Annotated in this window: 48 protein-coding genes (2 of these 48 only partly in view); 24 read left to right on the top strand and 24 right to left on the bottom strand. The window is 71.4% G+C overall.

The window, feature by feature from the left end; all coding sequences use genetic code 11:
* The 3 genes from MUB56_RS08550 to MUB56_RS08540 all read left to right on the top strand — a co-directional run.
* Positions 1-268 carry the 3' end of a S1 family peptidase gene (locus tag MUB56_RS08550; RefSeq protein WP_244931477.1) on the top strand. Its footprint begins 1,046 nt before the window's first position, so 268 of the gene's 1,314 nt are visible here — the last part of the coding sequence; the start codon falls outside the window, past its left edge; it ends in the stop codon at positions 266-268.
* A 210-nt stretch (positions 269-478) separates the two neighbouring features.
* On the top strand, positions 479-865 hold the full coding sequence (locus MUB56_RS25890; protein WP_280637384.1) for a helix-turn-helix domain-containing protein: 387 nt from the start codon (positions 479-481) through the stop codon (positions 863-865).
* Between the two features lie 279 nt (positions 866-1,144).
* Positions 1,145-2,380, top strand: coding sequence for an IS256 family transposase (locus MUB56_RS08540; protein ID WP_244931475.1), 1,236 nt, complete (start codon positions 1,145-1,147; stop codon positions 2,378-2,380).
* 36 nt (positions 2,381-2,416) lie between these two features.
* On the opposite strand, the gene MUB56_RS08535 is transcribed toward MUB56_RS08540, so the two are convergent.
* A complete protein-coding gene (locus MUB56_RS08535) occupies positions 2,417-2,962 on the bottom strand; it encodes a hypothetical protein (RefSeq protein WP_244931474.1) in 546 nt (181 codons plus the stop codon).
* A gap of 54 nt (positions 2,963-3,016) precedes the next feature.
* Here MUB56_RS08535 and MUB56_RS08530 point away from each other — a divergent pair, with 54 nt between their 5' ends.
* Positions 3,017-3,256 carry a hypothetical protein gene (locus MUB56_RS08530; RefSeq protein WP_244931473.1) on the top strand — a complete coding sequence of 80 codons (240 nt, stop codon included), beginning with the start codon at positions 3,017-3,019 and terminating at the stop codon, positions 3,254-3,256.
* Positions 3,257-3,371: 115 nt separating this feature from the next.
* Here MUB56_RS08530 and MUB56_RS08525 read toward each other — a convergent pair whose 3' ends face one another.
* Positions 3,372-4,511 carry an NAD(P)/FAD-dependent oxidoreductase gene (locus MUB56_RS08525; protein ID WP_244931472.1) on the bottom strand — a complete coding sequence of 380 codons (1,140 nt, stop codon included), beginning with the start codon at positions 4,509-4,511 and terminating at the stop codon, positions 3,372-3,374.
* Between the two features lie 80 nt (positions 4,512-4,591).
* On the opposite strand from MUB56_RS08525, the gene MUB56_RS08520 reads away from it, so the two are divergent.
* The 3 genes from MUB56_RS08520 to MUB56_RS08510 all read left to right on the top strand — a co-directional run bounded on the left by MUB56_RS08520 (position 4,592) and on the right by MUB56_RS08510 (position 7,427).
* Entirely contained in the window at positions 4,592-5,257 is a 666-nt protein-coding gene (locus MUB56_RS08520) for a TetR/AcrR family transcriptional regulator (protein WP_244931471.1), read from the top strand.
* Between the two features lie 219 nt (positions 5,258-5,476).
* Positions 5,477-6,442 (top strand): hypothetical protein, encoded by a 966-nt coding sequence (locus MUB56_RS08515; protein ID WP_244931470.1) that lies wholly within the window; start codon positions 5,477-5,479, stop codon positions 6,440-6,442.
* Positions 6,443-6,488: 46 nt separating this feature from the next.
* Positions 6,489-7,427 carry a hypothetical protein gene (locus tag MUB56_RS08510; RefSeq protein ID WP_244931469.1) on the top strand — a complete coding sequence of 313 codons (939 nt, stop codon included), beginning with the start codon at positions 6,489-6,491 and terminating at the stop codon, positions 7,425-7,427.
* 98 nt (positions 7,428-7,525) lie between these two features.
* Here MUB56_RS08510 and MUB56_RS08505 read toward each other — a convergent pair whose 3' ends face one another.
* From MUB56_RS08505 to MUB56_RS08495, 3 genes are all read right to left on the bottom strand, one after another.
* Positions 7,526-7,729, bottom strand: coding sequence for a cold-shock protein (locus MUB56_RS08505; RefSeq protein WP_244931468.1), 204 nt, complete (start codon positions 7,727-7,729; stop codon positions 7,526-7,528).
* A gap of 304 nt (positions 7,730-8,033) precedes the next feature.
* Complete coding sequence (locus MUB56_RS08500) at positions 8,034-8,258, bottom strand: hypothetical protein (RefSeq protein WP_244931467.1); 225 nt, start codon at positions 8,256-8,258, stop codon at positions 8,034-8,036.
* Between the two features lie 218 nt (positions 8,259-8,476).
* Positions 8,477-9,631 carry a saccharopine dehydrogenase NADP-binding domain-containing protein gene (locus tag MUB56_RS08495; protein WP_244931466.1) on the bottom strand — a complete coding sequence of 385 codons (1,155 nt, stop codon included), beginning with the start codon at positions 9,629-9,631 and terminating at the stop codon, positions 8,477-8,479.
* A 73-nt stretch (positions 9,632-9,704) separates the two neighbouring features.
* Here MUB56_RS08495 and MUB56_RS08490 point away from each other — a divergent pair, with 73 nt between their 5' ends.
* From MUB56_RS08490 to MUB56_RS08480, 3 genes are all read left to right on the top strand, one after another.
* Positions 9,705-11,603, top strand: a complete 1,899-nt coding sequence (locus MUB56_RS08490; RefSeq protein WP_244931465.1) for a beta-propeller domain-containing protein — start codon at positions 9,705-9,707, stop codon at positions 11,601-11,603.
* A 150-nt stretch (positions 11,604-11,753) separates the two neighbouring features.
* Positions 11,754-12,023, top strand: a complete 270-nt coding sequence (locus MUB56_RS08485; protein ID WP_244931464.1) for a DUF2277 domain-containing protein — start codon at positions 11,754-11,756, stop codon at positions 12,021-12,023.
* Positions 12,020-12,844: a Sir2 family NAD-dependent protein deacetylase gene (locus tag MUB56_RS08480; protein WP_244931463.1), complete on the top strand. Its 825-nt coding sequence runs from the start codon at positions 12,020-12,022 to the stop codon at positions 12,842-12,844. Before MUB56_RS08485 ends, MUB56_RS08480 begins: the two co-directional genes overlap by 4 nt.
* 148 nt (positions 12,845-12,992) lie before the next feature.
* On the opposite strand, the gene MUB56_RS08475 is transcribed toward MUB56_RS08480, so the two are convergent.
* Entirely contained in the window at positions 12,993-13,679 is a 687-nt protein-coding gene (locus MUB56_RS08475; protein WP_244931462.1) for a metal-dependent transcriptional regulator, read from the bottom strand.
* Positions 13,680-13,738: 59 nt separating this feature from the next.
* On the opposite strand from MUB56_RS08475, the gene MUB56_RS08470 reads away from it, so the two are divergent.
* The 3 genes from MUB56_RS08470 to MUB56_RS08460 all read left to right on the top strand — a co-directional run bounded on the left by MUB56_RS08470 (position 13,739) and on the right by MUB56_RS08460 (position 17,395).
* Complete coding sequence (locus MUB56_RS08470) at positions 13,739-15,082, top strand: deoxyribodipyrimidine photo-lyase (RefSeq protein ID WP_244931461.1); 1,344 nt, start codon at positions 13,739-13,741, stop codon at positions 15,080-15,082.
* Between the two features lie 189 nt (positions 15,083-15,271).
* Positions 15,272-15,793 (top strand): hypothetical protein, encoded by a 522-nt coding sequence (locus MUB56_RS08465; protein WP_244931460.1) that lies wholly within the window; start codon positions 15,272-15,274, stop codon positions 15,791-15,793.
* A gap of 24 nt (positions 15,794-15,817) precedes the next feature.
* Entirely contained in the window at positions 15,818-17,395 is a 1,578-nt protein-coding gene (locus tag MUB56_RS08460) for a glycoside hydrolase family 13 protein (protein ID WP_244931459.1), read from the top strand.
* A gap of 146 nt (positions 17,396-17,541) precedes the next feature.
* On the opposite strand, the gene MUB56_RS08455 is transcribed toward MUB56_RS08460, so the two are convergent.
* From MUB56_RS08455 to pdxH, 6 genes are all read right to left on the bottom strand, one after another.
* Complete coding sequence (locus MUB56_RS08455) at positions 17,542-18,000, bottom strand: MarR family transcriptional regulator (RefSeq protein ID WP_244931458.1); 459 nt, start codon at positions 17,998-18,000, stop codon at positions 17,542-17,544.
* A complete protein-coding gene (locus MUB56_RS08450) occupies positions 17,997-19,589 on the bottom strand; it encodes an MDR family MFS transporter (protein WP_244931457.1) in 1,593 nt (530 codons plus the stop codon). The genes MUB56_RS08455 and MUB56_RS08450 overlap by 4 nt, the downstream gene beginning before the upstream one ends.
* Before the next feature lie 404 nt (positions 19,590-19,993).
* Positions 19,994-21,940: an ABC transporter ATP-binding protein gene (locus MUB56_RS08445; protein WP_280637383.1), complete on the bottom strand. Its 1,947-nt coding sequence runs from the start codon at positions 21,938-21,940 to the stop codon at positions 19,994-19,996.
* Complete coding sequence (locus tag MUB56_RS08440; RefSeq protein ID WP_244931456.1) at positions 21,937-23,676, bottom strand: ABC transporter ATP-binding protein; 1,740 nt, start codon at positions 23,674-23,676, stop codon at positions 21,937-21,939. Before MUB56_RS08440 ends, MUB56_RS08445 begins: the two co-directional genes overlap by 4 nt.
* Positions 23,676-24,287 (bottom strand): TetR/AcrR family transcriptional regulator, encoded by a 612-nt coding sequence (locus MUB56_RS08435; RefSeq protein WP_244931455.1) that lies wholly within the window; start codon positions 24,285-24,287, stop codon positions 23,676-23,678. The genes MUB56_RS08440 and MUB56_RS08435 overlap by 1 nt, the downstream gene beginning before the upstream one ends.
* Positions 24,288-24,421: 134 nt before the next feature.
* On the bottom strand, positions 24,422-25,072 hold the full coding sequence (gene pdxH, locus MUB56_RS08430; RefSeq protein ID WP_244931454.1) for a pyridoxamine 5'-phosphate oxidase: 651 nt from the start codon (positions 25,070-25,072) through the stop codon (positions 24,422-24,424).
* A gap of 78 nt (positions 25,073-25,150) precedes the next feature.
* Here pdxH and MUB56_RS08425 point away from each other — a divergent pair, with 78 nt between their 5' ends.
* Positions 25,151-26,254 carry a citrate synthase 2 gene (locus tag MUB56_RS08425; protein ID WP_244931453.1) on the top strand — a complete coding sequence of 368 codons (1,104 nt, stop codon included), beginning with the start codon at positions 25,151-25,153 and terminating at the stop codon, positions 26,252-26,254.
* Positions 26,255-26,370: 116 nt separating this feature from the next.
* Here MUB56_RS08425 and MUB56_RS08420 read toward each other — a convergent pair whose 3' ends face one another.
* The 3 genes from MUB56_RS08420 to MUB56_RS08410 are packed head-to-tail and all read right to left on the bottom strand — an operon-like array spanning position 26,371 to position 27,754.
* Positions 26,371-26,961 carry a hypothetical protein gene (locus MUB56_RS08420; RefSeq protein WP_244931452.1) on the bottom strand — a complete coding sequence of 197 codons (591 nt, stop codon included), beginning with the start codon at positions 26,959-26,961 and terminating at the stop codon, positions 26,371-26,373.
* 11 nt (positions 26,962-26,972) lie between these two features.
* Entirely contained in the window at positions 26,973-27,236 is a 264-nt protein-coding gene (locus tag MUB56_RS08415; RefSeq protein ID WP_244931451.1) for a ribosomal protein L7/L12, read from the bottom strand.
* 23 nt (positions 27,237-27,259) lie between these two features.
* A complete protein-coding gene (locus MUB56_RS08410) occupies positions 27,260-27,754 on the bottom strand; it encodes a GNAT family N-acetyltransferase (RefSeq protein WP_244931450.1) in 495 nt (164 codons plus the stop codon).
* A 128-nt stretch (positions 27,755-27,882) separates the two neighbouring features.
* On the opposite strand from MUB56_RS08410, the gene serC reads away from it, so the two are divergent.
* Positions 27,883-29,001 carry a phosphoserine transaminase gene (gene serC / locus MUB56_RS08405; RefSeq protein WP_244931449.1) on the top strand — a complete coding sequence of 373 codons (1,119 nt, stop codon included), beginning with the start codon at positions 27,883-27,885 and terminating at the stop codon, positions 28,999-29,001.
* Positions 29,002-29,089: 88 nt separating this feature from the next.
* Here serC and MUB56_RS08400 read toward each other — a convergent pair whose 3' ends face one another.
* From MUB56_RS08400 to MUB56_RS08380, 5 genes are all read right to left on the bottom strand, one after another.
* Positions 29,090-29,599, bottom strand: a complete 510-nt coding sequence (locus tag MUB56_RS08400) for a macro domain-containing protein (protein ID WP_244931448.1) — start codon at positions 29,597-29,599, stop codon at positions 29,090-29,092.
* A complete protein-coding gene (locus tag MUB56_RS08395) occupies positions 29,599-30,603 on the bottom strand; it encodes a DNA topoisomerase IB (RefSeq protein WP_244931447.1) in 1,005 nt (334 codons plus the stop codon). Before MUB56_RS08395 ends, MUB56_RS08400 begins: the two co-directional genes overlap by 1 nt.
* Before the next feature lie 51 nt (positions 30,604-30,654).
* A complete protein-coding gene (locus MUB56_RS08390) occupies positions 30,655-31,671 on the bottom strand; it encodes a hypothetical protein (protein ID WP_244931446.1) in 1,017 nt (338 codons plus the stop codon).
* A complete protein-coding gene (locus MUB56_RS08385; RefSeq protein WP_244931445.1) occupies positions 31,658-32,869 on the bottom strand; it encodes an SAM-dependent methyltransferase in 1,212 nt (403 codons plus the stop codon). The genes MUB56_RS08390 and MUB56_RS08385 overlap by 14 nt, the downstream gene beginning before the upstream one ends.
* 241 nt (positions 32,870-33,110) lie before the next feature.
* The gene (locus MUB56_RS08380) at positions 33,111-35,915 is read right to left on the bottom strand and encodes an FAD-binding and (Fe-S)-binding domain-containing protein (protein WP_244931444.1); all 2,805 of its coding nucleotides are present in this window, start codon (positions 35,913-35,915) and stop codon (positions 33,111-33,113) included.
* 65 nt (positions 35,916-35,980) lie between these two features.
* Here MUB56_RS08380 and MUB56_RS08375 point away from each other — a divergent pair, with 65 nt between their 5' ends.
* From MUB56_RS08375 to MUB56_RS08340, 8 genes are all read left to right on the top strand, one after another.
* Positions 35,981-37,174, top strand: a complete 1,194-nt coding sequence (locus MUB56_RS08375; RefSeq protein WP_244931443.1) for a cellulase family glycosylhydrolase — start codon at positions 35,981-35,983, stop codon at positions 37,172-37,174.
* A 138-nt stretch (positions 37,175-37,312) separates the two neighbouring features.
* Positions 37,313-37,555, top strand: coding sequence for a hypothetical protein (locus MUB56_RS08370; protein ID WP_244931442.1), 243 nt, complete (start codon positions 37,313-37,315; stop codon positions 37,553-37,555).
* Positions 37,552-39,675 carry a glycosyltransferase gene (locus MUB56_RS08365; protein ID WP_244931441.1) on the top strand — a complete coding sequence of 708 codons (2,124 nt, stop codon included), beginning with the start codon at positions 37,552-37,554 and terminating at the stop codon, positions 39,673-39,675. Before MUB56_RS08370 ends, MUB56_RS08365 begins: the two co-directional genes overlap by 4 nt.
* Positions 39,675-41,465 carry a hypothetical protein gene (locus tag MUB56_RS08360; RefSeq protein WP_244931440.1) on the top strand — a complete coding sequence of 597 codons (1,791 nt, stop codon included), beginning with the start codon at positions 39,675-39,677 and terminating at the stop codon, positions 41,463-41,465. The genes MUB56_RS08365 and MUB56_RS08360 overlap by 1 nt, the downstream gene beginning before the upstream one ends.
* Entirely contained in the window at positions 41,462-42,346 is an 885-nt protein-coding gene (locus tag MUB56_RS08355; RefSeq protein ID WP_244931439.1) for a hypothetical protein, read from the top strand. The genes MUB56_RS08360 and MUB56_RS08355 overlap by 4 nt, the downstream gene beginning before the upstream one ends.
* Positions 42,343-43,488 carry a hypothetical protein gene (locus MUB56_RS08350; protein WP_244931438.1) on the top strand — a complete coding sequence of 382 codons (1,146 nt, stop codon included), beginning with the start codon at positions 42,343-42,345 and terminating at the stop codon, positions 43,486-43,488. The genes MUB56_RS08355 and MUB56_RS08350 overlap by 4 nt, the downstream gene beginning before the upstream one ends.
* Positions 43,488-44,945 carry a substrate-binding domain-containing protein gene (locus MUB56_RS08345; RefSeq protein ID WP_244931437.1) on the top strand — a complete coding sequence of 486 codons (1,458 nt, stop codon included), beginning with the start codon at positions 43,488-43,490 and terminating at the stop codon, positions 44,943-44,945. Before MUB56_RS08350 ends, MUB56_RS08345 begins: the two co-directional genes overlap by 1 nt.
* Positions 44,945-46,066, top strand: coding sequence for a hypothetical protein (locus MUB56_RS08340; protein ID WP_244931436.1), 1,122 nt, complete (start codon positions 44,945-44,947; stop codon positions 46,064-46,066). The genes MUB56_RS08345 and MUB56_RS08340 overlap by 1 nt, the downstream gene beginning before the upstream one ends.
* Before the next feature lie 156 nt (positions 46,067-46,222).
* Here the strand turns inward: MUB56_RS08340 and MUB56_RS08335 are convergent, their stop codons facing one another.
* Positions 46,223-47,119 carry an NUDIX domain-containing protein gene (locus MUB56_RS08335; protein ID WP_244931435.1) on the bottom strand — a complete coding sequence of 299 codons (897 nt, stop codon included), beginning with the start codon at positions 47,117-47,119 and terminating at the stop codon, positions 46,223-46,225.
* Positions 47,119-48,354 (bottom strand): geranylgeranyl reductase family protein, encoded by a 1,236-nt coding sequence (locus MUB56_RS08330; protein ID WP_244931434.1) that lies wholly within the window; start codon positions 48,352-48,354, stop codon positions 47,119-47,121. Before MUB56_RS08330 ends, MUB56_RS08335 begins: the two co-directional genes overlap by 1 nt.
* Before the next feature lie 79 nt (positions 48,355-48,433).
* Here MUB56_RS08330 and MUB56_RS08325 point away from each other — a divergent pair, with 79 nt between their 5' ends.
* Positions 48,434-50,437 (top strand): ATP-binding protein, encoded by a 2,004-nt coding sequence (locus tag MUB56_RS08325; protein WP_244931433.1) that lies wholly within the window; start codon positions 48,434-48,436, stop codon positions 50,435-50,437.
* 165 nt (positions 50,438-50,602) lie between these two features.
* Here MUB56_RS08325 and MUB56_RS08320 read toward each other — a convergent pair whose 3' ends face one another.
* Both MUB56_RS08320 and MUB56_RS08315 read right to left on the bottom strand, forming a co-directional pair.
* Positions 50,603-54,481: a DNA-directed RNA polymerase subunit beta' gene (locus MUB56_RS08320; protein ID WP_280637380.1), complete on the bottom strand. Its 3,879-nt coding sequence runs from the start codon at positions 54,479-54,481 to the stop codon at positions 50,603-50,605.
* Positions 54,482-54,595: 114 nt separating this feature from the next.
* Positions 54,596-57,671: the 3' portion of a DNA-directed RNA polymerase subunit beta gene (locus MUB56_RS08315; RefSeq protein ID WP_244931431.1), read on the bottom strand. The gene runs 404 nt beyond the window's last position; only the last 3,076 of its 3,480 coding nucleotides appear in the window; its start codon lies beyond the right edge, outside the window — the gene reads right to left on this strand; the stop codon is at positions 54,596-54,598.

Below are 57,671 nucleotides of genomic sequence, written 5' to 3'. Positions count from 1 at the left end.
CGCGTGGACCGTTCAGTATGTCTGCGCCCAGGTCGTCACCCCGGAGAGGTGTATCAACGGGGCCTGGCCGGAGACGGGCGTCCCAGTGACCGTGTGCCGACTCGCACAGACCTGGCAGACGATCGATAACCTGGGTGACAGCGGCGGGCCTTGGTTCAACGGAGGCACCGCCTTCGGGATCCACAATGGCCACAACTCCGAGGGCTCCCTCCTCACCAGGATCGGGGCGGTCGAAGCCCGGCTGAGCGCGAACCTCATGATGGGATGACCGTGAACGAGTAAACCGCTCAGCTCACCGTGATGCCGCCGGCAACAGCCGGCGGCATCGCGCGTTTCCCAGAGTCGTGCCCTGAGACGGCTCAACGGAAGGTCGGGCAGGTCGGCCCGGGGTCGGCGTGTCCACCGCGGCGTTGTCGATCAAGCGCGTCTCCAGGGCGGTCCAGCCCACGACCGGTAGGTCGGTGGCATGGCGCGGTAGGTGTCGACGTTGACGACGACCCGGACCGGCACCTGGAAGCCTCGGCAGAGCCCGCGCCGCGGACTCCACGGGCTCTCGCAGCACTTCACCGTACGGCAGCCCACTTCCGCAGCCGCTGCGTCAACTTGCCTCGGGGGAGCGGGGCGCGTAGCTCCTGGTGGTCGCGCCATACGGACCTTGTCGCGGTTGTTCCGCAGCGACCTGGGAATGACGTTTCCGCAGTGGCGCACGCAGCTCCGGTTGCGCCGGGCGCTCATCCTGCTGGCCGAGCACACGCCAGTGACCGCGGTGGCACACCAGTGCGGATGTGCATCGACCAGCGCGTTCATCGACGTCTTCCGTCGCACCTTCAGGCACACGCCCGGCGCGCACATGGCCCCGGCCTGATGCGGTCAGCCGGCGGCGCGATCGAGGCACAGTTCGCCGGCCCGCAACGCCGTGCTGGCGTCCTCGACCTGGGCGGGGGTTCGCTTGCGGCGACTCGGCGACCTACCGAGAGCGAGACGGTTCGAGGTTGTTGCGTTCGTCGAGAAGCGCCCATCCCTAGTGACGTCCGGCAGAGTGGTGTACGGATCCCGGTGAGCGTGTCGCTGTCGAAGTAGACGACGGCCACCGGGTGATCCTTCGAGTGAACTTCCTACGGCACTCTCGAAAGGACACCTCCCGGTGACCGTCAACCCCAGTATCGACCCTGCCCGCCTGCTCGAGGAACAGCTCGCGCAGGCCTCGCCTGATCTGCTGCGCGAGCTGCTGCAGACCTTCATCAACACCCTTCTCTCGGCCGAGGCCGACGCGGTGTGCGGCGCCGTCTACGGCACCACTTCGCCGGAGCGGGTCAACCGTCGCAACGGCTACCGCCACCGCGACTTCGACACCCGCGCCGGCACGATCGACGTCGCGGTCCCCAAGCTTCGCGAGGGCTCCTACTTCCCCGACTGGCTCCCTGAGCGCCGCAAGCGGGCCGAACGAGCGCTCACGTCGGTGGTCGCGACCTGCTACCTCCTCGGCGTCCCCACACGGCGGATGGACAAGCTCGTGCAGTCCCTCGGGATCACCACGCTCAGCAAGAGCCAGGTCAGTGAGATGGCCAAGGACCTCGACGCGCACGTTGAGGAGTTCCGCACCCGCTCGCTCGCCGACGCCGGCCCGTTCACCTTCGTCGCGGCTGACGCATTGGTGTTGAAGGTCCGCGAAGGCGGGCGCGTCGTCCCGGTCCACGCCCTGGTCGCGACCGGCGTGAACGCCGACGGCCACCGCGAGGTCCTCGGCGTGCAGGTCACTACCAGCGAGGACGGTGCCGGTTGGCTGGCGTTCTTCCGCGACCTCACCGCCCGTGGGTTGTCCGGGGTCAAGCTCGTCACCTCAGATGCCCACGCCGGCCTGGTCAACTCGATCAGTGCCACGCTGCCCGGCGCCAGCTGGCAGCGCTGCCGGACCCACTACGCGGCGAACCTGATGTCCACGACCCCGAAGAGCAGCTGGGGGTGGGTCAAGGCGCTACTGCACAGCGTCTACGACCAGCCCGACGCCGACGCGGCCCACGCCCAGTTCGACCGCGTCGTTGACGCCCTCGCCGACAAACTCCCCACCGTGGCCGAGCACCTCGAAGAAGCCCGCGCGGACATCCTGGCCTTCACCGCGTTCCCGAAGGAGATCTGGCGTCAAATCTGGTCGAACAACCCCAACGAGCGCCTCAACCGCGAGATCCGCCGCCGCACCGACGTCGTCGGGATCTTCCCCGACCGGGCCAGCCTGGTCCGCCTCGTCGGCGCCGTCTTGGCCGAGCAACACGACGAATGGGCCGAAGGCCGCCGCTACCTCGGACTCGACGTCCTCACCCGCTCCCAGACCACCCCGGAGGTGAGCACCGAGCCCACCACCATCGCGGCCCTCACGGCCTGAACTACAACAACGAGGGATCAGACCTCGTACACCACGTCACCGGACTTGACCCCATCCCTTACTCAGGAAGGCGTAGGCGAACCCGAGGTGACTCCCGATCTCCGCCCATCGAGCCGTGACTTGGCGAGTGATGTGCCCGCTTGGCGCCGGGAGAGAGGTCCTCTCCGAGGTGACGCGGGTGTCGATCTCCCATGGAAGTGCGTGCGCTGTTGATCCCAATTCTCGCCAGGCCTGCTCGGACTCACGAACGGCCTCGGGTTGATCGGCAAACACGAGCCCAGGGACCTTCTGAACGACCGTTGTCTGGTCGACCTTGGCCTGCTTCCCTAGGTCACCCAACTTCTCGATGACCTTGTCCCGGGCCCGAACTGCAGCGGGATCGGCCGCATACGTATTCAGCCACTCCCGGTAGTTGTCGTCGGAGTAGTACTGAACTCGGGTCGCCCGCTCCAGCCGCTTCGCGCGATCATCCTCCGCAAGCAACCACACGGTTTGAGCTCCTCCCCAGATGGCAGTGCGCAACAGGGACTGCATGGCCAGCACGGTGGGGCCGAACTCGTTGAGGTAGCGGACCGTGGCCATCAAGTTGTTCGAGCCAGTCGCGAGACTCAGCCAGCAGAGAGTGGACACTCGGACGTGAGGCGTCTGCTCGTCGTCAAGAGCCAGTCCACTCCCTGGCGCTGGCTGAAAGCCCTCGGCGATCCGCTGATTCCACTGGACGATGTGAGGCCAGCTCTCCGCGACGTGAGCACGTACGGCGGCGTCCATCTGGTCGAGGTCTTGCGCGTTCTCGTTCAATGGCTAGTGGACGTCCGCGACGTCAACGAGGAAGGCTTGAACCTTCTTCTCGGCGTCGATCGTCTGCGGCCCGCCTGACGACACTTCGACATCGACCGCCAGCAGTTGCGCGCTGTCCTCTACGCCGTCGCTCTGACCTGCAAGAACGGCGCACAAGCGGTCGCCGTGTCGATGAGGTTCGACCCGCGCGGCGCTACTCGGTCTCGGCGCCTTCGTCCTCGGTGAAGAGGTCGACGAGGCCGCGGGGTGCGTTCGCGCCGAAGATGAGCTCGATGGTCTCGTGCGCGGCAATGGCCTCGGCCTCGCTGCGACGGAACATCTCCTCCTCGTAGTGGGCGAAGGCCGCCTCGATGTCGTCGGGATGTGCGGCGATCGACTGTCCGAGCTCAGCGCCGTCGAGCATCGCGACGTTCGCCCCCTCACCGCCCGGGAGGGTCAGGTGCGCCGCGTCGCCGAGGAGCGTCACTCCGGGGACCCGCGCCCACCGGTGGCGGTCGGGGAGCTGGTAGATGCTGCGGAGGATCGGTCCGGTCTCCCCGTCGGCGATCAGGGCGGTGAGCTCCGGAGCCCATCCCTCGAACTCGGCGGCGACGCGCGTCCTGGCGACCTCGGCGTCGGCGAAGTCGATGTCGGCGAACCACTCGACCGGGCGGTGGAGGACGACGTAGGTGTGGATGATGTCGCCGGCCTCGCGGTGGGCGAGGAAGCCCTTGCCGGGAGTCAGGGCGTACATGGCGCCGTCACCCACGGTCGCGGCCGTCGTGGCGTGGCGCGCCTCGACGTCGTGCAGGTAGGTCTCGACGTAGCTCATCCCGGCGTACGTGGGCTTCTCGGCGGAGAGCAGCGGTCGGACCCTCGACCAGGCACCGTCGGCCCCGACCAGTACGTCGGCGATGACACTCGACCCGTCCGCGAAGGCGAGCTCGTGCCGGCCATCGCCGAGCGAGCCGGTGGAGAGGACCTTCTTCCCCCACTGGACCGTGCCGTCCGGCAGGGAGTCCAGGAGGATCCGCCGGATGTCGCCCCTCAGGGCTTCGGGACTCGCCATGGATCCGTCGTCGGGCACCTCGACGAGCACCGTGCCGTGCTGGTTGAGCACGCGCTGGGCGCCGCCGCCCAGGTGGACGATCGCGCGGTACTCCTCCGTGAGCCCGGCGATCTCCAGCGCGAGCTGACCGTTGTGCTCGTGCAGATCGAGCTGGCCACCCTGCGTTCGGGCATCACGGGACGCGTCCGCGTCGTAGACGCAGACGGGTATGCAGTTGAGGTGCAGGACGCGGGCGAGCGTGAGGCCGCCGAGGCCCGCTCCGACGATGGTGACTGGGGTGGTCATGAGGTCCTTTCGAGAGATTGGACCAACGGTCCAATGGACGGAGTTTGGACCACGGGTCCAACGGCTGTCAACATGAGCCCATGGCCAGCTCAGCGTCGCGAAGCCCGAGGCGTTCCGATGCGCTCACGCGCGAGCGGATCGTCGAGGCGACCATCGAGCTGCTCGACGGCGCAGGAGAGAGCAACCTCACGGTCCGGGCGCTGACGACGCACCTCGCGACCGGCCGAGGCGCGATCTACCACCACGTCTCCAGCAAGGAAGAGCTTCTCGCCGCGGCCACCGACGCCATCATCGGTCGCGTGGTGGCGGGCGCCGACGGCGATGGGGATCCGAGCGCGGCCATCCGGGCGCTGGCGTTGGGGATCTTCGACGCGATCAACGCCCATCCCTGGGTCGGAGCGCAGCTCGCCCGCGAACCCCTGCAGCCGGCCGTCCTCCGGATCTGGAAGGCCGTGGGGTCGCACCTTCACCGCGTGGGCGTGAGCGGGTCCGCGCTGTCCGATGCCGGGTCGGCACTCGTCAACTACGTCCTCGGCTCGGCAGCGCAACATGCCGCCGGCGCGCTGAGCGTCCCGGACGCCGCAGATCGGAAGGCGTACCTGGAGGCGCTGGCGGCCACATGGGCAGAGCACGACCCCGACCCCATCGCCCAGCAGGGCGCAGCATTGTTGAAGGAGCATGACGACCGCGAGCAGTTCCTCGCCGGGGTGGACATCTTCCTGGCCGGCATCGCCAGCAGACGCTGAACCGCGGAGCAGCCCTGACCGGCCGCGCTCCCGCTCACTTCCGTCCGCCCCGCGATTCGCTCCAACTGCCGTCCGCAGGTCCGTACGCCGCCGGGAACGCATCACGATTCGATAACGGTCTTATTAGCGATAATATGAAATATATCTTCGCTGATCTGCGAGCCCTAGGTTCCGCTGGGGATGCGGGCAGTGCCGCATCACGACCATCGGTGTGAGCTGATGAAGACCCATCTGAAGGCCGCCCTCGCGAGCCTCCTGGCCGCGGGCACCATGCTCGGCGGGCTGATCGGCCTGGCGCCGGGCGCCCAGGCCGTCGACGTGGCGTGCAACAACTACGCCTCGACGAGCAGCACCTGCGTGAACACGCAGATCGTGATCGACGGCGAGAGCCACAGCGCCGACTGGTACCTGCCCCAGGGCAGCGCCTCGGCACTGATGGTCCTCAACCACGGGTTCAGCCGCGGCTGCGGCAACCTGCGCGGGACCAGCAAGGCGATCGCCGAGCAGGGCGTGATGGTCCTGTGCGTCAACGGTGACATGACCGCCGGCAACCCCGAGCTCGCCGCCGACCTCGGCGACCTGCTGACGCAGCGCGCCCTCACTCCCCCGTCGGGCAAGACGCTGCCGCAGCGCTACATCGTCGGCGGCCACTCGGCCGGCGGTCACTTCGCCAGCGAGCTCGGCGCCCGGATCGACGCCAACGGCTACAGCAACTTCGCGGGCGCGATCCTCTTCGACCCGGTCGCCAGCGGTGGCTTCACCGCGAACCTGGAGGCCATCTCGGACAGCGCCACCCGTCCGGTGCTCGCCGTGACCGCTCGCCCGAGCGTCACCAACCTGTTCAACAACTCCGCCGAGGCCCTGGTCGGCCTCGACAGCGACTACGTCGGCATCCAGCTCGTGTGGGCCAAGTACACCCTCGGCATCCCGTCGGGCGGCAGCTGCCACATCGACGTCGAGGGCGAGGACACCGACATCATCGGCATCGCCGGCGCGACCTGCACCGCCAACGCGACCCAGACCGCTCGGCTGCGCGACTTCGCCGCCACCTGGGCCAAGGACCTGGCGACCGGGAGCCACACGTCGGCGTACTACTGCACCGACGCGAACGTGGTCGCCACCTGCGGCACCAAGGTGAAGTCGCTCGTCGACCTGAGCCTCCCCCTCGCCGCACCGATCCGCTGACTCCACCGCCCCTCCAGGCCACACCCCCCCCAGAAAGGGAATCAGCATGTCCAGATTCAGCGCCCTCCCCCTGCGCGCTCTCTCTGCTCTCGTACTGGCCGCCACGGTGACCGTGGCAGCACCGAGCATCGCGAAGGCGGACCCCTCGTCGCCGATCGAGCCGGCAGCGGTCTCGTCGTACCAGAGCAAGATCAAGAACGACGGCACCGGCGTCCACTACCCGACGAACGCCGTCGGCGAGCTGCCCGTCGCCCTGCTGCTCCAGGGCGGCAAGGTGCACCGCCAGTACTACAGCCAGTACGCCGCAGCCGTGGCGTCGTACGGCTTCATCGTCGTGACGCCCAACCACAAGCGTCTCAACTTCTTCGACCACGACTACTACACCTCGACCAGCCAGGTCGCGGAGACGCTGTCGTGGATGGCCGCCGAGAACGCCTCGGCGGCCTCTCCGCTGCACGACCGCATCGACACCGACACGATGGTCCTGCTGGGCCACTCCTTCGGTGGCGCGACCGGTCTGAGCATCGCCGAGGACAAGTGCTCGATCCCGTTCTGCACGACCCTGTCCTTCGACCTCCCCTCGGCGGTGAAGGCCGGGTCGTTCTACGGCACCAACAACGCGATCCTGGGGATCTACCCCACCATCGACAACCAGATCCCGGTGCAGCTCGTCCAGGGTCAGTCCGACGGCATGGCCGAGCCCGCCCAGGCCGAGACCAGCTACACCAAGATCGCGAACGGCCACAAGCAGATCGTGCGCGTGACCGGTGCCAACCACTACGGCATCACCGACGTCCAGAACCCCAGTGGCGCCGAGGCGGAGGTCAACAGCCAGAGCCTGAGCCAGGCCACGAGCATCGCGGTCACCGCCCGGTGGGCGGCGCTGTGGCTGCGTGCCCAGCTCGGTGACACCGCTGCGGCGACGTACGTCTACTCGACCGGGGACGCCTCGGACGCGGCCGTGACCGTGACGAGCGCTCCGTAGTCGCAACCGGTCTCGATCGGTTGAGCACGGCCGGCACTGCCGGACCAAGCAGAAGGGCCCCGACCGCTTACGCGGTCGGGGCCCTTCCTGGGTGAAAATCAGGCGATGCGGACGTTCTCGGCCTGCGGACCCTTGGGGCCCTGGGCGAGATCGAACTCGACCTTCTGGTTCTCATCGAGCGACTTGTAGCCGCTGGTCTGAATCGCGGAGTAGTGGACGAACACGTCCTCGCCGCCGCCATCCTGGGCGATGAAGCCGAAGCCCTTCTCGCCGTTGAACCACTTGACGGTGCCCTGAGCCATGATTGTGTCCTTTGTTTCTGTCGAGGGCGTCGTGCCCACGAGGCGCTGAAGACATCCACCTGCACTGATGTCCAGCGAACCGAAACCAGGAGTACGAGATACGAGCCGCGACATCGTGTGCGGCAAGGATGACTCACGAGCCATCCCTTCAACACGATCAGCGTACGCCATCGGTCGCGGGTTCGGTGTTTCGGCGGCACGGTCTGCGATCTCGCCGGCGTGTCCTCGGACGATTGCCGGTCCGGCAACGGGCTGCTCTCCGCACTCGGCATGGGCTGGATCGTCGGCAACCGGCTGGCCGGGCTCACCGGTTGAGGAGGGTCGCACCGGGTGCCCAGCGGGCGATCACCTCGCGGACCCGGGCCTCGCGGCCCTCGGTCTCGACCACGACGCTCAGCTCGGCACGGTGGTCGAGCGGTCGACCGTCCGGGCCCTCGACGGCGAAGCCGTCGCGGCTCAGCAGTCGCTGCACCACGAGCCCGTCGCCGCGCGGCAGCCGGAAGCGCAGGCTCCGGTCGTGGTCCCCCATCTCGTCCCTTCCGCTCTCACCTCGAAGCGGCCGGCCCCACCGGTCCGGCCGGCGTTTCCTGCCCCGACCCCTCGGCGAGCAACCAGCGGTCTGGACCACCCTGTCCGGCAGACGGAATTTCCGGGACGCACCCTCAGAGCGGCACTTAAAGTCGTCCTCGAAGCCCGCTGGTGACCCGAGACACCAGCGGGTTTCTTCCATTTCGCGAAGTGCCCCGACTAGTCGACGGTCTCGAACCGGAGGCCGGCGGCCCGGAGCCGGATGAGCAGGTTCTCTCCCATCGCCTGGGCGGTCGTCACCGAACCGGCCGTCGGCGGGTTGTCGTCGAAGGCCAGGCAGAGCGCGGACTCGGCGAGCATCTTCGCGGTCTCGTCGTACCCCGGGTCGCCCCCGGAGACCCGGGTGTGGACGGTGCGGCCGTCGCCCTCGCCGACGAGGTCGACGGTGAACCAGGCGCGCTCCCGGCGCCGCTCGTCGGGTCCCTCGCCCCGGGGCACCCGGTCCAGCAGCAGGTTGCGCAGCGGGCGGACCTGCGCGGCCAGCGCCACCGCGCCCACGCTGAGGGCCCCGCCCACGGCGTACCGCAGCGTCTTGGTGCCGGCGTAGTGGGAGTAGCGGAACCTCGGACCGTACGACGGCAGCGCCGCGCCGCTGCGTGCCACCACGAACGGGTCGATGGTGGGGAGCGGCACCAGCCAGAAGCCCAGCACGGGATCCCGGTGCGGCTTGCCGCCCACCGCCCGCGACGAGCGGCCCTCCGGCCGCGGCTCGGCCCGGCGCCGGGCGGCGGCCGCCTCCCGCAGCTGTCGAGCCCGCGCGAACTGCTCCAGCGCGGAGTGGAAGGTGCCGCCCGAGAAGGTGCCGCCGGCGCGGACCACCCCGCGGACGGTCACGGGTCCGGCTGCGGCGAGCTCCTGCACCGTGTAGAAGGCGCCGAGATCGTGCGGGATCGAGTCGAAGCCGCACGCGTGCACGATCCGGGCACCGGTGCGCTGGGCGGTGGCGTGGTGGGCGACGTACATCCGGTCGACGAACTCGGGCTCGCCGGTGAGGTCGACGTAGTCGGTGCCGGCCTCGGCGCACGCGGCGACCAGGGGCTCGCCGTACTCCAGGTAGGGCCCGACGGTGCTGATCACGACCTTGGTGCGGGCGACGAGGTCGGCGAGCGAGGCCGGGTCGGTCACGTCGGCGTGCAGGAGCTCGACCTCGACGCCCAGCCGGTCGCGCTCCGCCGCCAACTTCTCGGGGTTGCGGCCCGCGAGCGCCCAGCGCAGGCCGGTGGGGGCGTTCCGGGCGAGGTACTCGCCGGTCAGGGCGCCGGTGAAGCCGGTGGCGCCGAAGAGCACCAGGTCCAGATCGGGGGCAGCAGGCATGCCGGCCATGCTGCCACCCCTCATCGACACGGCCGGGCGGGAACCGGCCGGACCGACCCGACGTCCGAGCCCCATGCTCCGCTTCCGCCCGCTCCTCGTCCTCGGTGCCACCGCCGCCCTCGCGGCCGCCTTTCTCGCCGGCACGGTCGTGACCGGCTCCGACGCACCGACGGGGCAGACGCTCGCCGCCGGTGCCGACCCGGTGCCCGTCGCGGCCCCGGGCGCGCCGGTGGGCTTCGCCGACGACTGCGACACGCTGCTCGACGCCTACGTCGGCCGGGCCCTCGAGCTGGTCGGCCCGTGGGGCTGGAACCAGGGGTACGACGGCGCACTGTTCCGCAGCCTCACGGGCAACCTGGCAGCGGACATGGCGACGCCGCTCCCGGCCAGCGCTCAGTCCATGAGATCGGCCGCCAAGGCCCCCGCCTCGCAGCGGGCCACCAGCGAGGAGAGCGGCACCAACGTCCAGGAGTCCGGGGTCGACGAGCCGGACGTGGTCAAGACCGACGGCGAGCTGCTGGTCCGGCTCGACGACGGCGTACTGACGACGTACGACGTCAGCGGCGGCAGCGCCCCCGCCGAGCTCGGGCGCCTCGTCCTCAGCCGGGCGCGGCAGGGCGAGCTGCTGCTCTCCGGCGACACCGCGACGGTCGTCGCCGCCCAGGACGACGGGTCCACCCGGGTCCTGACCGTGGACCTGGCTGACCCCGCCGGGCCTGCGCTCACCGCGACCTCCGAGTACGACGCCCGCCTGGTGGCCGCGCGACTGCACGGCAGCGTGGTCCGGGTCGTGGTCGCCTCCGGGCTGCCCGGCCTGCCCTTCGTCCAGCCCCGGCGCAGCCGGACCGACCGGCAGGCCGCCCGCGCCAACCGACGGCTGGTCCGCGAGACGACGATCGAGGACTGGCTGCCGACGATCGCCGACGACGCCGAGCCGGTCCGCCCGCTCCTCGACTGCTCCGCGGTCGCGCTCCCCGAGGAGGCCGCCGGGCTCGACACCCTGGCCGTCGTCGGCTTCGAGGCGGACGAACCGACCGAGCGCAGCGTCCAGGGTCTCGCCGCCGCAGCCGACGTCGCCTACTTCTCGGCCGATCACCTCTACCTCGCGACCGGCCACGGAACCGGCTGGGAGGACTGCTGCTTCATCGGACGCGGTCCCCGCCAAACGTCCGTCTCCGGGCTGGGCGGCAGCACCACGATCCACGACCTGGCCCTCGACGGCACCAGCACGACGTACCTCGCCAGCGGTCGCGTGGACGGACAGGTCGCCGACCGCTGGGCGATGGACGAGCAGGGCGGCGTGCTGCGGCTGGCGGTCGGCCCGACCCAGCTGACCGGCAACTTCAACTCGGTCCTCACCCTCGAGCAGGACGGCCCGAGGCTGGTCGAGGTCGGCCGTCTCGACAAGCTCGGGGTGGACGAGCAGATCCGGTCGGTGCGCTGGTTCGACGGACTGGCGATCGTGGTGACCTTCCGGCAGGTCGACCCGCTGTACGCCGTCGACCTCACCGCCGCCGCCCCGACGCTGCTGGGCGAGCTGAAGATCCCCGGCTTCTCGGAGTACCTCCACCCGCTCGGCAAGAACCGGATGATCGGCATCGGCCAGGGCCCCACCGGCACCGGGAGAGGCTGGGGCGCGCAGGTCGGCTTCTTCAACGTCACCGACCTCGCGGACGTGCAGCGCCTCGACGTGCTGTCGTACGGCCGCAACACCCAGGCGCTCGCCGGGATGGACCCGCGGCAGCTGACCTGGCTGCCCGAGCGACGCACCGTGCTCACCGTCGTCGAGGACTACGGCCGCGCCGGCCGCACCGGCTACGTCTCGGTCCTGCACCTGCACCACCGGCAGATCAGCAACCGGATGGTGGAGGTCGAGCACGGCTCGGACGTCGACGAGGTCCGCACCGTGCCGCTCGGCGACGGCCGGGTGGTGCTGGTGACCGGGTCCGAGGTTTCGTACTTCGCGGTGTGAGGTCTCGATACGCCCCGCTCGTTCCTCGCGGGGCTACTCGACCGACGAACTCTCGTTCCTCGCGGGGCTACTCGACCGACGAACCCTCGTTGGTCGAGTAGCGAGCGCCAGCGAGCGTATCGAGACCCGCTCCCGGCGTACCCTCGAGCCATGTGTCGCAACATCCGCCCGCTCAACAACTTCGAGCCGCCGGCGACCCGCAGCGAGGTCACCGCGGCGGCCCTGCAGTACGTCCGCAAGGTCAGCGGTACGACCAAGCCGTCGCAGGCCAACCAGGCCGCGTTCGACCAGGCGGTCGCCGAGATCGCCCACCTCACCGAGCACCTGCTGGACGCGCTGGTGACGACCGCACCGCCGAAGAACCGCGACGTCGAGGCCGACAAGGCGCGCGCCCGGGCCGCGGTCCGGTACGCCCGTTGACGGTCTCGACAGCCCCGCAGACGGACCCCGAGCCGGCTCTCGCGCTGCTGGCCGGCCGGCCGCTGGTGGTGCTGACCGGCGCCGGGCTCTCGACCGACTCCGGCATCCCCGACTACCGCAGCCCGGGTTCGCCAGCGCGGATGCCGATGACGTACGGCGAGTTCGTCTCGGGTGAGCCCGCCCGCCGGCGCTACTGGGCCCGCAGCCACCTGGGCTGGAGCCGGATGCGCCGCGCCGATCCCAACCCCGGCCACCACGCGCTGGCCGGCCTCGACCCCGAGCTGCTGATCACCCAGAACGTCGACGGCCTGCACGAGCGCGCCGGCAGCCGGCGCCTGGTGGCGCTGCACGGGCGGATCGCCGACGTCGTGTGCCTGGACTGCCGGACCACCTCGACGCGGGCCGCGCTGCAGGAGCGCCTCGACGCGGCGAACCCCGGCTGGCTGACGCAGCACGTGGCGGTCGAGGTGCGACCCGACGGCGACGTCGACCTCGAGGAGACCGCCGGATTCGTGGTGCCGGGCTGCGAGGGCTGCGGCGGGGTACTCAAGCCCGACGTGGTCTTCTTCGGCGAGAACGTCCCGGCCCCACGGGTCGGACGGTGCTACGCCGCGGTCGACGCGCTGGCGGAGTCCGACGGGGTGCTGCTGGTCGCGGGGTCGAGCCTGACGGTGATGAGCGGCCTCCGGTTCGTCCGGCGGGCGGCCAAGGCCGGGGTCCCCGTGGTGATCGTCAACCGGGGGGCGACCCGCGGCGACGAGCTGGCGACGTACCGGCTCGACGTGGGGTGCAGCGAGTTCCTCAGTGCGCTCGCGTCATGACGGCGGCGAGCTCGCGGAGCAGCTGCACGCCGTCGTCCTCGACCGGTGGGACGGGAGCGGGCGGACAGGGCACGGAGACCAGATGCATGCCCCCTCAACGAGGTCGCTGACGGGAGGTCACCCGCCGACCCCGACCGGTCCAGACCGGTCAGACCCGCTTGACGAAGATGTGGTCGGCCGCCTCGGGCACGATCTCGGCGGTCTCGCCGCCCGACCCGACCAGCACGCCCGCGGGCGTCGACACGACCGTGACGGTCTTGTCCGGCAGCGCGCCGACCCGGCGCATCGCGCTCATCAGGACCTCGTCCTTCTGCATCTCCTCGGAGATCCGGCGGACCAGGACCCGCCCCTCCATCGAGCCGGCCGCCTTGGACAGCGGCTCGACGTCGGTCATGAAGTCCTCGCCGAGCTCACTCTGTCCGAGCTCGTGCAGACCCGGGATCGGGTTGCCGTACGGCGACTCCGTGGGGTGGTCGAGCAGCTCCAGCAGCCGCCGCTCGACGGTCTCGGACATCACGTGCTCCCAGCGGCACGCCTCCTCGTGGACGAGCTCCCAGTCGAGGCCGATGACATCGGTGAGCAGCCGCTCGGCGAGCCGGTGCTTGCGCATCACCCGGGTCGCGAGCCGGTGACCCTGGTCGGTCAGCTCGAGGTGGCGGTCGCCCTCGACGGTGAGCAGGCCGTCGCGCTCCATCCGGGCCACGGTCTGGGACACCGTCGGGCCGCTCTGGTGGAGCCGCTCGGCGATCCGGGCACGCAGCGGGACGATGCCTTCCTCGACCAGCTCGTAGATGGTCCGGAGGTACATCTCGGTGGTGTCGATCAGATCGCTCACGCCGCACATTGTGTCTCATCGACGGTTGCGATGCCCACGTCGCGGCTACTGGTGGGCCGATGCCTGCCCTGATGTGGTTCCGCCGTGACCTGCGCCTAGCCGACAACCCCGCGCTCGTCGACGCCGCCGGGGCCGGCGACGTGCTCCCGCTCTTCGTGCTGGACCCGGCGCTGTGGGGTCCGGCCGGACCCAGCCGCCGCGCCTACCTCGGCGCCTCGCTGCGCTCGCTCGACGCATCCCTGCGGGAGCAGGGTGGCCGCCTGAGCGTCGTGCGCGGCGATCCGGGCCGCCGGGTGCTGCTCGCCGCGCAGGCGGTCGGCGCGACCCGGGTCCACGTCGCCGCCGACTACGGTCCCTACGGCCGCGAGCGCGACGCCGCGGTCGAGGAGGCGCTGGCCGAGGCCGGGATCGAGCTGGTGCGCACCGGGTCGTCGTACGCCGTGGCGCCGGGGCGGGTGACCAAGGGCGACGGGTCGCCCTACCAGGTCTTCACCCCGTTCTCGAAGGCCTGGGCCGACCACGGCTGGCGGCCCCCGGTCGAGGCCCCGCCCGGGGTGGGCTGGCTCGCGCTCGACGAGGGCACCACCGAGATCCCGGACCCGGAGCCGTCCGCCGGGCTGGAGCTCCCCGAGGCCGGTGAGGACGCGGCGCGGCGACGCTGGGCGGACTTCCTGGACCACGTCGACGCCTACGCCGACGAGCGCGACAAGCCCGGCCTCGACGGGACCTCGCGGATGTCGGTGCACCTCAAGTACGGCGAGGTGCACCCCCGCACGCTCCTCGCCGACCTGGCCCGGCGCCGCAGCGAGGGGGCGCGGACCTACCGCACCGAGCTGGCCTGGCGGGAGTTCTACGCCGACGTGCTCGGGCACCGGCCGGAGACCGCGCGCGAGTACCTGCGCCCCGAGCACGCGCGGATGCCGTACGACGAGCCCGGCGACCAGCTCGAGGACTGGAAGCACGGCCGCACCGGCTTCCCGATCGTCGACGCCGGGATGCGCCAGCTGCGCTCGATCGGGTGGGTGCACAACCGGGTCCGGATGATCGTCGCGAGCTTCCTGGTCAAGGACCTGCATGTCGAGTGGCAGCACGGCGCCCGGCACTTCATGACCTGGCTGGTCGACGGCGACCTGCCCTCCAACCAGCACGGCTGGCAGTGGACCGCCGGCTGCGGCACCGACGCGGCGCCGTACTTCCGGGTCTTCAACCCGACGTCGCAAGGGACGAAGTTCGACCCGGCCGGCGACTACGTGCGCCGGTGGGTGCCGGAGCTCGCGGACGTCGCCGACCCGCACGACCCGTCGGCCGACGACCGGGACCGGGTCGGCTACCCGCTGCCGATCGTCGACCACGCCGAGGAGCGGCGCGAGGCACTGGCCCGATGGGAGACGATCAGGCGATGAGCACCCTCACCGTCCCGGCCCGGTTCTGCGGCCCCGCCCGGTCCGGGAACGGCGGCTGGAGCGCGGGTGCGCTCGCCGCGCACCTCTCCCGATCCGAGGCGCCCGTCGTGACCGTCCGGCTCCGCCGCCCGCCGCCGCTCGACGCGGCGCTGCTCGTCGAGACCCGGGACGGGTGGACGAGCGCGACCGATGGCGACGAGACCCGTGCTGCAGGCCCGGCCGGCCGACGACGACCTCACCCCGGTGGCTCCGGTCGATGCCGCGACGGCCCGGGCGGCCGAGGCGTCGTACGCCGGACTGGCGAGCCACCCGTTCCCGACCTGCTTCAGCTGCGGCACCGGCCGCGAGCCCGGCGACGGGCTGCGGATCTTCCCCGGCCCGGTCGGGCCGGACCGGGTCGCCGCCACCTGGACCCCGCACCCCTCGGTCGGCGAGGGCGACCGGGCGACGCTGCCGGTCACCTGGGCCGCCCTCGACTGCGCGGGCGCCTGGGCGGCCGGCGTGGCGGAGCGACCGATGGTGCTGGGGCAGATCACCGCGCGGGTCGACGTACTGCCCGCCGTCGGCGAGGAGCACGTCGTGCTGGGCGAGCTGCGCGGCACCGAGGGGCGCAAGGTCTTCACGGCGACGTCGGCGTACGACCCGGACGGCCGGCTGGTCGGCACCGCCGAGGCGATCTGGCTCGTCGTCGATCCCGATGCCTTCAACTGAGGGCCGCCTGGTTACCTGGGAGCCATGACTTCTCCCGAGTGGTGGCGCCACGCCGTCACCTACCAGGTCTACGTCCGCAGCTTCGCCGACCACGACGGCGACGGCATCGGTGACCTGCCCGGCATCACCGAGCGCCTCCCCCACCTGCGCGACCTCGGCGTCGACGCGCTGTGGATCACGCCGTTCTACACCTCCCCCCAGAAGGACCACGGGTACGACGTCGCCGATTACACCGACGTCGATCCGCTCTTCGGCAGTCTCGAGGACGCCGACGCCCTGACGACCCGCGCCCACGAGCTCGGGCTGAAGGTGATCGTCGACCTGGTGCCCAACCACACCTCGTCCGCGCACGCCTGGTTCGTCGAGGCGCTGGCCGCGGCGCCCGGCAGCCCGGAGCGCGCCCGCTACCTCTTCCGCGACGGCAGCGGCCCGGACGGCTCCGAGCCGCCGAACAACTGGCGGTCGGTCTTCGGCGGGCCGGCGTGGACCCGGGTGGCCGACGGGCAGTGGTACCTCCACCTCTTCGACTCGTCCCAGCCCGACCTCGACTGGCGCAACCCGGACATAGGCGACCTGTTCGAGGGCGTGCTGCGCTTCTGGCTCGACCGCGGCGTCGACGGCTTCCGCATCGACGTGGCCCACGGCCTCGTCAAGGAGGAGGGGCTGCGCGACCAGGTGGTGCCCGAGGGTGAGTCGCTGGGCAGCGGCGCACCCACCGGCGAGTCGATGATCGAGCGCACCCTGCGCGACGAGCCGATGTGGGACCAGCCCGAGGTGCACGACGTGTATCGGCGCTGGCGCCGCGTGCTCGACACCTACGACGGCGACCGGATGCTGGTCGCCGAGGCCTGGACCCAGACGCCGGAGTCGATGGCGCGGTTCGTGCGGCCCGACGAGATGCACCAGGCCTTCAACTTCTCCTGGCTGCTCGCGCCCTGGTCGGCCAAGGCGTTCGCCGACGTCGTCACCGGCACCCTCGAGGCGGTCGCGCCGGTCGGCGCCTCGCCGACCTGGGTGCTGTCCAACCACGACGTCGTCCGGCACCCCACCCGGTACGGCGGCGGGCCCGTCGGGCTCGCCCGCGCCCGGGCGGCGACGCTGACCATGCTGGCGCTGCCCGGCTCGGCGTACCTCTACCAGGGCGAGGAGCTCGGCCTGGAGCAGGTCGACGTGGCGCCGGAGCACCGCCAGGACCCCTCCTGGTTCCGGACCGGCGAGGTCGGCCGGGACGGCTGCCGGGTGCCGATGCCGTGGGGTGGCACCGAGCAGCCGTACGACTTCGGGCCGAGCGGGAAGCCGTGGATCCCCCAGCCCGAGGAGTGGTCGGCGCTGACCGTGGCGGCCCAGACCGGCGACCCGGACTCGACGCTGGAGTTCTACCGCTCCGCGCTCGCCGCCCGGCGGGCCTTCGCGACCAGCGCCGGCGACGACGTCGAGGTGCTCGACGCCGACACCGACGTACTCGTCCTGCGCCGGGGACCGGTGACCGTCCTGCTCAACTGCGGTGCCGAGACCGTCCCGCTGCCCGCCGGAGACGTACTCGTCGCCAGCGGCCCGCTGAAGGACGGGCTGCCGCCCGACACCGCGGTCTGGCTGGGCTGAGCGGCCCCGCTGCCGCGCCGCCGGGTCCGGCGCTGGGTCCGCTGTAACGCGATGTTCGCCGCACTACCCGCCTGCTGCAGCGTGCGGGTAGTGCGGCGAACATCGCGTTACAGCTCGGCCCGCGAGCAGCCCCGCGGAGCCGAGGGTCAGAGATCGAGCGTCGCGTTGTAGCGACTCAGCACCGCGGCGAACTCTCCGAGCTCCTCCTCGGACCAGTCGCCGAGGCGCTCGTCGAGCCAGCGGCGACGGTCGGCCGCGACCTCGTCGAACCGTGCGGCGGCGTCGGCGCTGGCCGAGACCAGCGACGCACGGCCGTCGGCCGGGTCGGGGGTCCGATCGACCAGCCCGAGCTCCTCCAGGTGCTGGATCTGGCGGCTGATCGCGCCCTTGTCGATGTCGAAGACCTCGGCCAGCGCCGAGGCTCGCAGCGGCCCGTGGGTGGTCAGGTAGCCCAGCATGAGGTACGACGCGGGCTGCAGCTGGGGGTGCACCAGCGCGGAGCGCTGGCCGATCACGCGCCGGACTCGGCGGATCAGCACCCCGACCTCCTGCTCCAGGGTGTGGAGGTGCTCGACGCGTCGACTGTCCTGCTCGGTAGCGATCATCGGGTCTGCAGCTCCTCCGTCGCCTCGGGGGCGACCTCCTCGGGCAGGGACAACGTGGTCCGCAGCGGGACCTCCTTGATGAACAGCACGCAGAGGAACGCCAGGAGCGCGGCCGGTGCTGCGATCAGGTACAGCTCGCCGATCGAGGCGCCGAAGCCGTGCTCCCAGATCTGCGCCTCCCACGGGGCCAGGCTAGCCAGGTCGGGGATCGTGTGGGTGCCGAAGTCGCCGCTCGGCGCCTGCTGCGCGGCCTGGTAGCCGCTGGCGACCTTGTCGGCCACCTGGGTGCCGAGGATCGCGCCGAGCACCGAGACGCCCGCGGTGCCGCCCATCGATCGGAAGAACGCGACCACGGAGCTCGCGGCGCCGAGCTCGCTGAGGGGCACGTTGTTCTGCACGGCAAGGACGAGGTTCTGCATCGTCGCGCCCATGCCGAGCCCGAGCACGGCCATGAACAGGCCGACCAGGACCAGGTGGGTGCTCTCGTCGATGGTGCCGAGCAGGACCAGTGCCACGACGACGAGGAACATGCCGGCCACCAGCCAGCGCTTCCACACACCGGTGCGGGTGATGACCCTGCCGCTCAGCAGGCTGGAGAGCATCAGCGGGACCACCATGGCGACCGTCATCAGACCGGCCTTGGTCGGCGACATGCCCCGGGCGAGCTGGAAGTACTGGCTCAGGTAGACCGTGGAGCCGAACATCGCGACGCCCACCAGAGCCGACGCCACGGTGGCCAGGCTCATCGTCCGGTCGCGGAACAGGTACATGGGGATCACCGGCTCGGCGGCGATCTTGATCTCGACGAAGACCGCGACGAGGGTGACGAGGAGACCGGCCGCGACCAGGGCGTAGCTGGTGCCCGACGCCCACTCGAACTGGTTGCCGGCCAGGGAGACCCAGATCAGCAGGATGGAGACGCCACCCATGATCAGCGTCGCGCCCAGGTAGTCGATCTTGACCTCGCGCTTGATCACCGGCAGGTGCAGGGTCTTCTGCAGCAGGACGAAGGCGGCGATCGCGAACGGGATGCCGATCGCGAAGCAGCCGCGCCAGCCCATCGGGCTGTCCACGATGAGGCCGCCGATGAGCGGGCCGCTGACGGTGGCCGCTGCGAAGACGGCCCCGATGTAGCCGGAGTAGCGGCCCCGCTCACGCGGGCTGACCATGCTCGAGATCACCACCTGCACCAGCGCGGTCAGGCCGCCGATGCCGAGGCCCTGGATGACCCGGGCCCCGATCAGGACCTCCATGCTGTTGGCGAGGGTCGCCACCACGGATCCCACGGAGAAGATCACGAGCGCCGTCTGGACCAGCAGCTTCTTGCTGAACAGGTCGGCGAGCTTGCCCCAGATCGGCGTGGTCGCGGTCATGGCCAGCAGGGTCGCGACGACGACCCAGGTGTAGCCGGTCTGGCTGCCCTCGAGGTCGGTGACGATGCGCGGGAGCGCGTTGCTGACGACGGTGCTGGAGAGCATGGCGACGAACATCGCGAGCAGCAGGCCGCTGAGGGCCTCCAGGATCTGGCGGTGGGTCATCTGGTCCGGCTGCTCGGCAGTCGGGGCGGTCGCGGGGTCGACCTGGGTCACGGAGGAAGCTCGATTCATATCGGATAAAAGGTTGCTTCGAGCAACTTTATTCCAACTTCGTTGCCTCCGTCAACAAACGTGGCCCAGGCCACGCTCTCTCCGGACGGGCCGGAGGTCACCCGGACATGCAGCGACCCGCAGGCGTGGCTCCGGACCGGGGTCCGGGCCGCACCGGAGGACGTGGTTCCGGTTCGCCTGCGGGTCGGGCAGCTGCTTGAGATTCGCCAGCAGCGTCAGGGGCACTTCCACCCCGTCGTCCTGCTGGGGCTGCTAGCGGGCAGCCACCTCACGCGTCCTGAAAGAACTCATTCTTCGGACCACCTCCTTTCCCGTGTGCCTCAACGCTAGATCGGAGCACCGGGCGGCTCAAGGGAATTTCGGGCGAGATGAGCAACCGACAGCCCTCAGCCCGCCGCGGCCGCCGCGAACTGGGCCGCGTGCAGCCGGGCGTACGCGCCGTCGGCGGCGATCAGCTCGGTGTGCGTGCCCTGCTCGACGATCGAGCCGTCCTCCATCACCAGGATCAGGTCGGCGTCGCGGATCGTGGAGAGCCGGTGGGCGATGACGAAAGACGTCCGGTCGGTGCGCAGCGCGGCCATGGCGTGCTGCAGCAGCAGCTCGGTGCGGGTGTCGACCGAGCTGGTCGCCTCGTCCAGGATCAGCAGCGCCGGGTCGGTGAGGAACGCCCGGGCGATCGTGACCAGCTGCCGCTCCCCCGCCGAGAGGTTCGAGCCGGACTCGTCGACGACGGTGTCGTAGCCGTCGGGCAGCGAGTGCACGAACCGGTCGACGAACGTCGCCCGGGCCGCCTCCAGCACCTCCTCCTCGGTCGCGCCGGGCCGGCCGTAGGCGATGTTGTCGCGGATCGTGCCCTCGAACAGCCAGGTGTCCTGCAGCACCATCCCGACCTGGCCACGCAGCTGCGCCCGCGGTACGGCGGCGATGTCGACGCCGTCGATGGTGATCCGGCCGCCGTCGAGGTCGTAGAAGCGCATCACCAGATTGACCAGGGTCGTCTTGCCGGCGCCGGTCGGGCCGACGATCGCCACCGTCTCGCCGGGGCGGGCGACGAGGGAGAGGTCGGTGATGAGCGGGCGCTCGGCGTCGTACGAGAACGAGACGTTCTCGAAGTGCACCTCGCCCCGCCGGGACGCGGGCGCGCCGGAGCCCGCCTCCTCGGCCGGCTCCTCGTCGGCGTCGAGCAGCTCGAAGACCCGCTCGGCCGAGGCCACGCCCGACTGCAGCAGGTTCGTCATCGAGGCCAGTGTGGTCAGCGGCTGGGTGAACTGCCTGGTGTACTGGATGAACGCCTGGACCTCGCCGAGCGTGAGGGCTCCGGTGGACACCCGCAGCGCGCCGATGACCGCGACCACGACGTAGTTGAGGTTCCCGACGAACATCATCGTCGGCATCACCAGGCCGCTGATGAACTGCGCCTTGAAGGAGACGTCGTACAGGCCCTCGTTGTGCTCCTCGAAGTCCTTCTCGACCTCGCGGGTGCGGCCGAAGACCTTGACCAGCGCGTGGCCCGAGAAGGACTCCTCGATGTGTGCGTTGAGCTGTCCCGTACGCCGCCACTGCGCGACGAACTGACCTTGCGAGCGCTTCATGATCGCCCGGGTCGCGACCAGCGAGACGGGCACGCTGACCAGCGCGACCAGGGCCAGCATCGGCGAGATCCAGAACATCATCGCGAGCACGGCGACCAGGGTCAGCAGGGACTGGAGCAGCTGGCTCATCGTCTGCTGCAGGGTCTGGCTGACGTTGTCGATGTCGTTGGTGACCCGGCTCAGCAGCTCGCCGCGCGGGGACCGGTCGAAGTAGCCGAGGGGCAGCCGGTGGATCTTGTCCTCGACGTCCTGGCGCATCCGGCGCACGGTGCGCTGCACGACGCCGTTGAGCACGTAGCCGGCCAGCCAGGACAGCAGCGAGGCGACGACGTACACGGCGAGCACGATCAGCAGCCAGCGGCCGACCTCCCCGAAGTCGACGCCCTCGCCGGGGACGACCCCCTGGCCCTGCACCGCGTCCGGCAGCTCGGAGTCGGGGGTGCCGGCCGGCAGCCGGCCGCCGATGAAGCCGCGGAACACCAGGTCCGTGGCGTGCCCGAGCAGCCGCGGCCCGATCGACATCAGCAGCACCGAGACCACGACCAGGCCGACGACCAGGAGCGCCGGCCAACGGTCGGGCCGCATCCCGGAGACCAGGCGCCGGGCGGACGGCCCGAAGTCCATCGCCTTCTGGCCGACCTGGCCGGCGGCCATCGGACCGCGACCGGGCCCGCCCTGCGGCGCCTGGATCCGCTCGGTGGCCTGGAAGGCCTGGCCGGGCTTCTTCGTCTGCTCGCTCATGCGACGGCCTCCTCGGAAGTGAGCTGGGACGCGACGATCTCCTGGTAGGTCGGACAGTCCTCGAGCAGCTCGGTGTGCGTGCCGCGGCCCACCACCCGGCCGTCGTCGAGGACCACGATCACGTCGGCGTCACGGATCGTGGAGACCCGCTGGGCCACCACCACGACCGTCGCGTCGGTGGTCACCGGCTTCAGCGCGGCGCGCAGCCGCGCGTCGGTGGCCAGGTCGAGCGCCGAGAAGGAGTCGTCGAACAGGTAGACGGCCGGACGTCGTACGACGGCGCGCGCGATGGCGAGCCGCTGCCGCTGGCCGCCGGAGAAGTTGGTGCCACCCTGGGCGACGGGGCCGTCGAGGCCGTCGGGGAGCGCGACCACGAAGTCGCGCGCCTGGGCCACGTCGAGGGCGGCCCACAGGTCCTCCTCGGTCGCGTCCGCGCGGCCGTGCTGGAGGTTGCTGCGGACGGTGCCGGAGAAGAGGTACGCCTGCTGCGGCACCAGGCCGACCTGGGCCCAGAGCACGTCGGGATCGAGGTCGCGGACGTCCACGCCGCCGACCCGGACGATCCCGCCGGTCGCGTCGAAGAGCCGCGGCACCAGGTTGACCAGGGTGCTCTTGCCGGCGCCCGTCGACCCGACGACCGCAGTGGTCGTGCCCGGCCGGGCCTGCAGGGAGACGCCGTCGAGCACCGGCTCGTGGGCGCCGGGGTAGGCGAAGGTGACGTCCTCGAGGTCGAGCCGGCCGCGGTCCGCGGGGTCGGGGGTCACCGGCTCATCCGGCGGCCGCACCGAGGTCTCGGTGTCGAGGACCTCGGCGATCCGCTCGCCGCAGACCGCCGAGCGCGGCACCTGCATGAGCATGAACGTGCCCATCATCACCGACATCAGGATCTGCATCAGGTAGGCCAGGAACGCCGTCAGCGCACCCACCTCCATCTGGCCGCTGTCGACCCGGTGACCGCCGAACCAGATGACGGCGACGCTGGAGACGTTCACGACCAGCATCGCCAGCGGGAACAGGGTCGCCATCCACCGGCCGGCGCTGACCGCGACCTCGGTGAGCCGGTCGTTGGCCTCGCCGAAGCGGTCCCGCTCGTGCGGCTCGCGCACGAACGCGCGGACCACGCGGATGCCGCTGATCTGCTCGCGCAGCACCCGGTTGACCTCGTCGATGCGCTCCTGCATGGCGCGGAAGCTGGGGACCATCCGGGAGATCACGAAGCCGACGCTCGCGAACAGCGCCGGCACCACGACGGCCAGGATCCAGCCCAGTCCGGCGTCCTCGCGCAGCGCCATCAGGACGCCGCCGACCATCATGATCGGGCTGGAGACCGCGATCAGGCAGGTCATCACGACCAGCATCTGCACCTGCTGGACGTCGTTGGTCGTGCGGGTGATCAGCGACGGGGCGCCGAAGTCCTGGACCTCCCGGGTCGAGAACGTCCCGACCCGGGCGAACAGGTCGCGCCGCAGGTCGCGGCCGAACGCGGTCGCCGTGCGGGCGCCGTACCAGGAGGCGCCGACGGAGCAGATGATCTGCGCGACGGAGACGGCGAGCATCAGCCCGCCGAGGCGCCAGATGGTGCCGGTGTCACCGGTGACCACGCCCTCGTCGATGATCCGGGCGTTCAGGCTGGGCAGGTAGAGCATCGCCAGCACGCCGACGAACTGCAGGACGACGACGGCGGTGAGCCAGGCGCGGTACGGCGCGAGCCGCTCACGGAGCAGGCGGACGAGCATCAGTTCCTCCTCTCGAGGCCGTGCAGGACGACGTCGACGATCTGCTCGGGGGTGAGCAGTCGCCCGTCGGCGACCTTCTGGTGACTGCCGGCGAAGGTCAGCAGGCGGAGCACGTGCACGAAGTCCTCGGGAGGTACGGCGAGCTGCGCACCGTCCTCCCCCACGACGCCGACCATCAGCGCGTCGAGCCGGGCTCGCCAGGCGTCGGCCTGGGCGGAGTCGTGGAGGTGGTCCGGAGGGCCCAGCATGCCGACCTTCTGCATCAGCCCGAAGGTCGCGCGGAAGCGCTGCTGGAGGATCGACACCAGCCGGACCAGCCGCTCCTCCAGCGGCCGGTCCGACGGGATCTCCTCGATCCGCGTCACGACGTCGCCCGGCTGGAAGGCACGCACGATCGCCTCGTCGACGAGCTCGTCCTTGGTCGCGAAGACCCGGAAGATCGTGCCCTCGGCGACGCCGGCGGCCTCCGCGATCAGCCGGCTCGTCACCGACCGGCCGTGCTCGTAGAGCAGCGGCACCGTCGCGGTCAGGATCACCTCGCGGCGCTCCTCCGGCGACAGCGGCCGGGCACGTGGGCGCGTCGAGCGCGGTCCGCGGAGACCTTCGGTCACGTCGGCGATCCTAAATGAGTGAGCGCTCACTCACAAGGAGAATGTCCGCGACCGCAGGGGTAGTCCGTCACACGAGGGGGGTCAGGATCCGGCCGGACCCCACTGGTGTGACGGACTACCCCGCCAGATCCTCCCTATGGGGCCAGGCGCTCGGTCCGCCAGCCGGCGGCCGCACGCCGGTAGACGAGCCGGTCGTGCATCCGCCCCGGTCGGCCCTGCCAGAACTCGACGGCGTCCGGGCGGACGACGTACCCGCCCCACTCCTCGGGGACCGGGACGTCCCGGCCGTCGTACCGCGCCTCGACCTCGTCGTACGACGCCGCCAGCTCCTCGCGGCCGGCGACCACCCTCGACTGGCGCGAGGCCCAGGCGCCGAGCTGGGAGCCCCGGGGCCGGACCGCGAAGTAGTCCGCGACGGCGGCCGCGCTCAACGGCGCGGCGACGCCGTCGACCCGGACCTGCCGCTCCAGCGGGTGCCACGGGAAGAGCAGCGCGCAGCGGGGGTTGCCGGCCAGGTCCTCGCCCTTGCGCGAGCGGGTGTTGGTGAAGAAGACGAAGCCGTCCTCGTCGAGTCCCTTGAGCAGCACCATCCGCGACGACGGGGCGAGGTCGGCGCCCACCGTCGCGACGACCATCGCGTTCGGCTCGTGCAGGCCGGCGGCCTGGACCTCGTCGAACCAGCGGCGGAACATGGTCACCGGATCGGCCGCGAGGTCCCCCTCGGCCAGCCCGGCGGCGGCGTACTCCTGGCGGAGCGCGCGGAGGTCGAGATCAGGGTCACCCATACCGCCAGCCTAGGGATGGGTACAGAATGCCCGGGGCGCCGGAGGCAAAGCGCCCACCGAGACGAAGGAGTCGCGTCGATGACCGAGGTACACCACGGACTGGAGGGCGTCGTCGCCTTCGAGACGCAGATCGCGGAGCCCGACAAGGAGGGTTCGGCGCTGCGCTACCGCGGCGTCGACATCGAGGACATCGTCGGCCGGGTGCCGTTCGAGAACGTCTGGGGCCTGCTGATCGACGGCTCCTACACCCCCGGCCTCGCGCCGGCGGAGCCCTACAACCTGCCGGTGCACACCGGCGACGTCCGCGTCGACGTGCAGGCCGCCGTGGCGATGCTCGCCCCCGCGTTCGGCTTCGGCCAGACCTACGACATCAGCGACGAGCAGGCCCGCGAGGACATCGGCCGCCTCGCCGTCATGGTGCTGTCGTACGCCGCGCAGTCGGCCCGCGGCCTGCACCAGGCCGTCGTACCGCAGAAGGTCGTCGACGAGGGCCAGACCCTCGCCGAGAAGTTCCTGATCCGGTGGAAGGGCGAGGCCGACCCCAAGCACGTCAAGGCGATCGACGCCTACTGGAGCAGCGCGGCCGAGCACGGCATGAACGCCTCCACCTTCACCGCCCGCGTCATCACCTCCACCGGTGCCGACGTCGCCGCCGCCTTCTCCGGCGCGATCGGCGCGATGAGCGGCCCGCTGCACGGCGGCGCCCCGGCCCGCGTGCTGACCATGATCGAGGACGTCGAGAAGTCCGGCGATGCCACCGCCTACGTCAAGGGCCTGCTCGACTCGGGCGAGCGGCTGATGGGCTTCGGCCACCGCGTCTACCGCGCCGAGGACCCGCGCGCCCGCGTGCTGCGCCGTACGGCGAAGGAGCTCGACGCCCCGCGCTACGCGGTCGCCGAGGCGCTGGAGCAGGCCGCGCTGGCCGAGCTCCGCGAGCGCCGGCCCGACCGGGTGCTGGAGACCAACGTGGAGTTCTGGGCGGCCATCGTCCTGGACTTCGCCGAGGTGCCCGCGAACATGTTCACCTCGATGTTCACCTGTGCCCGCACCGGTGGCTGGTCGGCGCACATCCTGGAGCAGAAGACCACCGGCCGACTGATCCGCCCCTCGGCGATCTACACCGGTCCCGCCGCCCGCAAGGCCGACGAGGTCGACGGCTGGCAGGCGGAGTGGCACGCCTGAGCGGGGCAGGAACCGGTCGCTGATCCTCGGAAGCTGCTGACCCGGGCCCGGGCGGGGGCCTTCCGGGCCGTCCGGTCAGCAGCTTCTTCCCGGCACCGTCCGGCCGGAGCCTCGGCCTACGGTCGCCGCGACGTCCGCGCCAGGTACGCCCGGCCGCGCGGCGAAAGGTCGTAGCCGACGTCGAAGCTCTGCGTCAGCCCGAGGTTCTTCAGCTTGCGCACGTCGATCTTGAACGGGTCGCGCTCGCGGCCCACCTCGGCGGCCAGGTCCGGCGCGCGGGTGTGCGGGCGTCGTCGGATCAGGTCGAGGGTGGCCATCGTCCACGGGCCGTGGCTGCTGGCCCGGTCGAGCCGCTCCAGGCGCCGGTCGAGGTCGGCCACGTCGTCGTCGCTCAGGTCGGTGCTCTCGCGCAGCGCGACCCGCGGGTCGGGGCCGGCGTACGCCAGCACGACGCGGTACGTCGGCAGGTCGCCCTCGACCTTGTCGAGCTGGCGCCGCAGCCGGATCGCGTCCGGCCAGCCCGCCGCGAGCGCGTCCTCGTCGGTGATCGCGTCGGCGTCGACGACCTCCACCTCGTCGACCCGCACCACCCCGGCCACGGTGCGGAACTGCGAGCCGACCTTCACGTCGGGCCGCGGCCAGCGCCGGAACGCCAGGGTGACCGAGCCGTCGGCGACGCCGTGGGCGACCTTCGGGGCCAGCAGCATCCGTCGGTGCCCTACAGCCTGTCGACCAGGTCCTTGGCCTCGCGGAGGCCGAGCCCGGTCTGCTCGCGGACGACCTTGATCGCCTCGATCGCACGGCCCTGCTGCTTGAGGAGCCGCGCCTCGGCCGACACGTGGGCCGTCGCCGCCTCGTCGACCTGGGCGGGGGTCAGACCCTGCCGCTCGGCGAGCATCGCCACCGTGGCCTCGAGCCGGTGGATCCGCGCCACCAGCGCGTGGTGGTCCGAGCGCGAGGGGCCGCTGTCGAAGAAACCCATGGCGCGACGATAGCGGAGCGGGCTCAGTCGATCCGGCGGGCGAAGCAGCGGTTGATCGGCGAGTCCCGGTAGTAGCCGAACGCCGGGATCGGCTCGTACCCGGCGGAGGTGTACAGGCTGATCGCCTCCGGCTGCCGCTCGCCGGTCTCGAGGACCAGCGCCTCGAAGCCGGCCTCTCGGGCACTCGCCTCCAGGTGGGCCAGCATCCGCCGCGCGTGCCCGGCGCGCTGGGCGCGGGGGGCGACGTACATCCGCTTGATCTCGGCGGTCCGCGCCGTGCCGAGTGCCTCGACGCCCGAGCGCCGCCAGGCGCCGGTCGCCACGGCGGAGTCGTCCAGGTAGCCGACGAAGAAGCTGCCGGCGGGCGGCGCGAACATCAGCGGGTCGAGCGGCGTCTCGTCGCGGCTGCCGTACCGGACGACGTACTCGGCCTGGACCTCCTCGATCAGGCGCATGGCGTCCGGGTGGCCGTAGTCCACACGGACGATCTCGAGCGTTCGCACCTCTGCCGCAGTCACGCGTCCCATGATCGCGCACGCGCCGCGCGCCGGTCGCGATTTATCTCGCCGCAACGCTGCTGCAACAATGACCAGCGCTGACAGTGTGGTCAGGGAAGTCGCACTCCTCGCCCTTCGGAAGGCAGCACATGACCGACCTGCAGATCCCCACCGACCTGCTCCCCGCCGACGGCCGCTTCGGTGCCGGCCCGTCGAAGATCCAGACCAGCCACCTCGACGCGCTCGCCGCGACCGGCTCCGCGCTGATGGGCACCTCCCACCGCCAGGCGCCGGTGAAGAACACCGTCGGCCGGGTCCGCGAGGGCCTCGCCGAGCTGTTCTCGCTGCCCGAGGGCTACGAGGTCGTGCTCGGCAACGGCGGCGCGACGGCGTTCTGGGACATCGCGACCTTCGGCCTGATCCAGAGCAAGAGCCAACACCTCTCGTTCGGCGAGTTCTCCTCGAAGTTCGCCAAGGCCGCCACCGACGCCCCGTGGCTCGACGCCCCCACCGTGATCAAGTCGGAGCCGGGCTCCGCGCCGGTGGCCGAGGCCGAGGCCGGCGTCGACGTCTACGCCTGGGCCCACAACGAGACCTCCACCGCCGTGATGGCCCCGGTCGTGCGTCCCGCCGGCGCCGACGAGGGCTCGCTGGTCCTCATCGACGCGACCTCGGGCGCGGGCGGCCTGCCCGTCGACCTGAACGAGGTCGACACCTACTACTTCGCCCCGCAGAAGTGCTTCGCCTCCGACGGCGGTCTGTGGATCGCACTCATGTCGCCCGCCGCCCTCGAGCGGGCCGCCTCGATCGCCGCGTCCGACCGCCACATCCCGGCGTTCTTCGACCTGCCGACCGCGATCGACAACTCCTCCAAGAACCAGACCTACAACACGCCCTCGGTCGCCACGCTGTTCCTGATGGCCGAGCAGCTGGACTGGATGAACGCCCAGGGCGGCCTCGCCGGCATGGTCGAGCGCACCACCCGCTCCTCCGACGCCCTCTACGGCTGGGCCGAGAAGACGTCGTACACCTTCCCGTACGTCGCCGAGCCCGCCCACCGCTCGCTGGTGATCGGCACCGTCGACTTCCAAGATGACGTCGACGCCGCCGCGGTCGCCAAGACCCTGCGTGCCAACGGCATCGTCGACACCGAGCCGTACCGCAAGCTCGGCCGCAACCAGCTTCGGATCGCGATGTACCCCGCCGTCGACCCGTCCGACGTCGAGAAGCTCACCGCCTGCATCGACTGGGTCGTCGAGCACGCCTGATCGACTCGCTGATCGAGTAGCCCGCGAGGAACGAGCGGGCGTATCGAGATCGCCCGAAGCACGGTCTCGATACGCTCGCTGGCGCTCGCTACTCGACCAGCGAGGTGGCCACCAGCTCGTACGTCGCCGCGTCGAAGGCCACGATCCGGGCCTCGGTGACCGACGTGGACCCGGCGTCGGACGCCGCGCGGAGGACCTCCAGCGCGCAGGCGATCGCGTCGTCCTTCGGCCAGCCGTAGACCCCCGCACTGACCAGGGGGAAGGCGACGGAGCGCGCGCCGAGCTCATCGGCTATCTCGATCGCGCGGGCGTAGCAGGAGGTCAGCAGGGAGCGGTCGGTCTCGCCGGCGTTCCGGTTCGGGCCGACGACGTGGATCACCCACCGCGCGGGCAGCTCGCCGGCGGTGGTCCACCCGGCGTCGCCGGTCGCCAGCCCGTCGGGGAAGCGCGCGACGCAGTCCGCGAGCACCGCGGGGCCGCCGGCCCGATGGATCGCGCCGTCCACCCCGCCGCCGCCCCGCATCGCGCGGTTCGCCGCGTTGACCACCGCGTCGACGTCCTGGGCCGCGATGTCGCCCTGCACCGCCGTGATCTCCATCAGGCCTCCTTGATCAGCTTCAGCGTCGCCCGCTCCAGCGCGGCCTGACGCTCGTCGGGGCTGGCGTAGCTGCGCCGGGTCGCCCGCTCGATGGTGCGACCCTCGTCGTAGGCCTCGATCACTCGGGGGTCGACGTACGACGAGCGCGCCAGCGTCGGGGTGTTCCCGAGGAACGACGAGACCTCGTTCATCGCACCGGAGACGGCACGCTTCCGCGAGGCCTTCGAGTGCCCCGGCTCCCGCGTCTCGGCCAGGGCGGCGGCCGCCAGCACGGTGGCGTGCCAGGTGCGGAAGTCCTTGGCGGTCGCCTCGATGCCCGTCGACTCCCGGACGTAGGTGTTGACCAGCGCCGGCAGCAGGTCGCGCCACGACCGCCCGTCCTTGTAGGACAGCAGCCGCAGGGTGTCGCCGCGGCGGCGCCGCATCGCCTCGATCGTCGCGACCACGACCGCATCGTCGATCTCGATGCGGTGGTCGACCCCCGACTTGCCGGTGAACGTGAACACCAGCCGGTCCTGCTGGCGGCGGACGTGTCGGCGCTCCAGCGTCGTCAGCCCGAAGCTGCCGTTCTCATCGGCGTACACGTCGTTGCCGATCCGGAAGTACCCGAGATCCAGCAGGCGTACGGCGGCCGCGCACGCTCTCTCCAGCGGCATCCCCTCGCGGCCGAGATCGGCGACGATCAGCTCCCGCGCCTTGGCCAGCGCGTGCCCGAAGGCCAGCATCCGGTCGAACTTCTCCGCGTCGCGACGCTCCCGCCAGGCGGGGTGGTAGAGGTACTGCCGCCGTCCCGCGTCGTCGGTGCCGACGGCCTGCAGGTGGCCGTTCTCGTACGGCGTGACCCACACGTCGCGCCAGGCGGGCGGGATGACCAGGTCGCGCACCCGCTGGGCGTCCGCCTCCGGCAGCCGCTCCCCGTGCTGGTCGAGGTAGACGAAGCCGCGGCCGGCCCGGCGCCGGGTCCAGCCCGGCTGGTCGGGAGAGGTACGGCGCAGGCGGGGCACACGACGTCGGTAGCCGCGGACGACCGCCGACAAACTCGTCCGAGCGGGTGCTCAGCGACGCCGGCCGCGGACGGCGGAGACGACGACCAGCACGAGCAGCGCCACCCCGAGCAGGGGCAGGACGATCACGAGCAGGCCGGCGACCAGCCACCCCCACTGGGGGTCGCTGCCGTCGCCGGGACCGTCGTACCCGTCGTCGGGCTCGACCGTGTCCGCCGGCAGCGGCGACGTCTCGGCGGACGGCGACGGCGTAGCCGCCATCGCCGCCTGGAACTCGCCCGGCAGCGACACCCGCAGCACCTCGCTGAAGGCGCCCTCGGTGCCGACGAGCAGCTGCCCGTCCTCGTCGACGGCGAGGCCCTCGCCCTGGTCCTGGTCGGGGAGGTCGAAGGAGCCGACCTCCTCCAGCCGCGGCCAAGTGAGTACGGCGGCCCTCCCGTAGTTGCGCACCACCAGGTGGCGACCGTCGGGGAAGAACGCCCCGTCGGTGGCGAGCCCGATCGCGGTACCGACCTCCTCCAGCCGGTTGGGCTCGTCGGGGTCGAGTCGCGCGGGCGCCCGGTAGACCACGCCGCCGAAGATGCCCTTGCTCACGACCACCAACCGGCCGGAGCCGGGCTCGGTCATCAGCGTCTCGGCGTCGGTGGCGCCGTCGGGGTAGACCAGCTCGAACCGCTCCGGCTCGACCGTCCGGTCCCCTCGCCGGACCGGCACCCGCAGCACCTCGACCGACTCACGGACCCCACGGTTGTCGCCGATGTCGCCGACCCAGACCTCCCCCGGACCCGCGGGGGCGACCGCCTCGACGTCACGCGGCTCCGGCGACCAGCGGGTCACGCCGACGGTCTCGCCGCTGGCCGGGTCGACGGCGAACACCCGGCCGGAGTCGCCCGAGTCGTTCACCGTGGCGACCAGCCCGTCGAGGGTCGCGAGGCCGCTGGACTCCACGATCTCGGGGTCCGCGAAGGTGAACGCGACCTCCGCCCCCGCGTCGGCGGGCGCCGCGGTGAAGCCCACCACGAACGGCACCGCGACCAGCAGCGCCAGCGCCCGGTCAGGGACGCGCATCGAGCAGCTCGGCGAGCAGGGGGCGGACCGACCAGGTGGCGACGAGGTCGTCGTACTCCGCGCGGACCCCGTCCTCGACCGGGCCGCCGGTGCGGATGGCTCGGAGCATGGTGTTGCGGGGCGTGTGCTGGCTCTCGACGAACTGGACGACGTCGACCCGGTAGCCCTCGATGCGCAGCAGCGCGGCCCGGATGCCGTCGGTGAGGGTGTCGGCGAGCCGCTCGCGCAGGATGCCGTGCCGGGTCAGCAGGGAGTACGGCGCCGGGGTGGGCGCCTTGCGCAGCTGGGCGGCGATGTCGTGGTGGCAGCACGGGGCGGCGAGCACGACCTGGGCGCCCCAGCCGACCGCCTGCGCCAGCGCCTCGTCGGTCGCGGTGTCGCAGGCGTGCAGCGCGAGGACGACCTCGGGTGCCGGGTCCAGCTCGACGCCGCCGATGGTGCCGACGACGAACTCGGCCTCGACCCCCAGCGACGCGGCGACCTCGCTGTTGTGCTCGCGCGACTGCTCCTTGACGTCGACACCGGTGACGACGACGGGCAGTCCGCGGACGGCGGTGAGGTAGCGCTGCGCGGCGAAGGTGAGGTACGCGTTGCCGCAGCCCAGGTCGACGATCCGCAGCGGCTCCTCGGCGGAGGGCCGGCGCAGGTGCCCCTTCTCCAGCGCGTCGGTGAGGGTCTTGTCGAGCAGCCGGAGGAACTCCTCGACCTGGCGGTACTTCGCCTGCCGGCTCGGCTTGAGGCGGCCCTGCGCGTCGCTGAGGCCGAGTGCCCGGAAGACCGGGTCGTCCTCGGGCAGCAGCCGGTCCTTCGCCCGGTCGTGCCCGCGCACCGCCTCGACCGGCGCGGACCGGTCCTGGGTGTGCAGCACCCCCTCTAGCTTCTTGGTGACTCGGACCTGGTGGCTCTGGGTCGTGGTGTCGACGTGCCAGTTGCCGAACGGCAGCTCCAGCAGGGCGTCGACGGCGCCGCGCGCGGGGTCGCCGACGAGGTGGTTGGCGGTGTGCGCCTGGGTCTCGTCGTACGACGTCACCTGAAGGTGTCGGCCCGCCTTCAGGTCGACGTAGCGCAGCTCGACCCGCCGCCACGGCGGCTCGGTGCCGCGCTGGCGGCCACCGGCCACCGCCTTGACGAGGGTGTCGGGGTCGAGCAGGTGGCCGCGGATCTCGGCGAGCACGCGCAGCAGGGACTCCGACGGCATCTACTTCACCACCGAGGCGATCACCACGATCACCAGCAGCACCACGAGAGCGGCCGGGATGATGAGTCGACGCTGCTGGGGGTTCACTCGACGAGTCTAGTGTCGCGCGCACGAAATCCTTGAACGGTTGGACGCCGCCATGGCGCGCCCCTCGCTGCGTTGGCAGCACTCGGAAGACGCCCGGTATGCCGTCGTGCCGCCGCCTTGCGAGGCACGAACCCTGACGACGCCAACCGTCCAACTATTTCGCACACGCGCCACGAGAAGCGAGCAGTTCGGCCAGGTGCATCGCCGGCACGCCGGCGAGGTCGTCGAGCTGATGGCGGCACGACAGGCCGTCGGCCAGCACGATCGCGTCCGGTCGGGCGCGCACGGCCGGCAGCAGGTGGGTCTCGGCGACCGCGACCGAGGTGTCGTAGTGGCCGGGCTCCATGCCCCAGCTGCCGGCGAGCCCGCAGCAGCCCGGCACCCGGGTCACCGTCGCGCCGGCGCCGGTCAACAGCCGCTCGTCGGCCGCCCAGCCGAGCACCGACGACTGGTGGCAGTGCGGCTGGGCGACCACCTCGACCCCGGTCAGGTCCGGCACCGGCACGCCGAGCCGGTCGACGAGCTCGGCGAAGGTCAGCACGCCCTCGGCCACCACGACCGCCCGGGGGTCGTCGACCAGCTGGACCGCGTCGCTGCGCAGGGTCGCCAGGCAGGAGGGCTCCAGGCCGATCACCGGCACCCCGCTCGAGACGTACGGCGCCAGCGTCCGGACCGTGCCCGCCATCGTGGACCGGGCCCGCTCGAGCTGGCCCGTGGTCAGCCAGGTGAGCCCGCAGCAGGCGTCGTCGGCGATCACCCGGACGCTGAGCCCGGCCGCCTCCAGCACCCGGACGGCCGCGCGCGCCGTGCCCGGCAGGAAGTGGTCGGTGAAGGTGTCGGCCCAGATCCACACGTCCGGGACCCGGTCGGGCACCCCCGCGGAGCGGCGCAGCGACTGGGGCGCGAGCGCCGGCAGCGTGCGCCGCCGGTCGACGCCGGCGAGCGCGCCCGCGAGGCGACCCAGCAGCGGCACCCGCTGCGCGCGAGCCAGCACCGGGGCGACCGGCGCAGCCAGCGCCACCCAGCGCGGCAGCCCGCCCAGCGTGTGGTGGCTGCGCGGCCGGCGGCGCCCGGCGTACTGCTGGTGCAGCGCCTCGGCCTTGTAGGTCGCGAGATCGACGCCGGTCGGACAGTCGGACGCACAGCCCTTGCACGCCAGGCACAGGTCGAGCGCCTCGGTCACCGCCGGGTCCGCGAGGCCGGTCACCAGCGAGCCGTCGAGCGCCTCCTGGAGCACCCGCGCCCGACCGCGGGTGGAGTCCTTCTCCTCCCGGGTGGCGAGGTAGGAGGGGCACATCACCCCGGTCGTGGTCGGCGCGACGCAGCGACCGACCCCGGTGCAGCGGTGCACCGCGTCGCCCAGCGAGCCGCCGTCCTCGACCAACCGCAGCAGCGACCGCACCGGCAGCCGTGGGCGCACCGCGCGCAGGTCCGCGTCGAGCGGCGCGGGATCCACCAGCACGCCCGGGTTGAGCACGCCCGCCGGATCGCAGATCGCCTTGACCGCGCCGAAGAGCCGCAGCGACTCCGCGTCGTACATCAGCGGCAGCAGCTCCGAACGCGCGCGCCCGTCGCCGTGCTCACCGGACAGCGAGCCGCCGTGGTCGCGCAGGCGGAGCGCGCTCGCGATGAGGAAGTCGCGGAACCGGCCGGTGGCCCCTCCCGTCAGGTCGAAGTCGATGCGGACGTGCACGCAGCCGTCGCCGAAGTGGCCGTAGGGGACGCCGTCCAGCCCGTGCTCGCGCAGCAGCTCGTCGAAGTCGCGCAGCCACGCCCCGAGCCGCTCCGGTGGGACCGCGGCGTCCTCCCAGCCGGAGTACGCCGGCCGGCTCAGGCTGCGGGCCGCCAGCCCGGCCCCGTCCTCGCGGATCCGCCACAGGGCCGCGGCCTCGGCGCTCGAGCCCACCCGCCGGTGGGCGAGCGCCCCGGACACGGCGACCAGCGACGAGACGAGCGAGGGCGCGTCGGGCCCGACGACCTCCACGAACAGCCAGCCCGAACCGCGCGGCAGCTCGGGCACGGAGCCCCCTCGGCTCCGCACCAGGTCGACGATCCGCGCGTCCAGTCCCTCGCATGCGACCAGCCGAGCACCCGCCGCCGACAGCCCGGACCCGCTCTCCACAACAGGATCCACAGCGGGTGCCGCCGCCAGCAGCGCCGGCACCGCGTCCGCCGCCTCCGCCATCGACGGGTAGCCCAGCACGACCAGCTCCCGCACCGGCTCGTCCGGCACCAGCCGCACGGTCGCGCCGAGCACCACCGCCAGGGTGCCCTCGGAGCCCACCAGGAAGCGGTCGACCGAGCGTCGCTCGGGCAGCAGGTGCTCGAGGGAGTAGCCGCTGACCTGCCGCGAGAACCGCCCGAAGGTCGTCCGCACGTGCGCCAGGTGGTCGGCGACCAGCGCCTCGAGCGCCGCCGGCACGTCACCGTCGGCGGCGTACGCCGTCTCCAGCGCGACCACGTTGTCGGAGGTCCGGCCGTAGCCGAGCGCGCGCGACCCGCAGGCGTTGTTCCCGATCATCCCGCCGACCGTGCAGCGCGAGTGCGTCGACGGGTCCGGGCCGAACCGCAGCCCGTGCGCGGCGGCGGCCCGCTGCAGGGTCGCGTGCACCGCACCGGGCTCCACGACCGCGGTCCGGGTCTCGGGGTCGATCGACAGCACCCGCCCGAGGTGCCGGACGGTGTCCACGACGATGCCGGTCCCGACCGCGTTGCCGGCGATCGACGTACCGGCGCCCCGCATCGTGAGAGGTACGCCGCTCGTGCGCGACAGGTCGAGCACCGCCAGCAGCTCCTCGCGCGATCGCGGCCGCGCGACGACCTGCGGCACGACGCGGTAGAGCGAGGCGTCGGAGGAGTAGAGCGCTCGGGTCAGGACCGAGTCGTCGGCATCGGTGACCCCCCGACGGCGGAGCTCGGCCACCAGGTCGACCCGCGCATCGGCCGCCGGGTCGCTCACGACTTCACGATAGCCGCCCAGGCTGTTGCCCGTACGATGCGTCACCGAGGGAAAGGGGGGCCTTCGTGCGTCGACACGTTCGCGTCCTGCTGGCGACGTCGATCGCCCTGCTGCTGGGCGCCGCTGCATTCTCCGTCGGGAAGTCGGGGCTGCTCGACGACGATCCCGACGCGGCGGCCGCCACCACCGGCGCCCCGCAGCCGCGGGTGGACGGGAAGCGGCTCGTCGACACCCGCGACGGCAGCACCTTCGTGCCGCGCGGCGTGAACTGGTCGAGCTTCGAGTACGCCTGCGCCCAGGGCTGGGGCATCAGCTCCCTGGACAGCACCGGCTCGGCGGAGCCGCACGCCACCCAGGCCGCCGCGATCGCCGCGTGGGGCGCCAACACCGTCCGACTCCCCCTCAACCAGGACTGCTGGCTCGGCAGCCGCGGGGCACCGGTGAGCGACCAGTACGAGGAGCGCACCGCACAGGGCTACCGCGACGAGGTCGCCCGGTTCGTCACCGCCCTGAACCGCCACGGCCTGGTGGTGATCCTCGACCTGCACAGCCGCAAGCGGGCGCCCGCGCCCGAGTTCGGCAACCTGGCGATGCCCGACAGCGAGTCGCTGCTCTTCTGGCGCAGCGTCGCGACGGCGTACCAGCACAACCCCTCGGTGATGTTCGACGCGTTCAACGAGCCCTACTCGCGCTACGACGCCACCGACGAGCTGGTCTTCGACCTGACCTGGGAGTGCTGGCGCGACGGCGGCTGCGCGGCCCCGGCCGTGGACGACCAGACCACGCCCGACAGCCGGGAGACCTACCCCGTGCAGGGCATGGCCGCGGTCGTCGGCGAGATCCGCGACAGCGGCGCCGACCAGCCGGTCCTCCTCGGCGGGCTCGACTACGCCAACGACCTCAGCCGGTGGCGCGAGTTCGCCCCCGACGACGACCAGCTCGTGGCGGCCTTCCACAGCTACGACTTCAAGGAGTGCTCGACCCGCGAGTGCTGGGACTCCGTCCTCGCTCCGCTCGCCGACGACGTACCGGTGCTGATCGCCGAGCTGGGCGCCACGGACCCGCTCGCCGGCTACGTCGACGACCAGCTCGACTGGGCCGACGAGCACGGCATCGGCGCGCTGTTCTGGGTCTGGGCCGCGCACGCGACCGACCCGATGTCCCTGCTGGTCGAGCAGGGCGGCACCCCCACCGAGTACGGAGTTCGCGCCCGGGCCTGGCTCTCCGGCGAGCCGGTCCCACCCATCTCGCCAAAGTGACCTCACTCACAAGATAAAGATGGGTTTTTGACGTGCTGTTACTGCACTGAGGAGGTCCAGTGGGATCCCGCCCGGAAGGATGAGAGCCGCAAGCCACGGACCTGTGAGGGCCGTGGGGCACCGGTGGGGGGATAAGTCATGACGGTCCAAGCAACATCGTCGCGCCCGGAGGGCAAGAGCGCGGGCGCCGCGGGCCTCGGCGCCCTGCTGCAGCTCGGCGGGTTCCTCGTCGTGGTCGTCACCTTCCTGGTCGCGCCGCTGCTCGCCCTCGCGATCGCCTTCCTCGTCTACACCGTCATGCGCGGTCGCAATGAGGCCAAGCGCCGGGCCGGTGCCTCGCCCGAGACCCCGACCACCGGCTTCGGATCGGGTGCCCAGTGACCACCACTGCTGTCGCCGCCGCGTCCCGCCTCACCGACGGCATCGACCCCGAGCTCGGCCTGCTGCTTCCCGAGGGCTTCTGCCGCACCTTCCGGGTGCTGCCGTACGCCGAGGTCGAGGGCCAGCTGCTGATCGCGACGGCCGACGTCTCCGACCCGATCGTCGAGCGCGTCGTCGCGGAGCGGTTCACCCGTCCGTTCGTCCTCGTGCGACACACCGTCAACGAGATCAACGGCGCCATCGACGCCGTCTACCCGGCACTGGAGGAGAACCTCGAGTCCCCCGAGGACCGTCGGGCGCGGGTCCAGATCGCCCAGATGCTGACCCGCAGCGGTCTGGTGACCGAGGACCAGCTGCAGGCAGCCACCCTGGAGTACTCCCGCACCGGCGACCCGCTCGGCGACATCCTGGTCTCCCACGGGGCGATCTCCGAGGACGTGCTGGTCGCCGCCCTCTCCGAGCTGCACCAGCTCCAACGGGTCGGCCTCACCGACTTCGAGCCCGAGGACGAGGTGTCCCGGGCGCTGCCCGAGGTGCTCGCGCAGGAGCTGCAGGCCCTCCCGGTCGCCCGCTCGGGCAACGAGTTCCTGGTGGCGGTCGCCCGGCCGCTCGGCCACGAGGACCTGGCCCGGGTCGAGGCGGCCCTGGGCCGTCCGGTCCGCCAGCTGCTGGCCAACCGCATCGACCTCGACCAGCTCATCCAGCGGGTGCACTCGCACCACTACGCCGAGGTCGCGACCCGGCTGATGATGGAGACCCGGCCCGAGGAGTCGGCCCACGTGGTCGTCTCGCCGACCCAGAAGGCGTTCTTCGTCTGCCTCATCATCCTCGCCGTGCTGGTGGGGGTCGTCTGGCCGATGGAGACCCTGATCGGGCTGGTGGCGCTGTGCAGCGTCGCCTACCTCGCGGTGTCGGTCTACAAGTTCCGGCTCACCCTGCGAGCGCTCGGCACGCACCTCGAGTACGACGTCACCGACGAGGAGCTCGCCGACCTCGACGAGCGGATCCTGCCGATCTACACGATCCTGGTCCCGCTCTACAAGGAGGCTGGGATCGTGCCGCGCCTGGTCCGCGACATGAACGCGCTGGACTACCCGAAGACCCGCCTGGACGTGAAGCTCCTCTGCGAGGAGGACGACGTCGAGACGATCGAGAAGATCCGCTCGATGAACCTGCCGCCGCACTTCCACCTGGTGGTCGTCCCCGACAGCCTGCCGAAGACCAAGCCGAAGGCCTGCAACTACGGCCTGCAGCTGTCCAAGGGCAAGTACTGCGTGATCTTCGACGCCGAGGACCGCCCAGACCCCGACCAGCTGAAGAAGGCGTTCGTCACCTTCACCCGCGTCGACCGCAACGTCGCCTGTGTCCAGGCCAAGCTGAACCACTTCAACCAGGACCAGAACATGCTGACGGCCTGGTTCGCCAACGAGTACTCCATGCACTTCGAGCTGATCCTGCCCGCCATGGGCGCCGCGGGCTCCCCGATCCCGCTCGGCGGCACCTCCAACCACTTCGTGACCTCGACGCTGCGCGAGCTGGGCGCCTGGGACCCGTTCAACGTGACCGAGGACGCCGACCTCGGCATCCGCCTGCACCGCAAGGGCTACCGCACGGCGATGATCGACTCCACGACGCTGGAGGAGGCCAACTCGGTCGTCCCGAACTGGATCCGGCAGCGCAGCCGCTGGAACAAGGGCTACTTCCAGACCTGGCTGGTCCACATGCGCAACCCGCTCCAGCTGCTCGCGCAGACCGGTCTGCGCGGCTTCATGAGCTTCAACCTGACCATGGGCAGCGCGTTCGTGCTGCTGCTCAACCCGATCTTCTGGGGCCTGACCACGCTGTACTTCTTCACCCAGGCCGGCTTCATCGAGCAGCTCTTCCCGGGCATCGTCTTCTACGTCGCCAGCGCGATGCTGTTCGTCGGCAACTTCGTCTTCATCTACCTCAACGTGGCGGGCAGCCTGCAACGCGGCGAGTTCGGGATCACCAGCACCGCCCTGCTCTCGCCGCTGTACTGGGGCCTGATGAGCCTGGCGGCGTGGAAGGGCTTCATCCAGCTCTTCACGAACCCGTTCTACTGGGAGAAGACCGAGCACGGTCTGGACGAGGGGCACTGATGAACACGTCCGTCACCGAGCCCACCCCGACCGAGCCCACCCCGTCCGGGACCGGCCAGCTCGACGGCGCCCAGGCCGAGAAGGACCAGGTCGTCCGTCGTACCAAGGAGCGACTGGCCGGCACCGTCCAGGCCGTCGGCCACCGCCCGCACGACATCGAGCGCCGCCGGTGGGAGAGCCTCGCGATCTTCGCGTTCTTCGCCGTCGCCTACATCTGGTTCGGCTACTGGCTGGTCGCCGAGATGCACGTGGTGAGCTTCGAGACCCTGGACCGGCTCAACCGCTCGCTGATGGTCTGGCACAACGACCCCGCCAAGCTCTCCGCCATCGGCTTCGACTACCCGCCGCTGGCCACCCTGCTGATCTCGCCGCTGACCCTGATCCCCGCACTGGCCCGCTCGCTGGTGATCGTCCCCGTGGCGTCGGCGCTGTTCGCCGCCGCGACCATGGTGCTGCTCAACAGCATGCTGCGCCGCGCCCAGGTGCTCATCGCGCTGCGGTACGCCGTGCTGCTCGCGGTCGGCGCCAACCCGCTGGTGCTGCTGTACGGCGCGGGCGGGTCGCGGCACTTCATCTGGATCTCGCTGGTGATGGCCGCGGTCGGCGCCCTGTTCGCCTGGTACGTCACCGCCGACATCCGCTTCGTGATGATCTCGGGCCTCGCCTTCTCGGTCGCGATGCTCGCCGGCTACTCCAGCCTGATCTGGTTCGCCATCGGCGCGCTGATGATCGGCTCGGTGCTGAGCCGGCTCGGCGCACGGGGCGAGGAGATCGAGGGCACCACGGTCGGCTTCGCCGCGCCGACGGCGTACGTCATCGCCCTCTGGACGGCCTTCAACCTGATCCTGCTGTCGAACCCGATCGCCTGGATCACCAACAGCAACGACGCGGCCGCGTCGGGCGCCACGGAGCACTTCAGCTTCCTCGAGCTCGCCCAGTACACCGGCGAGCTGGTCCTGTACGGCGCGCCGCTGGCGATCGTCGTACTGCCCGCGCTGATCTTCAGCGGCTTCCGCAACAACGGCTTCGCGCTGTGGCTCGCGGTGATGCTCGGGGCCGCGATCCTCGCCCCCGCCGCGTCGGTGGCGCTCGGTCTCGCCGACGCGCCGATGCTGATGCGCAACGCCCTGCCGATCCTGCTGTTCGCGGTCGTCGGTGCGATCTGGGTGGCCCGCTCCTCCGGCACCCAGAACGCCGCGGTCAGCGCGGTGCTGGTCGCGGTCCTCGTCGCCAGCATCCCGTGGACCTTCCACGCCATGAAGACCTACCGCTACCAGAACCTCGAGTCCGCCTTCGCCGCCGCGATCAGCACCGGCGAGAGCCAGGAGGGCGCGCGGACCATCGGGGGCGGCACCATCGGCGTGGTCTCCGAGCAGGCGATGGCCGACTACATCCGCGCCAACATCACCGGCCAGGACTCGATCCTCACCGACAACGCCCAGACGTACGGCGTGATGCTGCTGACCGGCGACCCGGCCCTCTTCTTCGACCGGGTCGACCACTCCGACGGCCCGTGGCAGACCGCCGCGAAGAACCCGGCCCGAGCCGGCGTTCGCTACCTGCTGCTGTCCACCGACACCAGCGAGGACCTGCTCAGCCAGCTCTACACCGACGCCGTCGACGGCAACGACGCGATGCTGCCCGAGCTCTTCTCCACGCCCCGCTACCGCCTCGTCGGCGTCCCCGCCGGCTACCAGCGCGGCGACGCCGCCGACCCCGCCGCCGACGGCACCGGCACCAACGTCCCGGCGCCGTCGACCGGCAACAGCCAAGGAGGCTCGGTCCGATGATCGACCACGACAAGATCGCTCCGCCCCCGTCGCTCGCCGACATCCTCTCGGGGGGCGAGACCCTGATCGGGCGCGTCGACTTCGCCTCCCGCCTGGTCCCCGACCAGCGCGACGAGACAGCGTCCGGGGAGCCGGCCGCACCCTCGGCCCGGTCCGGCAAGGCGAAGGCCCGACCCCGCCCGAGCGCCAAGGCCACCCTGCCCACGCCGAAGCCGGCCGCGGCCGAGCCCACGTCCGTGCCCGTCGACGAGGCGCCCGTCCTCGCACCCGCCGCCGAGGCCGAACCGGCCGAGGCCGAGCCGGACGAGGCCGAGCTGGACGAGCCCGAGGTGCACGTCGAGGCGGTCGAGCCCGAGCCGGAGATCGAGCCCCAGTCCTTCACCGAGCCCGAGCCGGCCGACGACGGGCCCGAGGAGCACGACGACCTCGACGAGTACCCCGACGCCTACGCCGACCCGTACGCCCGGGCGCGCCTGCGTCGCCGGACGCCGACGCTGACCAGCCCGTCGACCGTGCCCGAGAACGACGTCGCCTACCTGGGTCTCTCGGTCGAGGAGGTCGCGGAGTCCGCACGCGTCCGGATGCGCGCGGCCGAGGTCGCCCACCTGCGCCACCTGGAGGCCATCGAGAACGAGGCGGCCCGGCGCCTGGAGCTGCTGACGGCGCAGGCCGAGCTCGACGCGGAGCTGATCCGCCTGCACGCCCGCCGCGAGGCGCACGCCATCGTCACCGCCGCGCGCACCCGGACCGGGTCCCTCGGCGGGGCGACGCCCACCGAGCGGCGGCTCGCCGATGTCGGCGGCACCTTCTCGCGGTTCGCCCAGACCCTGGACTCGAGCATCGAGTCCACCTCGGTCGCCGATCACCGGAGCTGGTCGTGAACGCCCGCCGGCACGGGCTCGTCGCGCTCGCCACCGTCGCCGCCCTCGTGCTCGCCGGCTGCGGAGGCGACGATCCCGCGGCGCCCGAGCCGGACCTCCAGATCACCGCGGACGGCGCCGATGCGGCCAACACCCTGACCTCCGCCGAGACCCGCTTCTTCTCCGACTCCTCCCCGTGGAACACCCGGGCCGACGACCTCACGGTCGATCCCGACTCCGTCGCGATGATGGACCTGGCCCAGGAGCGGATCGGCGTCGTCGAGAACGGCGACCGGATCCGCACCGAGCCGCGCCGCATCACCGACCCGGTCTACATCAACACCGAGGCCTGGACGACGCCCGTGGTCGCCGGCGGCAAGCCGACCCCCGTCGTGTGCCGGCAGATCGTCTGCGGCGACGGCGAGGCCAGCATGGTGCTCGACGTCCCGACCGACGTCGACCCCGACCCGCGCTACGACGGCTGGTACACCATCTTCGACCCCAGCAAGTCGATCGCCTACGACCTGTGGCGCGCGCGCCGCGAGGACGACGGGAGCATCTCCTACCACTTCATGCGGATCTGGGAGCTCGAGGGCGAGGGCTTCAGCGACCCTCAGGTCGTCGGTGCCCGCGGCTCCGGCCTCCCGCTGTTCGCCGGGCTGATCCGCCCAGGCGAGCTGAACGCCGGCCGGATCGAGCACGCGCTCGCGATCAGCGTGCCGGGCCCGGCCCAGAGCTCGTTCGTCCAGCCCGCGTCGTCGACCGACGGCAACGGCCGGCCCCAGTCGCTGCCCGAAGGCGCCCGGATCCGTCTCAAGGCCGACGTGACCATGGCGGACCCGGTCGACCCGGTGACCGGTGAGCCGATCCCGATGACCGACCAGCAGCGCCGGTACGCCGACGCGATCGCCCTGGCCCTGCGCACCTACGGGGCGATCGTCGTGGACCGCGCCGCCGTACCGACGTTGTACGCCCAGCGCGACGTCACCGGCGACATGCTCCGCGGCAACGAGCTGCAGGGCCTGCACCTCGACGACTTCGAGGTCGTCCAGCTCGGCACCCGCTACCAGTACCCGCCCGACGAGGCGGACGCCGGCGACGGCGCCCGCGCCACCCCGGGCACGCCCAGCGCCACTCCGACCACCACCGAGGGAGCACCCTGATGCGCCGCCCCACGCGCAGCGCCGGCGTACGACGTCTCGCCACCGGCACCGGACTGCTGCTCGCCGCCGGTCTGCTCGCCTCGTGCAGCTCCGACGACTCCGACGGCGGCGACCTGGTCGCCGAGGCCCAGAACGTGCAGAACCGCAGCGAGCTGGCACAGCAGCAGGAGGTCGCCCGCCGGGCGGCGGAGCTGCCGACCCCGCAGGCCGGCACGGTGTCCATCGACGGCAACACCGACAGCTCGCTGACCCGCGACCTCACCGCCGCCTACCTCCGCGACGGCACGTCGACGACCGTCGACGTGGACGCGAACGGCGAGGACGCCGCCTTCCAGCGGCTGTGTGCCGGCGAGATCGACGTCGTCGACTCCGACCGTGAGATCACCCGGGCCGAGTGGGACGCCTGCCGTGCCGTGGGGCTCGACGTGGTCCAGTTCCAGGTCGGCGCGGACGCCGTCGTCGTGGCCATCAAGTCCGAGTCCGACGTCGGCGGCGACTGCCTGGACACCCAGCAGGTCCAGGACATCTACCGGGCCGGCTCCCCCGTCACGAACTGGGAGCAGGTCGGCCTCGACGGCGTACCGCTGAGCGTCGCGGGTCCCGACCAGGACAACCAGGCATTCAGCTTCTTCGGCCGCGTGGTGCTCGACGCGCCGCAGCCGTCCCTGGTCAACCTGCGCTCCGACTACGAGTCCTTCGACAACGACCGCGGCTCGCGGACCTTCGTCGTCGGCAGCGCCCGCGACAAGCGGCTCGCCGCCCGCAACGCCGACCGGCTGCGGGTCCGCGAGGAGCTCCGCAGCCAGGTCGCCGGCCAACGTCAGGTCGTCGCCGACGCCTACGAGGAGGTCCAGGCGGCCGAGGCCGAGGTGGCCAAGGGCGTCCGCGACCGGCGCCCCGCCGACCAGCAGGTGCGCGACCAGCAGCGTCTGGACCAGGCGCGGGCCGCGTGGCGGTCCGCCCGGGCCGTGATGCGCGACCTCCGGGCCCGCTGGGTGCGGGTCCGGGGCAACGCGGTGTCGACGACCGCCGCGCTGCGCCGCTACGAGGAGACCCGCGGCAACGTGGCGTACTTCCGGTTCAGCTACTACGAGCTCTTCGAGGACCAGCTCCGCCCCTTCGAGATCACGCTCCCCGACGGCCAGCGCAACTGCGTCTTCCCCAGCCAGCGCACGATCGTCTCGGGCGAGTACCCGCTCGCGCAGCGGCTGCTGCTCACGACGACGACCCGCTCGTTGGACCGCGAGACCCTCCGCGAGCTGCTGGAGTTCGCTCTCGAGCACTCCGTCGAGGCGGCCGACGACGCCCGGCTGGTCCCCCTGCCCGATGCCACCGTGGCCCAACAGCTGGCCGTCGTGCGGGGCGAGCAGGCCCCCGAGCTGGTGGTCCCGGAGGAGGAGTCCTCGTCCGAGGAGTCCTCGGACGACGCCACTCCCGTCGACCAGCCGGCCGAGTGATGTCGCCGTCTCGGAGCCGCCGCTGGCTCGCCGTACCCCTGCTCCTCACGCTCGCGACGGCGGGCCTCGGCTCCGTCGTACCCTCCGCGTCGGCGGCTGCCGCCACCGGCGACGCCTCGGGGGTCGTGAGGCTCGACGCGAGCCGCGCCGGGACCCCCGGGCGGGCGCCGGCGACGATGCGGACGGCGCGCAAGAAGCAGTCCGACCGCCGGGTCCAGCAGGTCACCGTCTCCTGGAAGGGCACCAAGAAGAGGCGGGTCTACAGCAAGTCGGCGGTGATCCCGGGGATCGGGCGACTGTCGATGACGTGTCGGCCGAACGCGACGTACCTCCGGCTCCGGGTCGAGGACCGCTCCGCCGAGACGCAGTTCTGGATGGCGAAGTACGAGACCAAGGACAACCGCGCCGTGGTCGCGACCAAGACCGCGCGGGTCTACCAGTACGCCGACGCGGCCGACGACGGCACCGGCGGCACCGGCGCGACCTCCAGCGAGGGTCTCAACCAGCGCGGCCGGATCGAGAACTTCTCCAGCGGCTACCTCGACGGCGTGATCAGCCAGCGCCCCGGCCGGAACCAGCCGGTCACCGGCTCGGCGCCGCGGCCGGTGACGTCGGTCAAGCTGAACTGGTGGTGGACCGGCTTCCGGCACCCGATGTCGTGGCGCTCCTGCAAGATTGACGCCGTCTTCACCACGCGCTACGCCCCGCGGATGGGCGTGAGCTGGCACGGCGACGCCGACGCCGCCACGACCCAGCACGCCGAGTACGACCTGCCCCAGCTCGGCACCCTGCAGCTGCGGTGCGAGCCCGACACCGGCTCCCGCGAGGGTCGGCGCACCATCGCGCTGGCCCCGGCGATGCGCAACCGCAGCGCCCGGGTGTGGGTCGAGACAGTCACCGGCGAGGGCCGGGTGGAGCAGCACGTCGACGGCGAGAGCATCGGCTACGACCCGGAGACCGGACTGGTCGGCAGCATCGACCTGCCCCGAAACGGGATGCTGCGACTCTTCTTCGAGGTCGGGAAGGTCAAGCGCAGCTTCATCGTCTCGTCCTACCTGCTCACCAACAACCGGGCCCGTCCCGAGCTGAACGTCTGCGAGACCGCGGTCGCGGCGTACTGATCCCACTCGCCGACCCGTCACTTAATCGGCAGGAATTGCGGTGTGTCGACGCACGATCGACGGTTCGATCAACGGACGTCGGCGTCCGATGGTCGAACCGTCATTCCTTCTCCGACACGCCGCAAAAAACGGCGAGAAAGTGACGGGTCGCGCAGCTCAGCTCCCGGGAGTACGACGGTCGGCAGCGTCCAGCGCCACCCGGACGACCTCGAGTACGTCGATCTCTCCGGCGCGCACGTCGGCGAGCGGCACCCAGGCGGCGGCGTCGGTGGTCCCGTCCGCCTCGAGCACGCGGGGCTCGGCGTCGTCGGGGACCGTGGCAGCGAAGACCAGGTGGACGGCGTGGAAGTCCTCGTGGCGGCCGGACGGCGCCGTACCCCCGAAGTGCACGTCGTGCACCTCCAGGACCTCGCCGACCACGCAGTCGACCCCGCACTCCTCGCGCACCTCGCGCACCAGCGCCTCCCGCGGCGCCTCGCCGTGGTCGATGCCGCCGCCGGGCAGCGTCCAGCTGCCGGAGTGGAAGCCGCGCTCGGAGATCCGGGTGAGCAGCACATCGTCGCCCCGGCGCACCAGGGCGTACGCCGCCACCCGCTGCAGCCGGAACGGCTCGTGGCTGCGCAGGGCCAGGCGGACCAGCGGCGCCGTCGGCACCGTGCCGTCCAGGACCGCCGCGACCGGGTGCCAGGCCGCGTCCACCGTCGACCCGTCGACCTCCACGACCCGCGGCGGGGGTGCGTCGCGCGGCACCCAGCCCTCGTAGACCAGCCGCACCGAGTGGGCGTCGACCCGGCGACCACCCCGCCACGCCGAGGGCTGGTGGAGGGAGTCGACCCGCGCCTCCTCCCCCACCCGGACGTCGAGCCCGGTCTCCTCGTGCACCTCGCGCACGACCGCGTCCCGCGGGTCCTCGCCGTGCTCGACCCCGCCGCCGGGCAGGGTCCACAGCTCGTTGGCGCTGACGCGCGGCGCGAGCCGGCTCAACAGCACCTGCTCGTCGCGGAGCACCACGGCGTACGCCGCCAGCCGACGCTCGTGCGGCAGGTTGCGCATCAGGAGAACGGCGGTCGGTGGTCGCGGGCGATCGAGCGGCGGCCGGCCCAGCGCCACACCCGCGCCGCCCGGTCGCGGTCCTCGTCGGTCACCAGGTTGCCCATCCAGCGCAGCGCGAGGGTCATCAGCCAGTCCGAGCGCATGCCCACCGGGCCGAGGGCGGGGAGCAGCCGCGGCACGGTGACCAGCCCCGCGAGCCGGCGAGCGATCGAGAACGCCTCGCCGTAGTGCTCGCTGAGCAGCGCGGGCCAGGCCCGGTCCAGCGCCGCCCCGTCGGCGATCAGCTCGGCCACCAGCCGGCCGGTCTCGAGGCCGTAGTCGATCCCCTCGCCGTTGAGCGGGTTCACGCAGCCGGCCGCGTCGCCGATCAGGGCCCAGTTGGCCCCGGCGACGTGCGAGACGGCCCCGCCCATCGGCAGGAGCGCGGAGGTGGGGGCCCGCAGCTCGTCGCCGAGCCGGAACTCCTCGCGGCGCTGCTCGGCGTAGTGCGCCATCAGCGGTCGGACGGCGATGTCGGTGGGCCGTTTCGCGGTCGCGAGCGTGCCGACGCCGAGGTTCACCTCGCCGGTGCCGAGCGGGAAGATCCAGCCGTAGCCGCTGAGGATGTCCCCGTCCTCCCCGCGCAGCTCCAGGTGCGAGCTGATCCACGGGTCGTCGCTCAGCTCGGAGGCGACGTACGAGCGTCCGGCGACGCCGTACACCGTGTCGCGGTGCCACTCCCGCCCGAGGATCTTGCCGAGCGGCGAGCGGACCCCGTCGGCGACGACGAGGGTGTCGCACGCGATCTCGACGGTGCCGGTGGCGGTCTTGAACACGACGGCGGCGACCCGCTCGCCGTCACGTCGTACGTCGACCGCGCGGGCGCCGTCGATGCCGGTGGCGCCGGACTTCAGCGCCGTGGTGCGCAGGTGGTCGTCGAGCTCGGTGCGCGCGACGGCCGAGCCCCAGTCGGGCAGCGACCCACCGGGCCACGGCAGCAGGAGCGTCTGGCCGAAGCCGTGCGCCCGCAGGCCCTGGTTGACGGTGTGGGCGCGCAGCCAGTCCTCGAGGCCGAGGCGCTGCAGCTCGCCGATCGCGCGGGGGGTGAGCCCGTCCCCGCAGGTCTTGTCGCGGGGGAAGACCGCCGCGTCGGCGAGCACGACGTCGGCGCCGCCGCGCGCAGCCCAGGCCGCAGCAGCGGCACCGGCGGGGCCGGCGCCGACGACCAGGACGTCGGTCCTCGCGGGGATGCTCACCCGCAGATTGTCCCATCGGCCCGGCTGTTCGGGGCATCCGGCCCTCGTAGCCGGGACTCCTGCGGCAGGATGATCGATCATGCCCGCCGCACCCCGATCCCTCGGCGTCGCGCGTGGCAGCGCAGTGCTCCTGGGTGCGCTCTCGACCGGACTCGCCGTCGCAGCGGTGGTGCTGGCCCTGGTCAACGCCTCGACCGGCGACCCGCCGTTCGAGGTGCACCGGGAGTTCTTCGTCTCCGACGTCTTCCTTGCCCTCCTCTACGGCCCGTTCGGCGCCCTCGTCGTGGCCCGCGGCCACGTCGTCGGCTGGGCCCTGCTCGGAGTGGGGTTCGGCTTCTCGCTCACCAGCTTCGGGATCCAGTACGCCGTCCTCGGTGTCGCGCATCCCCAGCCCCCGGCGTACGCCCTGGTCTCGCAGCTGGTCGTCTCCGGGTGGGTCGCCGGCACCCTGTGCGCGATCCTGGTGCTGCCGTGGCTGATCGAGCGCGACCCGCCGACCGGGCTGCGGCTCTCCGCCTCGGTGGCGGGCGGGGTGCTGGCGCTCAGTGCGGGGGTGAGCCGCTTCCTGATCCAGCAGGAGGGCGCACCCGACCACCCGCTGACCTCGGCGCGCGTCTCCGACATCGCGTCCCGGTACGACGAGTGGATCGTCCCGGTCTACGTCGTCGCCGGGGTCCTGGGTGCCCTGCGCCTCGCGCTCCGCTCGTACCGCGCGGTGGCCTCCGAGCGCCGCGCGCTGCGCTGGCTGATGGTCAGCCTGTTAGCGCTCTCGCTGTCCTACCTGGCCTTCGAGGCCGGCCTCGCGGCCGAGGGGCCCGCCGTCCCGCTCGGCGCGTTCCTGCTCTCCGCGGCGATGGTGATGCTGCCCGCCGCGGTGTTCGTGCTCGTGGTGCGGGAGCCGTCGTACCGCGTCGACCTGGCGGTCTCCCGGGCCCTGGTCGGCGCGCTGCTGACGATCGCCGTCGTCGGCGCCTACCTGGTGCTGGTCTGGTTCGGCGGCCGCTACCTGCCCTGGAGTCGGGAGTCGGCGGGGCTGGTCGCGGTGGCCGGCCTGGCGCTGGCCGTGATGCCGCTGCGGACCTGGCTGCAGGTGCGGGTCGACCGGCTCGTCTTCGGCTCCAGCGCGGACGCCGGCCGGCTGCTCGACCGACTCGGGGCCGACATCGAGCGCGGGCACGGCGAGATGTCGATCCTGGAGGGACTGGTCGACGGCCTGCGTCGCGGCCTGCGGCTGCGCGCCGTGGTGGTCGAGGACGTCGGTGGCGGCCTCCGGGTCGGCGCCGGACCGCGACGGATGTTCGTCCCCGTCGAGGTGCCGCTGCGCAGCCGCGGTCAGGACGTCGGCCGGCTGGTGCTGGAGGCGCCCCTGGGCGAGCGGCTCGACCTGAGGACCCTGGAGCTGGTGGAGCAGCTCGCCGCCCTGGTCGCCGTCGCCCTCGACCTCGCCCTGGTCAACGCGGAGCTGGAGGGGGCCAGGACCAGGCTGGTCGACGTGCGGCAGGAGGAGCGTCGGCTGCTGCGCCGCGAGCTGCACGACAGCCTGGGCCCCTCACTGGCCGGCACCTCGCTCGCGCTGGCCGCCATCAGTCGCACCGCCGGCCTGGAGCCGGGTCAGGCCGACATGCTCGCCCAGCTCCAGGACGAGCTCGCCCAGCGCTCCGAGGACGTCCGGCAGATGTCGCGGCACCTGCTGCCCCCGGCGCTGGAGGACGGTCGGCTCGGCGAGGCGCTCGAGCAGCTGGTGGAGCGCTTCGACCAGGGCCGGTTCACGGTGGCCGTCCGGGCCGAGGACGCCGACCGGATCGACAGCCGCCGCCAGATCGCGCTCTACCACGTCGCGGCGGAGGCGGTCCTGAACGCCTACCGGCACGCCGGCGCCACCCGCTGCCAGGTCACCCTGGACCGCTGCGACGACGGCGTCCGCCTGGTCGTCGAGGACGACGGCACCGGCGTCGCCACCGGCACCCGCCCGGGCATCGGCCTGCGCTCGATGCGCGAGCGCGCCGCCGAGCTCCGCGGCACCTTCACCATCGAGCCCACCACCCCCGGCACCCGCATCACCGTCACCCTCCCCGACCCCTGATCCCCCGCCCTTGCCGAGTCAGCAGAAGTAGCGGGCCGAGTCAGCACCACTGGTGCTGACTCGGCACTCACCGACCGCAACCACCCACCAGCGAGCTCCACGCAGCTCCCACACACGACGAAGCCCCCAGCGCCGACAGGCGCTGGGGGCTTCGTCATGAGCATGTCAGCTCTGGTACGACCCGAAGTCGAAGTCGTCCAGGGCGACGGCCTGACCAGTGCCGGCGGTGCCGAACTCGTAGTCGTAGGAGTCGTAGCCGGTGACGGAGTACGCCGCGGCGCGAGCCTCCTCGGTGGGCTCCACCCGGATGTTGCGGTACCGCTCGAGGCCGGTACCAGCCGGGATCAGCTTGCCGATGATCACGTTCTCCTTCAGACCGCGCAGCGAGTCCGAGCGGCCGTGGATGGCGGCGTCGGTGAGGACGCGGGTCGTCTCCTGGAAGGAGGCGGCCGACAGCCACGACTCGGTCGCCAGCGAGGCCTTGGTGATGCCCATGAGGACCGGACGACCCGAGGCCGGCTTGCCGCCCTCGGAGACGACGCGGCGGTTCTCCTCCTCGAAGCGCACCCGGTCGACCAGGTCGGACGGCAGCAGGTTGGTCTCACCGGACTCGATCACCGTGACCCGGCGCAGCATCTGCCGCACGATGATCTCGATGTGCTTGTCGTGGATCGACACACCCTGCGAGCGGTACACCTGCTGGACCTCGTCCACCAGGTGCTCCTGGGCCCGACGCACACCGAGGATCCGCAGGACGTCCTGCGGGTCGGGGGTACCGGACGTCAGGTGGTGCCCGACCTCGATGTGCTCGCCGTCGGCGACGTTGAGGCGGGACCGCTTGGAGACGGGGTACTCCTGGACCTCGGAGCCGTCGTCGGGGGTGACCAGCACCTTGCGCGACTTGTCGGTGTCCTCGATCTCCACGCGGCCGGCGGCCTCGGCGATCGGGGTACGACCCTTGGGCGAGCGCGCCTCGAAGAGCTCGACCACGCGGGGCAGACCCTGCGTGATGTCGTCCGCGGAGGCCACACCACCGGTGTGGAAGGTACGCATCGTCAGCTGCGTGCCGGGCTCACCGATCGACTGGGCCGCGATGATGCCGACGGCCTCGCCGATGTCGACGAGCTTGCCGGTCGCCAGCGAGCGGCCGTAGCACTTGGCGCAGGTGCCGGTCTTGGCGTCACAGGTCAGCACGGAGCGGACCTTGACCTCCTCGATCCCGGCCGCGACCAGCTCGCCGATCTTGACGTCACCGAGGTCGCCACCGGCCTCGACCAGCGTGTCGCCGGTCTCGGGGTGGTTGACCTCGACGGCCGCCGACCGGGCGTACGCCGCGGTCTCGGCGTTCTCGTGCTTGACGACGGTGCCGTCCTCGCGACGCTCACCGATCCGCTTGGGCAGACCGCGCTCGGTGCCGCAGTCGTCCTCGCGGATGATGACGTCCTGCGACACGTCGACCAGACGACGGGTCAGGTAACCCGAGTCGGCGGTCCGCAGCGCGGTGTCGGCGAGCCCCTTGCGGGCACCGTGGGTCGAGATGAAGTACTCGAGCACCGAGAGGCCCTCGCGGAAGTTCGCCTTGATCGGCCGCGGGATGATGTCGCCCTTCGGGTTGGCCACCAGACCACGCATGGCCGCCACCTGACGGATCTGCATCATGTTTCCGGAGGCGCCCGAGTCGACCATCATGTAGATCGGGTTGGACCGGTCGAAGTTGGCCTCCATGGCCTTGGCCACGTCGTTCGACGCCTGGGTCCAGATCTCGATGAGCTCCTGGCGGCGCTCCTCGTCGGTGACCAGACCACGCTCGAACTGCTTCTGGACCTTCGCGGCCTGCGCCTCGTAGCTCGAGAGGATCTCGAGCTTGTTCGCCGGGGTGGTCACGTCGTCGATCGAGACCGTGACGCCCGAGCGGGTGGCCCAGTGGAAGCCGGTGTCCTTCAGCGCGTCCAGCGACGCCGCGACCTCGACCTTGGTGTAGCGCTCGGCCAGGTCGTTGACGATCGCGCCGAGCGCCTTCTTGCCCACTTCGTAGTTCACGAAGGGGTAGTCGGCCGGCAGGGTGTCGTTGAAGATCGAGCGGCCCAGGGTGGTGTCCAGGATCAGCGAGCGACCCTGCTCCCAGTCGGCGAGCTCGGCCTCCAGCGGCGGCACGATGTCGTCGAAGCGGATCTTGACCTTCGACTGCATCGAGATCTCGCCCCGGTCGAAGGCCATGATGGCCTCGGCCTGCGACGCGAACGCGCGGCCGTCACCGGGCTGGTTCTCCCGGTCGGTCGTCAGGAAGAACAGGCCGATGATCATGTCCTGGGTAGGCATGGTCACCGGACGGCCGTCCGACGGCTTGAGGATGTTGTTGGTCGACAGCATCAGGATCCGCGCCTCGGCCTGGGCCTCGGCGGACAGCGGCAGGTGCACCGCCATCTGGTCACCGTCGAAGTCGGCGTTGAACGCCGAGCAGACGAGCGGGTGGATCTGGATGGCCTTGCCCTCGATCAGCTGGGGCTCGAAGGCCTGGATGCCGAGGCGGTGCAGGGTGGGTGCACGGTTCAGCAGCACCGGGTGCTCGGTGATGACCTCTTCGAGGACGTCCCACACGACCGGGCGGGCGCGCTCGACCATCCGCTTGGCGGACTTGATGTTCTGCGCGTGCGACAGGTCGACGAGGCGCTTCATCACGAACGGCTTGAACAGCTCCAGCGCCATCTGCTTGGGCAGACCGCACTGGTGCAGCTTCAGCTGCGGACCCGACACGATGACCGAGCGACCGGAGTAGTCGACGCGCTTGCCGAGCAGGTTCTGCCGGAAGCGACCCTGCTTGCCCTTGAGCATGTCGGACAGCGACTTCAGCGGCCGGTTGCCCGGTCCGGTGACGGGACGACCGCGACGGCCGTTGTCGAAGAGCGAGTCGACGGCCTCCTGCAGCATCCGCTTCTCGTTGTTGACGATGATCTCGGGCGCGCCGAGGTCGAGCAGCCGCTTGAGACGGTTGTTCCGGTTGATCACGCGGCGGTACAGGTCGTTGAGGTCGGAGGTCGCGAAGCGGCCACCGTCCAGCTGCACCATCGGACGCAGGTCCGGCGGGATGACCGGGACGGCGTCGAGGACCATGCCCTGCGGCTTGTTGCCGGTCTTGCGGAAGGCGTCGACGACCTTGAGCCGCTTGAGCGCGCGGACCTTCTTCTGGCCCTTGCCGTTGGCGATCGTGTCGCGCAGCGACTCGACCTCGGCCGGGATGTCGAAGTCCTCGAGGCGCTTCTTGATCGCCGTGGCGCCCATGTAGCCCTCGAAGTACTTGCCGAACCAGTTCTTCATCTCGCGGTAGAGCATCTCGTCGCCCATCAGGTCCTGGACCTTGAGGGACTTGAAGGTGTTCCACACCTCGTCGAGGCGGGCGATCTCGGCCTCGCCGCGGCGGCGGATCTGGGTCTTCTCGCGCTCGGCGCCGTCGCGGACCTTGCGCTTGGCGTCGGCCTTGGCGCCCTCGGCCTCCAGCTCGGCGAGGTCGGCCTCTTCCTTCTTGGACCGGTCGTCCAGGGCGAGGTTCATCCGGTTCTCGAGGCGCTCGCGCTCGAGACCGACCTTGCCCTCGAGCGAGGACAGGTCGCGGTGGCGAGCGTCCTCGTCGACGGAGGTGATCATGTACGCCGCGAAGTAGATGACCTTCTCGAGGTCCTTGGGGGCGAGGTCGAGCAGGTAGCCGAGCCGGCTCGGGACACCCTTGAAGTACCAGATGTGGGTCACCGGGGCGGCGAGCTCGATGTGGCCCATCCGCTCGCGGCGGACCTTGGAACGGGTCACCTCGACGCCGCAGCGCTCACAGATGATGCCCTTGAAGCGCACGCGCTTGTACTTGCCGCAGTAGCACTCCCAGTCCCGGGTGGGACCGAAGATCTTCTCGCAGAAGAGGCCGTCACGCTCGGGCTTGAGCGTGCGGTAGTTGATGGTCTCCGGCTTCTTGACCTCGCCGTGGCTCCACGTGCGGATGTCGTCCGCGGTGGCCAGGCCGATCTGAAGCTGGTCGAAGAAGTTCACATCAAGCACGATGGCTGTTGTCCTTCGTTAGTTCTGAATCAAAGCTTGTGGACTGACGGAGCGGAGGGGCTGGGCCCCGCGGAGCGCCTGTTCCTGGGAACAAGCGCTCCGCGCGTTCTCCGGTCAGACTTCTTCGACGCTGCTGGGCTCGCGGCGAGACAGGTCGATGCCGAGCTCCTCGGCGGCGCGGAAGACGTCTTCCTCCGCGTCGCGCAGCTCGATGCTCGAACCGTCCTGCGAGAGGACCTCGACGTTCAGGCAGAGCGACTGCATCTCCTTGACGAGCACCTTGAACGACTCCGGGATGCCGGAGTCGGGGATGTTCTCGCCCTTGACGATCGCCTCGTAGACCTTGACGCGTCCGGGGACGTCGTCGGACTTGATCGTGAGCAGCTCCTGCAGGGCGTAGGCGGCGCCGTACGCCTCCATCGCCCAGACCTCCATCTCGCCGAACCGCTGGCCGCCGAACTGGGCCTTACCGCCCAGGGGCTGCTGCGTGATCATGGAGTAGGGGCCGGTGCTGCGCGCGTGGATCTTGTCGTCGACCAGGTGGTGCAGCTTCAGGATGTACATGTAGCCGACCGACACGGGCTCGGGGAACGGCTCGCCGGAGCGACCGTCGAAGAGCGACGCCTTGCCGTTGGACTTGACCACGCGGACGCCGTCGCGGTTCGGGATCGTCGAGCCGAGCAGGCCGGTGATCTCGTCCTCGCGAGCGCCGTCGAACACCGGGGTGGCGACCTTGGTGTTCGGGTCGGCCTTCTCGGCGTGGATCTTGATCAGGCGCTGCTTCCACTCCGCGTCGGTCTCGTCCTCGGCCAGCTTGATGTCCCAGCCCTGCTTGGCCAGCCAGCCCATGTGCAGCTCGAGGATCTGGCCGATGTTCATCCGGCGCGGCACACCCAGGGGGTTCAGCACGACGTCGACCGGGGTGCCGTCCTCCATGAACGGCATGTCCTCGATCGGCAGGATCTTCGCGATGACGCCCTTGTTGCCGTGGCGACCGGCGAGCTTGTCGCCGACGGAGATCTTGCGCTTCTGCGCGACGTAGACGCGGACCAGCTGGTTCACGCCCGGGGGCAGCTCGTCGCCCTCCTCGCGGTCGAAGACGCGGACGCCGATGACCGTGCCGGACTCACCGTGCGGCACCTTCATCGAGGTGTCGCGGACCTCGCGCGCCTTCTCACCGAAGATCGCGCGGAGCAGCCGCTCCTCGGGGGTCAGCTCGGTCTCGCCCTTCGGCGTGACCTTGCCGACCAGGATGTCACCGGTGGTGACCTCGGCGCCGATGCGGATGATGCCGCGCTCGTCGAGGTCGGCCAGCATCTCCTCGGAGACGTTCGGGATGTCCCGGGTGATCTCCTCCGGCCCGAGCTTGGTGTCGCGGGCGTCGACCTCGTGCTCCTCGATGTGGATCGAGGTGAGGACGTCCTCCTGCACCAGGCGCTGGCTGAGGATGATCGCGTCCTCGTAGTTGTGGCCCTGCCACGGCATGAAGGCCACCAGCAGGTTGGTGCCGAGCGCCATCTCCGCCTGGTCGGTGCAGGGACCGTCGGCGATCGGGCTGCCGACCTCGAGGCGGGCGCCCTCGCTGACCAGCGGACGCTGGTTGATGCAGGTGCCCTGGTTGGAGCGCTTGAACTTCGCGAGCTTGTACGACGAGTAGGTGCCGTCGTCGTTCATCGTCTCGACGAGGTCGGCGGACACCTCCTTGACCACACCGGCCTTCTCCGCGACGACGACGTCGCCGGCGTCGACGGCGGCGCGGTACTCGATGCCGGTGCCGACCAGCGGCGAGTCGCTCACGATGAGCGGCACGGCCTGGCGCTGCATGTTGGCACCCATGAGCGCGCGGTTGGCGTCGTCGTGCTCGAGGAAGGGGATCAGGGCCGTCGCGACCGACACCATCTGGCGCGGCGAGACGTCCATGTAGTCGACCTCGTCGGCCAGGATCTCGGAGACCTCGCCGTCGCGCTGGCGGACCAGCACCCGCTCCTCGGTGAACCGGCCGTCGTCGTCGATGACGGCGTTGGCCTGGGCGATGACGTAGCGGTCCTCGTCGTCGGCGGTGAGGTAGTCGATCTGGTCGGTGACCCGGCCACCCTCCACCTTGCGGTAGGGGGTCTCGACGAAGCCGAACGGGTTGATCCGGCCGTAGGAGGCCAGCGAGCCGATCAGACCGATGTTCGGGCCTTCCGGCGTCTCGATCGGGCACATCCGGCCGTAGTGCGACGGGTGGACGTCACGGACCTCCATGCCGGCGCGGTCCCGCGACAGACCACCGGGACCGAGGGCCGAGAGGCGACGCTTGTGCGTCAGCCCGGCGATCGGGTTGGTCTGGTCCATGAACTGCGAGAGCTGCGAGGTGCCGAAGAACTCCTTCAGCGCAGCGACCACGGGACGGATGTTGATCAGCGACTGAGGCGTGATGGCCTCGACGTCCTGGGTCGTCATCCGCTCGCGGACCACGCGCTCCATCCGAGCCAGACCGGTGCGGAGCTGGTTCTGGATCAGCTCGCCCACGGTGCGCATCCGGCGGTTGCCGAAGTGGTCAATGTCGTCGGCGGCGACGGGCAGGGCACCCTGGGGGGCCTCGACCTCCTCGCGACCGTCGTGCAGCGCGACGATGTAGCGGATCGCGGCGACGATGTCGTCGACGGTCAGCGTCTGCTGGTCGAAGGCCTCGACGAGACCGAGCTTCTTGTTGATCTTGTAGCGACCGACCTTGGCCAGGTCGTACCGCTTCGGGTTGAAGTAGTAGTTGTTCAGCAGCGTCTGCGCGGCCTCCTCCGTGGGCGGCTCGCCCGGACGGAGCTTGCGGTAGATGTCGAGCAGCGCGTCCTTCTGCGTCTCGGTGTGATCCTTCTCGAGGGTCAGCATCATGGACTCGTACTGGCCGAACTCCTCGCGGATCTGCTCGTTGGTCCAGCCGAGGGCCTTGAGCAGCACCGTGACGTTCTGCTTGCGCTTGCGGTCGAGGCGGACGCCGACCAGGTCGCGCTTGTCGATCTCGAACTCCAGCCAGGCACCGCGCGACGGGATCATCTTGGAGGTGTAGATGTCCTTGTCGGACGTCTTGTCGGCGGTGCGCTCGAAGTAGACGCCCGGCGAGCGGACGAGCTGCGAGACCACGACACGCTCGGTGCCGTTGATGACGAAGGTGCCCTTGGGCGTCATCAGGGGGAAGTCGCCCATGAAG

It is taken from the genome of Nocardioides sp. W7 (assembly GCF_022919075.1).
GTDB lineage: Bacteria > Actinomycetota > Actinomycetes > Propionibacteriales > Nocardioidaceae > Nocardioides.
This window is presented reverse-complemented; position numbering and strand designations above follow the sequence as displayed.

Bases quoted from the DNA above. Each gene is read 5' to 3' on its own strand.
- MUB56_RS08535 (WP_244931474.1), bottom strand. From the start codon at position 2,962: ATGGCCACGGTCCGCTACCTCAACGAGTTCGGCCCCACCGTGCTGGCC.
- MUB56_RS08525 (WP_244931472.1), bottom strand. From the start codon at position 4,511: ATGACCACCCCAGTCACCATCGTCGGAGCGGGCCTCGGCGGCCTCACG.
- MUB56_RS08520 (WP_244931471.1), top strand. From the start codon at position 4,592: ATGGCCAGCTCAGCGTCGCGAAGCCCGAGGCGTTCCGATGCGCTCACG.
- MUB56_RS08515 (WP_244931470.1), top strand. From the start codon at position 5,477: ATGAAGACCCATCTGAAGGCCGCCCTCGCGAGCCTCCTGGCCGCGGGC.
- MUB56_RS08510 (WP_244931469.1), top strand. From the start codon at position 6,489: ATGTCCAGATTCAGCGCCCTCCCCCTGCGCGCTCTCTCTGCTCTCGTA.
- MUB56_RS08505 (WP_244931468.1), bottom strand. From the start codon at position 7,729: ATGGCTCAGGGCACCGTCAAGTGGTTCAACGGCGAGAAGGGCTTCGGC.
- MUB56_RS08500 (WP_244931467.1), bottom strand. From the start codon at position 8,258: ATGGGGGACCACGACCGGAGCCTGCGCTTCCGGCTGCCGCGCGGCGAC.
- MUB56_RS08495 (WP_244931466.1), bottom strand. From the start codon at position 9,631: ATGCCTGCTGCCCCCGATCTGGACCTGGTGCTCTTCGGCGCCACCGGC.
- MUB56_RS08490 (WP_244931465.1), top strand. From the start codon at position 9,705: ATGCTCCGCTTCCGCCCGCTCCTCGTCCTCGGTGCCACCGCCGCCCTC.
- MUB56_RS08485 (WP_244931464.1), top strand. From the start codon at position 11,754: ATGTGTCGCAACATCCGCCCGCTCAACAACTTCGAGCCGCCGGCGACC.
- MUB56_RS08470 (WP_244931461.1), top strand. From the start codon at position 13,739: ATGCCTGCCCTGATGTGGTTCCGCCGTGACCTGCGCCTAGCCGACAAC.
- MUB56_RS08465 (WP_244931460.1), top strand. From the start codon at position 15,272: ATGGCGACGAGACCCGTGCTGCAGGCCCGGCCGGCCGACGACGACCTC.
- MUB56_RS08460 (WP_244931459.1), top strand. From the start codon at position 15,818: ATGACTTCTCCCGAGTGGTGGCGCCACGCCGTCACCTACCAGGTCTAC.
- MUB56_RS08455 (WP_244931458.1), bottom strand. From the start codon at position 18,000: ATGATCGCTACCGAGCAGGACAGTCGACGCGTCGAGCACCTCCACACC.
- MUB56_RS08445 (WP_280637383.1), bottom strand. From the start codon at position 21,940: ATGAGCGAGCAGACGAAGAAGCCCGGCCAGGCCTTCCAGGCCACCGAG.
- MUB56_RS08440 (WP_244931456.1), bottom strand. From the start codon at position 23,676: ATGCTCGTCCGCCTGCTCCGTGAGCGGCTCGCGCCGTACCGCGCCTGG.
- pdxH (WP_244931454.1), bottom strand. From the start codon at position 25,072: ATGGGTGACCCTGATCTCGACCTCCGCGCGCTCCGCCAGGAGTACGCC.
- MUB56_RS08425 (WP_244931453.1), top strand. From the start codon at position 25,151: ATGACCGAGGTACACCACGGACTGGAGGGCGTCGTCGCCTTCGAGACG.
- MUB56_RS08420 (WP_244931452.1), bottom strand. From the start codon at position 26,961: ATGCTGCTGGCCCCGAAGGTCGCCCACGGCGTCGCCGACGGCTCGGTC.
- MUB56_RS08415 (WP_244931451.1), bottom strand. From the start codon at position 27,236: ATGGGTTTCTTCGACAGCGGCCCCTCGCGCTCGGACCACCACGCGCTG.
- serC (WP_244931449.1), top strand. From the start codon at position 27,883: ATGACCGACCTGCAGATCCCCACCGACCTGCTCCCCGCCGACGGCCGC.
- MUB56_RS08400 (WP_244931448.1), bottom strand. From the start codon at position 29,599: ATGGAGATCACGGCGGTGCAGGGCGACATCGCGGCCCAGGACGTCGAC.
- MUB56_RS08390 (WP_244931446.1), bottom strand. From the start codon at position 31,671: ATGCGCGTCCCTGACCGGGCGCTGGCGCTGCTGGTCGCGGTGCCGTTC.
- MUB56_RS08385 (WP_244931445.1), bottom strand. From the start codon at position 32,869: ATGCCGTCGGAGTCCCTGCTGCGCGTGCTCGCCGAGATCCGCGGCCAC.
- MUB56_RS08370 (WP_244931442.1), top strand. From the start codon at position 37,313: ATGACGGTCCAAGCAACATCGTCGCGCCCGGAGGGCAAGAGCGCGGGC.
- MUB56_RS08360 (WP_244931440.1), top strand. From the start codon at position 39,675: ATGAACACGTCCGTCACCGAGCCCACCCCGACCGAGCCCACCCCGTCC.
- MUB56_RS08355 (WP_244931439.1), top strand. From the start codon at position 41,462: ATGATCGACCACGACAAGATCGCTCCGCCCCCGTCGCTCGCCGACATC.
- MUB56_RS08345 (WP_244931437.1), top strand. From the start codon at position 43,488: ATGCGCCGCCCCACGCGCAGCGCCGGCGTACGACGTCTCGCCACCGGC.
- MUB56_RS08340 (WP_244931436.1), top strand. From the start codon at position 44,945: ATGTCGCCGTCTCGGAGCCGCCGCTGGCTCGCCGTACCCCTGCTCCTC.
- MUB56_RS08335 (WP_244931435.1), bottom strand. From the start codon at position 47,119: ATGCGCAACCTGCCGCACGAGCGTCGGCTGGCGGCGTACGCCGTGGTG.
- MUB56_RS08325 (WP_244931433.1), top strand. From the start codon at position 48,434: ATGCCCGCCGCACCCCGATCCCTCGGCGTCGCGCGTGGCAGCGCAGTG.